Genomic DNA, 55,037 nt, shown 5'->3' on the forward strand with positions numbered 1-55,037 from the left:
AACGGCCGTTGAAGCTCCTTCGCTTCTTCCCATGGCGCTGTCAGCCAAAGCTCCACTTCATCCTTGTTCGTCAGAATGACCGGCATTGCCTTCGGGTGGATCGGTTTGACGATGCTGTTCGGCTCCGTCGTGAGGAAAGCATAAAGCTGGTGGTCTCCCTCGCGCGGGTTCTTCATCGATCCGCGGACGCCGTGCCAGTCGGTCCAGATGCCGGCGAAGAAGGCGAGGGGCGTTTCCTCATTCAACGCAAACCAGCGCTTCGTCTTACGAGGCTTGGTGTCTTCCCATTCGCAAAATGTGGTCCATGGCACTACGCACCGGTTCTCCGGTCGCAGCCATCTTCGCCAGTGCGGAGAGGTGACGTTGCGGATATTGGTCACGCCTGTGTCGGGTTTGCCTTGTGTGACGAACTGAGGCGATGGCATGCCCCACGTCAGGCCGACAAACTCACGGCCGCTCTCTCCGTTGCGCACCACTGGCGCCGGCCGGTCTGGATAGACCTCAACATCAGGCTCCAGGTTAAGCCGTTCCTGCATGATCCCCGCGATGTCGCGGATAGATTCCTGATTGGTCTTCACGCGGTACAGATTACACATACTCACCTCGGCATCTTGGCTATGGTGATCTTCACATCACCCTTGACGTTGCACCGTTTGCATTTCAGCCGCTTGGCTAGATCGTCTACAGTGGTGTCGGCCTTGGCCACGCGGTTCAGTTGCCAGTGCGGGACATTCGAAACGTGGCCGCAGTAATTGCACTTGGCAACGACAATTTCCCAGTTTCGTATTTCCCCGACCTTAACGGGCGGCGGCGGCGCTTGTTTCAAAGCTTCCATGAGGCTGCCGGATCGAGTGTGGTATCTGAGCCTGCACCGTCCAGAGAAGCCTTCCATAGGCTTTGGGCACTTGAAGACCTCCTGAGATATTTTTTCCAACATCGTCGGCATCTGTAAGTCGCCAAACTCGATCATTAGTTCTGCTGAGCTTATAGACTTGAGAAGCTCGCAGTCCTCGCACAAGACGCATACTGGCTCCCCGCCATAATCTGACAGCGTATATGCTTCTCTAGGTGGCATCTCGCTCAGCGTCCGGCTTCCATCCCCTCGTAAATCCCTTGCCCATGGCAGCCGTGGCCAGCGCGAGCTGCATCCGCAAATGCTGGATATCTTCCATCAAGGTCTCGATGGCAGCACGGCTATCGCCATCGTGCCATGCAATGATGTGGTCTACCGGATCCGCCGGTTCTCGTCTTTCTGGGCGCACTTTCTCATTCTCCTGCTTCAGAGTGTCAAAATCTTTCCCTGTTTAGAAAGGCGCGCGCCCCCACGCCGGTAAAATCAGTCTGGCATCAAGTCGGCAATTTGCCCGTGTGAGACCAGCAGACGCGGGTTTGCCATGGTGCCACTTTCCTCGTCCACGATGACAGCATACGCCGCAACGCCTACGTGGCGTGGAGCCATCGCGCTCGCGATTTTCTCAGCGGATGCTTGATTGGACGCTTGCCGCATTTCGCCCGGAACTACTCCGCCACGGCTGTGTTTGAACTGCACGACAATGATTTTCTCAGCGTCTGCCATTTTGCTCACTCCAAGTTTGTTCTACAAATGTTCTCATTTTAGGGTGGTGTCAAGCGGAGTCTTGGAATCTTGACAAATTTGTAAAAACAGTATAGATTAACTATCGGCTTCACCAGCCGCTCGGCAACCAACCGGGACCACCACATTGGCGCACGGACGCCAGAAAGAGGGGACAATCATGCTCAGACGTTTCATGCGGCGTATTGTGTCGCCACGCGCATTCCTCGTTGCTTTGTTTCTCGTCGTCGCTGCGACCTCTGCGGCCGCCTATGCGCTCCTTCCACCACCAACATCCGCCGCAACCGAAACGGCCACAGTTAAGATCCATCTCGAAAACGGACACGGTTCCGGCGTCCATATCGGCGACGGCTTCATAGTCACTGCTGCGCACGTCGTCGGCGATGCGAAGGAAGTCCAGGTGAAAGCGAAGGGCGGCGCTCTTCGTAAGGCTGATGTCCTTTGGGTCAACAAGGCCAATGACATTGCACTGCTGCGCACGTCGTCGGAAGGCCTCGGCGTCGCCAAACTGGCCTGTCATGGTGTTAAGGCTGGCGATCCTATCGTTGCTTACGGCAATCCCCTGAAAATCGAATTTGTCGCCGCCTACGGCAAGATTGCCGGCGAGCCTCGCGAAACAGGTCCGTGGAAGTCCGTCTACGTAACCGACATCACGACTGTGATGGGCCAGAGCGGCGGTCCAGTCTACGCGGACAACGGCGACCTGATCGGCATAACTGTCGGCGTGATGGCTGCGCCGATTGGCTTCTCAGGCTCGCTTGTTGGCTTCGGATATGTTGTGCCTTCGACTGCTGTTTGTGAGTTGCTGGCGCGGAAGTAAAACAATCAGGCCGCCCACCAAGCGGCCTTCACCACCACATCGAGGAGACTGCATGCCTCTACCCACAGAAGAACTGCGTCGAAGAGCCGACGCCTACAAAGAGCACGGCACCTTGAAGAAGGCCGCTGCCGTCCTTGGCATCAAGAAGTCTGCGCTTTCCGAAAGCATCCGCCGCGCCGCTGAGGTTGGCCTGCTTGGCACTGAACCGGTGCTGCCTGGCTTCCGGATCAGCAAAATCAGCAACACGCCGAGCGGGACATTCATCCAGCAGACGCAGGAGCGCGGCGAGAAGTTCGCACTGCCGACCGGTCACGTTGTCAAAGGCGTGTCTGCACTCGTCGATGCTGAGGGGCGCGTTATCCAGCAGTGGCAGAAGACGGCAGTGGAGCAGGAAGGGCAGTTGGCCGCTTTCCGCGCGATGGTCGACGGCCTCAAGGAAAATCTGCCTCGCATCACGATAATGCCTGCCCCGCAGCACGTCGAAGAAGACCTGCTCAACCAGTTCGTTGTGTCCGACAGCCATTTCGGAATGCTGGCGCATCGCGAAGAAACGGGCGCCGACTACGATCTGAGGCTGGCCGAGCAGTTGCTGTTGGATTGGTTCGCCGCTGCTGTGGCGGGCGCTCCGCGGGCGCACACAGCCGTTCTCGCGCAGCTTGGCGACCTCTTGCACCATGACGCCCTTGAGAGCGTGACGCCGGCGCATAAGCACGTTCTAGACGCCGATTCTCGGCTTCACAAAGTAGTCCGCGTCGTTATCCGAACGCTGCGCCGCGTCGTCGACATGCTGCTCCAAAAGCATAAGCACGTTCACGTCGTCATGGCCTCTGGCAATCATGACCCGGCGTCGTCCATATGGGTGCGAGAGCTTCTGGCGACGATCTACGAAAACGAGCCACGAGTAACCGTCGATACCAGCCCGATGCTCTACTACGCCTACAAGTGGGGCGACACTCTCCTCATGTATCACCACGGCCATAAACGGGGAATCAACAACGTTGACGCAACGCTGGCAGGCCTGTTTCGCGAGATGTTCGGCGCTTCGAAATATGCCTTCGCTCACGTCGGCCACCTGCACAGCGATGAGGGCCGCAAGTCGGCGCTGATGTATGTCGAGCGTCACGAAACGCTCGCTGCACCTGATGCCTACGCTGCCGGCGGCGGCTGGCTCTCCGGACGATCCGCCAAGGTCATTACATACTCGCGTCGCTTCGGCGAAGTGGCACGCGCCACGCTTCGGCCGGAGATGGTCGCGGGGCGGTATGCGGCCGCGAATGACAATGAGCCGGTTAGGGCGGCGGCATGAGCTAGTCACACCACGAGCGTCCCTCGCAGGATAATGGCGATTGTGATTACGATGACGGTGAGCGCGATAATGGCTAAGGCGCCACGTGCTTCACCCTCGGTCTGACCATGCTTAATTTTGAGGAAGTTCTTCATTTGGTGCTCCAGTGAAAGATTCGCTGGCACCACAATGGCAATAAGCACACCCTACGGGTTTTACGTCAAGCCATAGATTGAAACCCATTTTTAACCATAAGACTTTGTGTGAGGCACGTGGGGAAAACGGGGATAGAAAGAAGCGTAAATGAAAACAGACAGATAGGGGCGAAAGCTACATCTGGATCAGCATCATTCCCGCACCAGACCAAGGTGCGGGATAACACCACTGAGGAGACAACATGAATTACGGACAGGCCTTGGAGGCCATAAAGAGAGGCGGCGCAGCGAGACGCGCCGTCGGAAGTGTTGTGCGGCTGGTCGAGCGCGGCACGCCGATGGCCTACATCGAGATCATTGAGGCGGGCGTCGGGCGCAGGCCATTCGTGCCTTCCGTCGCCGACCAGCTTGCCGAAGATTGGCAGATCGCCATGGCACCTGTGAAAGAGGTGGCGTGATGGAGCTTCACCAACTCATGGAATACGGCCCGATTGAAACCACCACCTGCGGCCCGCTCGACAAGTACGTTGCTGCGAATGACAACGTGCCGAAGGCACGGGTGGTTGTGAAGGCGGGAGATATTTATTTAGTCGACAAAGGCCAATACATCGGCCTGACACGCAAAGATCCAGCCGAACCACCCCGCACCGGCGACTTCATGCAGACCTTCACCGGCCGCAAATACTGGCCGATGGACCCGAGACCGCAGGAAGTCTACATCGAAGACATCGCCCATTCACTCGGCCTGCAATGCCGCTACGCAGGGCACTGCATCAAGTTCTACAGCGTCGCCGAACATTCAGTCCTGATTGCCCGTCACCTAGCAGCCAAGCACGCGCCGGAGGTGGCTTTGGCTGGCCTTCTGCACGATGCCCCTGAAGCTTACTGCGTGGACATTCCGCGCCCGCTGAAACCATACCTGACCAACTACCGGGCGATCGAGCAGGACAACTGGCTGGCTATCGCGGCTCGGTTTGGTTTGCCGAAGGAGTTCCCGCGCGAGGTACACGACGCAGACAACCGCATCATTGCCGACGAGCTTGTCAATCTGCGGGAGATGCCGTGGCACGCCAAGCACGACAGGCCGATTGGCGTGAAGCTGCGGTATTGGTCGCCGGAGGAAGCGGAGCTCGAATTCCTGGCTACGTTTGATGCGTTGATGGCGGGGAGGGTGTGATGAGCCTACAGAAAACAGCACTGCGCGTCGCGCCACTATCCAACCGCGTCGTCCTGGCGCGTTTCGGCAAGGACAGCAACGTCGCGCTGGAGACGCGTGACGTTATGAACGAGTTCTGGCAGACGCTCGTATCATTCGCGTTCGACGGCGAAATGCCGGAGAATGGGCAAGCAGTCGAGATCAGTTTCGGTGGCGGCGATGAGCAGTTCGTCATGCGTCTTGAAAGGAGGGCGCATGAAATTCCACCTGAGCGAATGTTCGATGCGGAGTTTCAGCTATGACCTCCATCAAACCCAACGACGAAGTCGTCTGCATCGACGACACCACCCTCCCAGAGCAATACCTCGGCATTCGTGCCGAGGAGACCTACACGGCAACGTGGGTGGGCATGTGCCGCACCTACATCGGCGGCGATTACGCGGGCATCAGGCTGGCTGGTGTGAACCGTGGCGTCTGCCCGCAGTTTGGTGATGAGGATCCACCATTTGCGGCGCGTCGGTTTAGGCCGGTCGTGAAGCCCCGCATCGAGGAAGAGAAGAAGGTTGAGGAGACGGTATGATGGAGTGGAAAAAGAGCAAAAAGGGAAGCGCAACAATCCATAAATCAAATCGGCTGCCAAATGCCATTGTCGACCGGAGAGGCTATGGCATAGCGGCTGAAATGGGAAAATCCATCACATATCAGGGAAAGCCCTTCGCTTCAGTAGAGGCAGCCAAGGAGTTTGCAGAGCGTCAATTATGTGAGGAGACGGTATGAGCGACTTAGACACAGCAATCAAATTCGCGGTCGACGCGCATGAAGGGCAGAGTGACAAGTCAGGACAGCCATACATCTTGCACCCGCTGCGCGTCATGCTCGCGCAAGACAATGAGCTAGCTCGCATTGTCGGGGTTCTGCATGACGTCGTTGAAGACACTGGCGTCGGCCATGGCGATATCTTGGCGATCTTCGGAGAAGAGGTGCACGAGGCCGTTTTTGCCATCTCTCGACAGGAAGGTGAGGACTACTTCGATTTCGTGCGGCGGGCGATTGCAAACCCGGTCGCGAGACAGGTGAAGGTCGCCGACCTGCGCGACAATATGGATGTTTCTCGCGCGCTGCCTGACGACGAAAAGAATCGTGAACGCTTGGAGAAATACCGCAAGGCCATGGCGATCATCGAGGGGACCAGCGAATGACCATCGCATCCAAAGACGCCGGCTGCCTCACAGCCGTGCCGGCGAATGATAATGTTCCTGCCGAGCTTCGCGCGCTCGGCGCTGCGATCGGGAAGGCCAGCACAGCCATCCTCCCACCCGTCATCGCGCTGACCGGCCTTGCTGGCAGCGGCAAGTCGACGGCCAGCAAGTACCTGGTCGAGAATCACGGATATCAACTGGTGAAGTTCGCAGGGCCGTTGAAAGGCATGCTGCGGGCGATCGGGCTGAGTGAGCAGCAGATAGAAGGCAATCTAAAGGAGACGCCATGCGAATGGCTGCAAGGCATGACGCCACGCCACGCTATGCAGACTTTGGGCACACAGTGGGGCCGTGACTGCATCGGGCAGGCGTTCTGGATTGATCTGTGGGTAAGGCGGGTCTACCTCATCATCGCCGCAGGCGGCCGCGTAGTCGTTGACGACTGCCGATTCTCCAATGAAGCAGACGAGGTGCGAAAGCTCGGCGGTGTTGTGTGGCAACTTGTCGGGCGCGGCGGGATTGCCGGATCGCATGAGAGCGAGGCGGGGTGTGGGGGGCCGGACATGGATATCCGCAATACTGGCGTTATCTCAGACCTGCACTGCCAGCTCGACGTTGGCCTGAAATGGCATTTGGAGGATGCTGCCTAGATCGCCACCGTCGGATAGTCCCAAAGGTCATAAAGGCCATCACTGTTGGCGTCCGGGATTTCATGCAAATCACCGTCCTCGACAATGAATTGGTGGATGCTCTCCATCGTTTCCCTGTCGACGACAAAGTGATCGAATTCTCCGTTAGGCTGTTTGCCAACAAGAGTACCTTCAAAGACAGGGCTGTCGTTAATGACGAATTTGCGCATCATGGCATCCTGCGTGTCTGGACAACATTTCTAGCACCAAACCCCGCCACTAACCACGGCGGGGTTTTTCTTTGATTCGCGATGTCGCAAACAGGATTCACGCATAAATCCTCCCTCATTATATATATACGTCGATACGGTAATGCGGATTGCCATTTAGGCGATGCGAACGAAATAAGCACAGACGGAAAACGCCAATGGTCTAAATATGGGATGTTTTTTGGCGTAAATCGTTGTTTGTTCACGTCACAAACTGCATTTTCACGTATCGAAGAAAATAGGAGAACAAACGAATAGACATGAAAAAAAGCCCTTGCAGGACAAGGGCTTTGCGGTTAGTAACCCGTCTACCGGAGAGGTGGCCGAGTGGTCGAAGGCGCTCCCCTGCTAAGGGAGTATACGTCAAAAGCGTATCGTGGGTTCGAATCCCATCCTCTCCGCCATCAAATTTTCCCAGGACTTATATTGTTGGACAATTCAGGCTGGCTGGTTTGTCGTTCATTTGTCTGCGCGTTGCAGGCGCCCGCCAAGTTGCAGCCCACGCTTTGACTCTCTTTGTCGTGCAGCCAAACGCGCGTTGATGGGCCTTCAGTAGTCTGGAGTATGCCTGCTGGTCGATCACGCATATTTTAGAAATTTGATCCAGTGTTTTGTGCGGATGATCCCGGATACATCTCGTTCTTTGACAAAGAGCACCTATCTAGGTTTTTCAGGCATGCGAAGGAGATTTGATGATCGACGAATACGGCCCCTATGTGCAGATGGGCACGCTTGCAGAGCAGATGGCCGCTCGGTACCAGATGGACGCGAATCTTGAACTGGGATCGCATCTGTCGCACTACATGGAGGAGGTCGAAGTAAATATCGCTGCCGACCGCTTTGACCACGTGGGTTTCATGAGCAAGATTCGCGGGCGACTGACAATGACGCTGGCGACAGCCGCCGAGCCTCGCCGCCGAGAGTTCCTGCACGCCGTTGTGGTCGCGCTTCAAGAGCGCATTGATCGACATTCGCTCGATGTGGCGGTGGACGGCATCTAAGTGTTGCCACCGGTTCATCATGAGCGCTAAGGGCCGGTCGATCTCCATGGTGATTTTTGAGGCCAGGCCAGTCGGTAAATTCGGCCGGCATCGCGGCCCCCATAGGGGCGGCCGCGACAGCGAGATCGCCAGGACGGAAGCCCGAAACGGAAGCGCTTGTGTCAACAAGGTGCAGCACGCGCCGAGAGTAAATCGATTTGCCAAATCGCCAACATGTTCCGCGCTTCGAATCGCTATCCGGTGAATCAGCCGCCGGATGAAGGATTTTCCTGCCATTTCCTGACAGGCGCATCTGTGTGGTGTCATGTGCCACGATCGATCAAAGCAAAAATTTCCCATACATGCCGCGGGCAGAGCAACACATCGCCGAAAAAGCCGGTAGTTTAGAAAGACCTTGTTAACCGCGCTAACTAACGGATTTTCAAGGAAATTCTTAACGCATTGTAAAAGCCTCCGCCGCCCGACGTGGCGCTGTGTGTTGTTTCCGCAACAAACCGAAATGAAGCATATACGTAAATGCTATTTATCGGATGTTCGCGATTGCAAGCGGCGAAACCTTTTGTATTTTCACGACCAGAAGCGAGGCGGTGGATCGTTTGGCTTCTAAGAACACGGGAATGGGGCAGGGAATGCTGTCCTTCAGCTAAAAGTACCCAAACCCAATTAAAAACTTTGACTGGAGGTCAATCATGAACATCAAGAGCCTTCTTATCGGCTCCGCTGCGGCTCTCGCAGCAGTATCCGGCGCCCAGGCTGCTGACGCTATCGTCGCTGCTGAGCCTGAGCCCCTCGAATACGTTCGCGTTTGCGACGCTTTCGGCACCGGCTTCTTCTACATCCCCGGCACCGAAACCTGCCTGAAGTTCGACGGTTACATCCGTTTCCAGACCGACTTCGGCCGTAACCTGTCCGGTTCTTCTGACTGGAACTCGTTCACACGCGCCCAGTTCAACATCGACACCCGCACCGACACCGAACTCGGCGCTCTGCGTGGCTACATCGGTCTCCGTGGCCAGGCTAACAACGACTCCGCTCGCGGCGTTGTTGTCGACCAGGCTTTCATCGAGCTCGGCGGCCTGAAGGTCGGTTACTACTACAACTGGTGGGATGATGGTCTCTCCGGCGAAGTTGACAGCCTTTCTTCGAACGCTACCCGTCTGAACGCTATCCGTTACACCTACGACGCTGGCTCGTTCTACGTTGGCGTTGCTGTTGAAGAGCTGGACGCTGCTCGCGGCGGCTCCAACATCTCTGCAGCTCTGACGAAGGGCGGCTCGTTCGAAGGCGCGAACAACGTTGGCGTATCCGGTATCATCGGTGCTAACTTCGGCGCCGTTAAGGCTAACCTGCTCGGCGGTTACGACACGGACCAGGAAAATGGTGCAATCCGTGCAATCGTAACGGCTGACATCGGTCCGGGCACCTTCGGCATCTCTGGTATTTGGGCTTCTGGCGCAAACAACTACTACGAAGAGTCCGAGTGGACGGTTGCTGCTGAATACGCAATCAAGGCAACCGACAAGCTGACCATCACCCCCGGCGCTCAGTACTTCAGCAAGATCGACATCGGCGCTGACAACGACTTCGTTGGCGATCGCGATGCATGGCGCGCTGGTGTAGCTGTTGGCTACAAGATCACCCAGGGCCTCTCCACGCTCGTTTCGGTTAACTACCAGGACGTCGACGGCACCGAAGGTGTAAACGGCGGCGGCGACAGCTGGGTTGGTTTCGTTCGCCTTCAGCGCACGTTCTAATCTGATCTGACATTGTCAGTGATGGAAAGCCCGGCAGAAATGCCGGGCTTTTTCGTTTGAGTAAGACTGAGAGGGAAACGCAGGCGAACGGGGACGTCCGCTTGGTTCCGCACTCTGGTCGCTGCGCGGCGCAATTTGCTGATTCGTTGAACGTTCGGCAGCTGAGTCGCTGAAAAGCGGAAACTGAACATTCGCCTCCGGATTGATTCTCTGCCGGAGAAAAAAGACCTTTCCTTGCCAGCTGCAATCGCTTTTCGGACATTTTGCTGTGGCCCGGTTATGTCAGGAATTCGGCGGCGCGCGGGGTTTTCCACCGGCGGATTAACTCCCCAAGCTTATTAAGTGTCTGAAAACCATTGCTTATTAACGATTCATTAAGAAACGTGGGCCTGTCGGTTAGAATTGTAGCTATTTCGCAACATCTAAAAACTAAGGACACCTTACTGTCTTCCTCTTGTCATGATTGCGATTGCCTCTGGGGCCGGTTTTGGCTCTAATCATGTTCATAAGCGGCACGCATTTATTTGTGTTTTCCCACTCGCTGCTTACGAAGATTAAGCGTTTGACTGGAGGTCAACCATGAACATCAAGAGCCTTCTTATCGGCTCCGCTGCAGCTCTCGCAGCAGTATCCGGCGCACAGGCCGCTGACGCTATCGTCGCTGCTGAACCTGAGCCCCTCGAATACGTTCGCGTTTGCGACGCTTTCGGCACCGGCTTCTTCTACATCCCGGGCACCGAAACCTGCCTGAAGTTCGACGGTTACATCCGTTTCCAGACGGACTTTGGTCGCAACCAGTCCGGTACGTCTGACTGGAACTCGTTCACCCGCGCCCAGTTCAACATCGACACCCGCACCGACACTGAACTCGGCGCTCTGCGTGGCTACATCGGTCTTCGTGGCCAGGCCAACAACGACAGCGACCGTGGCGTCAACGTCGATCAGGCGTTCATCGAACTCGGCGGCCTGAAGGTCGGTTACATGTACACCTGGTGGGATGACGATCTCTCCGGCGAAACCGACATCCTGTCTTCGAACACGACTCGTGGCAACGCTCTGCGTTACACCTACGATGCTGGTTCCTTCTACGCTGGCATCAGCGTTGAAGAGCTCGACTCCGTACGTGACGGCACTTCCAACCTCGGCGTTGCCAAGGGTGGTGCTTTTGAAAGCCCGAACAACGTTGGCGTAAGCGGTATCATCGGTGCCAAGTTTGGTGCGATCTCCGCCAACCTGCTCGGCTCCTACGACACGGACCAGGAAAACGGCGCAATCCGCGCTATCCTGTATGCTGACATCGGTCCTGGCACCTTCGGTCTCTCTGGCGTTTGGGCTTCTGGCGCAAACTACTACTACGAAGAGTCCGAGTGGGCAGTTGCTGCTGAATACGCCATCAAGGCAACTGACAAGCTGACCATTACGCCTGCTGCTCAGTACCTCGGCACGATCGACATCGCTCCGGACGGTGACTTCACCGGCGACAACGATGCATGGCGCGCTGGCCTGACGGTTGATTACAAGATCACCCAGGGTCTGGATGCCAAGGTTACCGCCAACTACCAGGACGTCGATGGACCGACTGGCGACAGCTGGACCGGCTTCGTTCGCCTTCAGCGCACGTTCTAATCTGATCTGACATTGTCAGTGATGGAAACCCCGGCAGAAATGCCGGGGTTTTTCGTTTGAATGCATCACACATCGAAGCGTCCGCTACTCGGATTCACGAAATAAAAAAGCACCGGGCCAGCCGGTGCTCGAATACTCCGAGATAATTTCCGCCGGTAAGACCTAATTACCCCGCACGCCCATGGCGCAGATCGTCGACAATATCGGCCTGTTGCCCAAGCCGGGTCTTGTAAACCTGATAATTCTCCATCACCCGCTGCACATAGTTGCGCGTTTCGGGGAAGGGGATGCGCTCGATCCAGTCCACCACCTCATCGATCGGCTTGCCGCGCGGGTCGCCATAACGGGCAATCCACTCCGGCACGCGTTTCGGGCCGGCATTATAGGCGATGAAGGTGAGGATGTAGGAACCGCCGAAACTGTCGATCTGCTCGCCGAGATAATGCGCGCCGAGTGTGGCGTTGTAGCCCGCATCACTGGTCAACATCGCCTGTGTGTAGGGCAGGCCGTGGCGACCGGCTACGCCCTTGGCTGTTCCCGGCAGCAATTGCAGCAGGCCGCGGGCATTGGCGGCGGAGACGGCGGAGGGGTTGAAAGCACTTTCCTGCCGGGCGATGGCATAGGCGAGCGCCTTGCCTGAGCCGGCAATATTGGCGCTGGCGGGAATGACGCCGAGCGGATAGGCGAGCGCTGCCGCGTCGATGCCGCGGCTGAAGGCCGTCTTGCCGATCTGCAATGAAACCTGATGGTTGCCATTGCCTTCCGCCCTTGCCGCCAGAATGGCAAGCTCGCCGGGGCTGTCCAGCTGGTCGGCCAGCGAGCGGTAAAGACTGTCGGCCCGCCAGCCATAACCGGCGGCCTCCAGCCGGTCGATGGCGCGCACGGCCTCACGACCGGCGAAGCGTTCCCGGTCGCCGGTACCTGGGCTCGGATAGGTGACGTTCAGCGTCGTGGTGCCTATCCGTGCGGCGGCCAGCTGGCCGTAAAACGTGCCGGGATGGGCGGCGGCCTTGGTGAAGAAGTCACGGGCATTACCCGGTCCGCCCGCTTCCGCCGACCGTCCGAGCCAATAATAGGCGCGTGAGGCGGAAAGCGGCCGGTTCGAGGTCTGCAACAACGTGTCGAAGTGGCGCGAAGCCGCCGCCGGATCGCGCAGTGCTCTCAGCGCATACCAGCCGGCATGGAACTCCGCATCGGCGATATCGACGGCCGAGGTGGCCGAATGATTGGCGACGATGCGATAGGCTTCGGCAAAATCGCCGAGATCGGCAAGGCCACGCGCGATGATACGCCGTTCGTTCCACCACTCGCCGGGATTGACGAGTTTGGCCGCCTCTTTCGGGGCCTGCTTCAAAAGTGCTGCGGCTTCGGGATATTTCTGCTGGTTGCGCAGGTTTTCGATCCGCGCGAAGAGAAAAGCGGTATCGCTGCGCCAGTTGGCGTCAACCTTGCCCAGCAGGGTGCCGGCAGTCGCGGATCGCTGCAGAACGGCGGCCCAGGCATTATAAAGCGACTGCGCCTTGCCGAGATCGCCGAAACGCTTCGCCTGGCCGATACGGCTGCGATACATCAGATAATCCATGCGCGCCTTGTGATCGGCGGGCGTCAGATAGGCGGGAAACTCGGCAAGCACACGGTCTTCCATGTCCTTGTCCATGCCTTCGCTGACCCAGAGCTGGCGAATGAGACGCTGGGAGTCCACCACCTTGCCGGAGGAGGCGAGCGCCTTGGCAAGCACCACGGTGCCCTCGGCCGTTTCCGGCCGGCTGCTGCCGAAGGCGGCAAGCACCTGGGGCGCTGGCGGATCTTCGCGGTAAAGCGCTTTTTCGGAGTTGGCCCGCAGGGTGGCTACACCCGGCCAGCCGGTAAGCTCGCGCTGGGCGGTGGCGATCTCGGACGAAGGCACATCCTTCTGGCCGGAAACGGCAATCGCCCAGGACAAGATGTGCCGGTCCAGGCTGCCGGTCGGCATGGTGTTGCGCAGCGCAATCGCCCGCGTCGCATCGCGGCTGGAGAGCGCATCAAGGCCGGCCTTCAATTGGCTTGCATCATCGGGGCGGTTAAGGCGCGGTATGGCGCCGGTAATCTCGGGCGAGGCCGGCATGAAGGCGGGAACGGTTGGCGCATTCGGCTTCACATAGGGAAGCGGCACCGCACCTTCCGGCAAAGGCCCGGCCAGCGCGTTCCAAACGGTTGCGGCGAGGCCCGCCGCCATCAATCCCCAAACTGTTTTTTTCATACCGTTCTTCATCGTCAGACGGAAACAATCGACCTTCTTGTATTGTCGTTCTTGTATTGTCGTTTCATTGCAGCGGGATTGCGCAAATCGCTTGAAGCTTGGTTTCGTATCCCGCCCTCGTGTTCTGCATTGAATCTACGGATATTGAGATTAACGAAACCTTAACCGCCCGCCGCGCAGTCCCATCAACTTTTATTCACCGGCTCGCGAGCGGCCTGCAATTTCGCCGCCGCGATTTTTTAACTGTGGTGTGACGTTTCCGGACTGTCACACTTCCGACAATTTCGGGCAAAATAGGCTGCCTTTGCGCTTGTCGGCGCCAAGGGCTGGCACTAATGTGTGCCGGTTTTAACCATCGAATGCGGCCGAAGCATGAACCGGCTCGGCGCCAGGAGCTTTGCATGTTCAAGGGATCTATTCCCGCCCTCATTACCCCGTTCACGGACAATGGCGCCGTGGACGAACAGGCGTTTGCCGCCCATGTTGAATGGCAGATCGCCGAAGGCAGCAAGGGCCTTGTGCCCGTGGGTACGACGGGGGAATCCCCGACGCTTTCCCACGATGAGCACAAACGGGTTGTTGAACTGTGCATCGAGGTTGCGGCGAAACGGGTTCCGGTCATCGCGGGCGCAGGCTCCAACAATACCGATGAAGCGATAGAGCTTGCGCTCCACGCGCAGGAAGCCGGCGCGGATGCGCTGCTGGTGGTCACCCCCTATTACAACAAGCCGACGCAGAAGGGCCTGTTCGCCCATTTCTCCGCTGTTGCCGAAGCGGTGAAACTGCCGATCGTCATATACAATATCCCGCCGCGCTCGGTGGTGGACATGTCGCCGGAAACCATGGGCGCGCTGGTCAAGGCGCACAAGAACATCGTCGGCGTCAAGGATGCGACGGGCAAGCTCGACCGCGTTTCCGAACAGCGCATCTCCTGCGGCAAGGATTTCATCCAGCTCTCGGGCGAAGATGGCACGGCACTCGGTTTCAACGCCCATGGCGGCGTCGGCTGCATTTCGGTTACGGCCAATGTCGCACCGCGCCTCTGTTCGGAATTCCAGGCGGCAATGCTGGCCGGTGATTACGCCAAGGCGCTGGAGTATCAGGATCGCCTGATGCCGCTGCACCGGGCGATCTTCCTGGAGCCGGGCGTCTGCGGCACGAAATATGCGCTGTCGAAGACACGTGGCGGCAACCGCCGGGTCCGCTCGCCATTGATGAGCACGCTGGAACCGGCGACCGAAGCGGCGATTGACGCGGCGCTGAAACATGCCGGCCTGATGAACTAAGAGACGCCTTAAAGCCTTAAAGGCGCGCAATGGGACCGCTTCGCGACAGAAGCGGCTCCGCGCGCCTTTTCTTTTTGCGGCGACGATACTAAATAGAGGCTCGAAAACCGCTCTGGCCGACAGGCTGCGGCGCAATAAGAAAAACAAGGGATTGAAATATCATGGCCCCAAAAGGCAGCCAGCGCGTGGTGAACAAGATCGTTGCGGAAAACCGCAAGGCTCGCTTCAACTACGAAATCATCGACACCTACGAGGCGGGCATCGTGCTGACCGGCACCGAGGTCAAGTCGTTGCGCGAAGGCAAGGCGAACATCGCCGAATCCTACGCTTCGGACGAGGGCGATGAAATCTGGCTGATCAATTCCCACCTGCCGGAATATCTGCAGGCCAACCGGTTCAACCATGAGCCGCGCCGCCGCCGCAAGCTGCTGTTGAGCAAACGCGAGATCAGCCGCCTGCGCGCCGGCATCAACCGCGACGGCATGACGCTGGTGCCGCTGAAGGTCTATTTCAACGACCAGGGCCGCGCGAAGCTGGAACTGGCGCTCGCCAAGGGCAAGAAGCTGCACGACAAGCGCGAGACGGAAAAGGAACGCGACTGGAACCGGCAGAAGTCTCGGATTCTGAAGGGTAATTCGCAGTGAGTTCTGCCGGGCAGGGGTTGCCGCCTTTCGCCGCATGCTCCTGCTTTATGCCGCACCAGATACGGCATCCAGCCACGGCGCGTCTGCGCCGTGAAAGGTCTTTCTCGCGATCAAGGACTTGATCGCGCTGGACCCTGGATCAGGTCCGGGGTGACAGAGTGAAGATCACTCCGGTCAAGTCTCAGGCAGCCCTATAAGTCCGCTCCACATAAGTCCTCGAAGCCGAGACGCTGAACTTGCTGACCAGCGCTGCGAGATTGGCGCTGACATCGCTCAGATTATGTGTGGCCGCATTGGTTTCTTCCACCATGGCCGCATTCTTCTGGGTCAGATTGTCCATGCTGTTGATGGCGGCGCTGATTTCCTGAATGCCGACGGACTGCTCCTGCGCCGCCTTGGTCAGCGAGGCGATATGTTCCTGAATGTGATCCACCTTGTTACCGATCGTATTCAGGGATTCGCCCGTCTTGTTGACCAGCGACACACCCTGCATCACATCGTCTGAGGATTTGGCGATCAGCGTCTTGATTTCCTTGGCCGCATTGGCCGAGCGCTGGGCAAGCTCGCGCACTTCCTGGGCGACCACCGCAAAACCCTTGCCGGCTTCACCGGCGCGTGCGGCCTCCACACCGGCATTCAGCGCCAGAAGGTTGGTCTGGAACGAGATCTCGTCGATGACGGAAATGATCTGGGTGATCTTCTGCGACGATTCCTCGATGGCGCCCATGGCCTTGACGGCTTCCGTCACCACATCCCGCGAGCGCGCTGCCTCAACGGCCGAGCTTTCAACGATGGCCTTGGCCTCTTCCGAGCGCTGCGCCGAGAGTTTGGAAATGGTGGTGATTTCCTCGACGGCGGCGGCGGTTTCCTCAAGCGCGGCGGCCTGCTGTTCGGTCCTGCGGGCCATATCGTCAGTCGCAGAGGTCAGCTCACGGGTGTTGCCGGAAATCTTGTTGGCCTCTTCGACGATCTGCGCAAAGGCGCCGGAGAGATTGCCGACCGCGGCGTTGAAATTGGCGATCAGCCCTTCAAATTGCGGTGCGGTCTTTTCCGTGATGCTGGAAGTGAGGTCGCCATTGGCCAGCTTGTTCAGCGCATTGTTGAGCAGTTCGAGAACGTGCTCCTGTTCCTTCTTCATCTGCGCCTGCTCAGCCTCCACCTTCAGCCGCTCCGCGGCCAGCACGTCGAGATAGACGGAGATCGAATAGTCCATGTCCAGAAGGGCGGCCTTGATGGTGGCGGACAGCCCGTCCTTCAATTTTTTGGCCTTCTTCTCCATGAAGAGGCCCTTCAGTTCGGAACTGATGACGGCCTTGACGATGCCATCGAGCATCAGCGCATAACCGCCAATATACCAGCGCGGCTCCAGCCCCAGCCTGGCATGGGTGCGGCCGATGGCGGTGACGGCGTCGGTATAATCGCCGTTGAACGTGCCGGAGGCGATCCTCGCCCAGTGTTTCAGCTGCATGCTCTTGGCATGGTGGATATGCGCATCGTTGGCGAAGAACTTTGCCGTCTCCGGCACCGAGCGAACCTTGGCATAAAAACGGTCGAGCGAAGCATCGAGCGAGCCGGTGATGACACCTTTCATCTCGGAGAGATTTTGCCGCTGTTCGTGGCCAAGTCCCAGAAAATTCAGTCTTTCATCGAGTTGTCGGTCGGTTTTTGCTTGGCCATGCATGTCTAAATATCCTGATTTGGCACCGAAATCACATCGTTGGCGCCGTTACGTCTTTTAGACACGTCTAAAATTAACCAAGTTATAATTTCGACTTACCGAATTTGATGTTTGTTAATTCTAAAAAGAATTTTTACCTCGCCGGCATAGTGCAAACAGAAACGCGCCCGTCTTTTCAGGACGGACGCGTTTATGATTTCGTCGCAGCAAAAACTTGGATCAGATCGTCTCAGGGCTTTCGACATGCCGGGCAGGGCGCTCGTTCGGGTCGCGCCCGATCTCGGCCTTCAGCGTCATCAGGTCGATGAAGTGATCGGCCTGCCGGCGCAGATCGTCGGCGATCATGGCGGGCTGCGTTGCCATGGTGGAAACCACGGAAACCTTGCGGCCCTTGCGCTGCAGCGCATCCACCAGCTTGGTAAAATCGCCGTCGCCGGAAAACAGGACCAGATGATCGACGGTCTCGGACTGTTCCATGGCATCGACTGCCAGTTCGATGTCCATGTTGCCCTTGATCTTGCGGCGACCGAGCGCGTCGGTGAATTCCTTCGCCGGCTTCGTCACGACCTTGTAGCCGTTATAATCCAGCCAGTCGATCAGCGGACGGATCGAGGAATATTCCTGATCCTCGATCAATGCGGTGTAATAATAGGCGCGCAGCAGGTATCCACGCTTTTGAAACGCCTTAAGGAGCTTGCGGTAGTCGATATCGAATCCCAGGCTTTTCGATGCTGCATAAAGATTGGCTCCATCTATGAAGAGCGCAATTTTCTCCCGTGGATCGAACATTCCATCCCATTCCTTTTTTTGGAAAGGCCATTATCTGGCTTTTATTTCCGGTCGATAACGCAAAAAGTCATGTCGTATCAACGAGCTTCGCGTACCGCCGTTGCGTTTTAAGTAAGCTACCTTCCCCCGTATTCCAAGACAATTTTTCTAGACATTTTGTTCATCAGACGCCAAACATCGGCAATAAGGTGCCAAAAGACGCCAAAGACAGGAAAAACTTGAATTCCGCGGCCAATGGCTGTATCGGAAGCTGGAAAGCTTCGTCGCGTGAAATCCTGAATGTTTTTCGCAAGGCACGAAGCGCAGATTCAATAGGTTAGAGCATCCCTTGTGCATCCCGAAGAAAGCACGGCGCTCTGATCCACGACATTACGACACGCAAAGGACAGGCAATGGCCCGCGTCACAGTTGAAGATTGCATTGATAAAGTAGACAACCGTTTCGAACTGGTGCTTCTCGCCAGCCACCGTGCGCGCCAGATTTCCCAGGGCTCCTCCATCACGGTTGACCGTGACAACGACAAGAACCCGGTCGTTGCGCTGCGCGAAATCGCTGACGAGACGCTGTCTCCGGACGATCTGAAGGAAGACCTTATCCATTCGCTGCAGAAGCATGTGGAAGTGGACGAGCCCGAGCCCGATCCGGTCACGCTTGCCGCCTCCGCTGCCGATGGCGAAGACGACGACCAGCCGGAAACCGTTACTTTCGACCAGATGTCGGAAGAAGAACTGCTGGCCGGTATCGAAGGCCTTGTGCCGCCGGAAAAAAATGACGACTATTGATCTAAGTTTATGACGCCATTGGCAGGCGGTGGTTACCGTCTGTCAATATTTCCCGTCATAATCTGATCCCTATTGATGCAGCATTGTGCGCCGACCCCATGGTTGGCGCGCTTTCTTTTTGTGGAATATCGCATGATGCGGCAATACGAACTCGTCGAGCGGGTTCAAAAATATAAACCGGATGCGAATGAGGCCCTGCTGAACAAGGCCTATGTTTATGCCATGCAAAAACATGGCCAGCAGAAGCGGGCCAATGGCGACCCCTATATCTCGCATCCGCTGGAAGTTGCCGCAATCCTCACGGAAATGCATCTCGACGAATCGACCATCGCGGTGGCGTTGCTGCACGATACGATCGAGGACACCACGGCCACCCGCGCCGAAATCGATGAACTCTTCGGCGAAGACATCGGCCGGCTGGTGGAAGGGCTGACCAAGCTCAAGAAACTCGATCTCGTGACCCGCAAGGCGAAACAGGCGGAAAACCTGCGCAAGCTGCTGCTGGCCATTTCCGACGACGTGCGCGTTCTTCTGGTCAAGCTCGCCGACCGCCTGCACAATATGCGCACCATGGAATATATGCCTGCCGACAAGCGCAGCCGCATTTCCGAGGAGACGATGGAAATCTATGCGCCGCTCGCCGGCCGCATGGGTATGCAGGATATGCGCGACGAGCTGGAAGACCTGTCCTTCCGATATCTCAACCCGGAAGCCTATGAGACGGTGACCAACCGTCTGCAGGAGCTGGAAACCCGCAATGAAGGCCTCATCAAGAAGATCGAGGACGAGTTGCGCGAGCTTCTGGTGGCCAACGGGTTGCTCGGCACCAACGTCAAGGGGCGTCAGAAGAAGCCCTATTCGGTGTTCCGCAAGATGCAGTCGAAGTCGCTCTCCTTCGAGCAGCTTTCCGATGTTTACGGTTTTCGTATTCTGGTGGACGATATTCCCGGCTGCTACCGGGCGCTTGGCATCGTGCACACTCGCTGGCGCGTGGTGCCGGGCCGCTTCAAGGATTATATCTCGACGCCGAAGCAGAACGATTATCGCTCCATCCACACCACCATCGTCGGCCCGTCGCGCCAGCGTATCGAGCTGCAGATCCGCACCAAGCGCATGCATGAAATCGCCGAATTCGGCATCGCTGCCCATGCACTCTATAAGGATGGTGAAAACGGGGAGGGCGATCTGCTCTCGCCGGAATCGAATGCCTATTCCTGGCTGCGCCACACCATCGAATCACTGGCCGAAGGCGACAGCCCGGAAGAATTCCTCGAGCACACCAAGCTTGAACTCTTCCAGGACCAGGTATTCTGCTTCACGCCCAAGGGCAAGCTGATTGCGCTGCCGCGCGGCGCGACGCCTATCGACTTTGCCTATGCCGTTCACACCAATATCGGTGACACCACCGTTGGCGCGAAGATCAACGGGCGGATCATGCCGCTCGTCACCCGCCTGAACAATGGCGACGAGGTGGAGATCATCCGCTCCGGCGTGCAGGTGCCGCCGGCCGCTTGGGAAGAGGTTGTGGTGACCGGCAAGGCCCGCTCGGCCATTCGCCGCGCCACCCGCATGGCTATCCGCAAGCAATATTCCGGCCTCGGTTATCGCATTCTCGAGCGCACCTTCGAGCGCGCCGGCAAGGCCTTCTCGCGGGAAGCCTTAAAGCCTGTGCTGCACCGTCTGGCGCAGAAGGATGTCGAAGACGCCATCGCCGCCGTCGGTCGCGGTGAGGTCTCCTCGCTCGATGTGCTGCGTGCGGTCTATCCGGATTATCAGGACGAGCGCGTGACGGTGAAGATGACCGGCGACGATGGCTGGTTCAACATGCGCAGCGCCTCCGGTATGGTCTTCAAGATCCCCGGCAAGTCGCGCTCCGTTCTGGAGGACGATGGCGCGGCCGAGATGCTGGACGGACCCGACCCGCTGCCGATCCGCGGCCTTTCCGGCAATGTCGATGTGCATTTCGGTGCCGCCGGCGCCGTTCCGGGAGACCGCATCGTCGGCATCATGGAAAAAGGCAAGGGCATCACCATCTATCCCATTCAGGCGCCGGCGCTGCAGCGTTTCGACGATGAGCCGGAGCGCTGGATTGATGTCCGCTGGGACCTCGATGAGGCGAACAAGTCACGCTTCATGGCGCGGGTGATGATCAATGCGCTGAACGAGCCGGGCACGCTCGCCTCGGTGGCGCAATCGATCGCGACGCTCGATGTCAATATTCGCGGCCTGAACATGGTCCGCATCGGCACTGACTTCTCCGAGCTGGCGCTGGATGTCGAAGTCTGGGATTTGCGGCAGCTGAACCAGCTTCTGTCGCAGCTGAAGGATCTAGACTGCGTATCAACAGTGGCGCGTGCCTTCGATTGAGGCATTTTTAGTCGCTCTTGCAACTCAAAAGGCCGCTGTTATGCATTCATTGCATGGCAGCGGCCTTTTCCTGTCTCTGGTCGCGGACAGGCTTTAAGACTATCTTCCTTTCAGAAATTGAAGACGGGAACGCGGCGTGCCGGTGGGATTTACACCGATGAGAAACGCCAATCCCCAAACCGAAAGGACCGAAAATCATGTTTACTCCGCTTCGCAAGATCGCCCGTGCCGTCCGTGGCAAGACCACCCAGGAACGCGAATTCGAATATCTCAGCGGCTCGGTATCGAATGTCGACCTCGAGTTCCGTCAGCGCGAAATCGACCGCGGCCTGTTCCGCCGGTAATGCGCTCAGCGCATGGCAGCCCTTCGCCATGCGTATGCGACCGGCAGGAGCAGCTGGTACCCGCTAGTGTTCCTGCATTTCGTAAATCTATGTGAATGTGCGCTTCAAGCGGGCGTTCCACCGCTGTCCGGTCAAAATGATGGGACACGCTGCCTTTGCAGCGAAGTTGGCGGCGAGGGGTGCGTATTTCCTCAACGTCATCCTTGGGCCTGTCCCAAGGAACTAATCACGTCGAAAAATCAATCGGTTGCGGATCCTCGGGACAAGCTCGAGGATGACGTCAGAGCGCCCGGCAAGCTCGTACCCATCTGGTGACGCCGCGCGGATGCCCTAATGCCGGCTTCCGGCCCCACACCCGAATGACGGCAGCGGGCAACAGGCCCGGCAAAAGAAATCCTCCCATCGCCCACCATGCCCTTGGCGCAGCCCGGTCGATGAAATAGACTGCCCGCATGCCGTTTCGCCGCCGTGAACCCGTTGGTTTTTCAGAGAAGATTCGCGACCTCTTCTGGCCGCGCACGGGTTTTTCCCGTTCGCTGCGCTATATGAAGCTGCGTCTGCTGCGGCTTTCCGCCTCTCCCCATTCGGTTGCTGCCGGTGTTGCCCTTGGTGTCGGCGTGGCCTGGACGCCGTTTCTCGGCGTTCACATCCTCATCGCCATGGCGCTCGGTTTCCTCATGCGGGTCAATCTCGTCGCCGCAGCCCTCGGCACCACTTTTGCAAATCCGCTGACATTTCCATTCATATGGGCTTCCACCTGGGAACTCGGGCACCTCATTCTCGGCCGGCAAACGGCGGAAAGTGCTGCGCATGTGGATTTCGTGGCGCTGTTCAGCCATCTCGAATTCCGGCAGATATGGACACCGGTGCTGGAACCCATGACCATCGGCGCGATTCTGCCTGCCGCCGTCAGCGCGATCATCGCTTATATCGCCGTTTTCGGCCTTATCAGCGGCTTCCAACGTCGCAAGATGGAAAATCTCGCGCACCGAGCCGCCAACAAGAATGCTTCTCTGGAGATGTTGAAATGATCATTGGATTGGGCAGCGACCTGATCGACATTCGCCGCGTTGAAAAGTCGATCGAGCGTTTCGGCGAACGGTTCACCCACCGCTGTTTCACCGATATCGAACGCGCCAAATCCGATGGCCGCAAGAACCGGGCCGCTTCTTATGCCAAGCGTTTCGCCGCCAAGGAGGCGTGTTCCAAGGCGCTTGGAACAGGCCTTGCGAATGGTGTTTTCTGGAAGGACATGGGCGTCGTCAATCTGCCGGGCGGCAAGCCGACCATGCGTCTGACCAATGGGGCAGGGGAAAGACTGGCGGCCATGCTGCCGGCCGGCCACCGCGCCAATATCCACCTGACGATCACGGATGATTTCCCTTATGCTCAGGCATTTGTGATTATCGAGGCGCTTCCCGTGAATGGCTGAGACGCGGTGCGGCCGCATTGGCGGCCTATTTGCACCCGTGTCATAGAAGCGCTTCCCTTCGGGCTGGAAAGGTTCTAGAGAAGTCGCAGAAATATGAAAGCGTTGCCGGCTGTGTGAAGACTGCTTCATATGGCATAAGCACGACAAAACAACGGCCCCGATGCCTTCGTGAAACCGAAGAAGCCGGGAAACAATCAGGCAGGTCTTTAAGTGTCCGAAAAAGCTGAGAAGAAGCAGAACGCCCTCTGGGAGAACGTCAAGGTCATCATTCAGGCGCTGCTGCTGGCCATGGTCATCCGCACCGTTCTGTTTCAGCCCTTCACGATCCCATCAGGCTCGATGATGCCGACACTTCTGGTGGGCGACTATCTTTTCGTCAACAAGTTCTCTTACGGCTATTCGAAATATTCGCTGCCCTTCTCGCCGAACCTGTTTTCGGGCCGTATTCTGGAATTCAGCAAGCCCAAGCGTGGCGATGTCGTGGTGTTCCGCCTGCCGCCAAATCCTGAAGTGGATTACATCAAGCGTCTCGTCGGTCTGCCGGGTGATCGCATCCAGGTGACGAACGGCGTGCTCTTCATTAACGGCCAGCCGGTGCCGAAGCAGCCAGACGGCGCCTTCACCTCGGATTACCGCGCCGATCCGGGCGCCAATGTGCCGGTCTTCCGCGAAACGCTGGATAATGGCGTCACCTATGACACGCTCGATCAGTCGCCCGATTCGCGCGGCGACAACACCCGGGAATTCCTGGTGCCGGAAGGCCATTATTTCATGATGGGCGACAACAGAGACAATTCGCTCGACAGCCGCTTCGACGTCGGTTTTGTGCCGGAAGAAAACCTGATCGGCCGCGCCAGCGTCATCTTCTTCTCGCTGGGCAACGACACGCCGTTCAGCCGTATTTGGGAATGGCCAGCCAACATGCGTTGGGACCGCCTGTTCAAGGTTGTGGAATGAGCAAGACCAAGCCGCTTTCGACGGACGAGATTTCCCGTCTGGAAGCGTTGATCGGATATGAATTCAAGGAAAAGGCCCGGCTCGACCGGGCCTTGACCCATGCCAGCGCCCGCTCGGCGGCGGCCGGCAATTACGAGCGGCTTGAGTTTCTGGGCGACCGCGTTCTTGGCCTCTGCGTCGCAGAATTGCTGTTCTCCATCTTTCGTGACGCCACTGAAGGTGAGCTTTCCGTCCGTTTGAACCAGCTGGTCAGCGCCGAATCCTGCGCCGCGATCGGCGATGAGATGGGCCTGCACAATTTCATCCGAACCGGATCTGATGTGAAGAAGCTGACCGGCAAGGCGATGCTGAACGTGCGCGCCGATGTCGTCGAAAGCCTGATCGCCACCCTTTATCTGGATGGCGGGCTGGAAGCATCGCGCAAATTTATCCTGAAATACTGGCAGGCCCGCGCAACGCGCGTGGATGCCGGGCGGCGGGATGCCAAGACCGAGTTGCAGGAATGGGCGCATGCCCGATTTGCGGCGACGCCCTCTTACCGGGTTGACGACCGCTCCGGACCGGATCACGATCCAAGCTTCACCGTAACGGTGGAAATTCCCGGCGTGAAGCCGGAAACCGGCGTCGAGCGCTCCAAGCGCGCAGCCGAACAGGTGGCGGCCACCCGCTTGCTGGAGCGCGAAGGCGTCTGGCAGAAAAGCCCCACCAAAAACTGAGCACCCGACCATAGGGTGCCAAAATCGAGCGCATGGCGGACCCTTTGGCCGCATGTTGAATACCTCAGACCTTGATGGATACCATGACCGATCACGAAAACCCCGCCGTTGAAGGCGAAGACAACAACCTTCCGACCCGTTCCGGCTTTGTGGCCCTGATCGGCCCGACCAATGCCGGCAAGTCGACACTGGTCAACAGGCTGGTGGGCGCCAAGGTTTCGATCGTCAGCCACAAGGTGCAGACGACGCGCGCGGTGATGCGCGGCATCGCCATTCACAAAAATGCGCAGATCGTTTTCATGGATACGCCCGGCATCTTCAAGCCGCGCCGCCGGCTTGACCGCGCCATGGTCACCTCCGCCTGGGGTGGGGCAAAGGATGCCGATCTCATCCTGCTTCTGATCGACAGCGAGCGCGGCCTGAAGGGCGATGCCGAGGCCATTCTCGAAGGGCTGAAGGACGTTCCGCAGAAGAAGATCCTCTGCCTCAACAAGATCGACCAGGTGAAGCGCGAAGACCTGCTGAAACTTGCCGCCGCCGCCAACGAGACGGTCACTTTCGACCGCACCTTCATGATTTCGGCCACCAATGGTTCGGGCTGCGAAGACCTGATGGATTATCTGGTGGATACCCTGCCGGAAGGTCCGTGGTATTATCCGGAAGACCAGATTTCAGATCTGCCGATGCGCCAGCTCGCTGCCGAAATCACTCGCGAAAAGCTGTTCCTGCGGCTGCATCAGGAACTTCCCTATGCCTCGCATGTCGAGACGGAAAGCTGGGAAGAGCGCAAGGATGGCTCCGTGCGCATCGAGCAGGTGATCTATGTCGAGCGCGACAGCCAGAAGAAGATTGCGCTCGGCAAGAACGGCGATGCCATCAAGGCCATCTCCACCGCCTCGCGCAAGGAACTGTCGGCTATCCTTGAGCAGCCGGTCCACCTCTTCCTGTTCGTCAAGGTGCGCGAGAACTGGGGCGATGACCCTGAACGCTTCCGCGAAATGGGACTGGAATTTCCGCGAAACTGAATATCTTCAGCGTTTTATCGGGAACCGAATACGTTCGGGCGGGTTGTTCCAAAACAATTGGGCGCAACCTTTTTTCGATGACGGATATTCATGTCGCCAAAAAAACCGAACGGGATTTCCACCACGCCTTGCCAGCAGTGTCCCCTGCGCGACCTGCCGCATTTCAGGGATTTTGCTCCTCCTGAACTGGATTTCGTCTCCCGTTTCAAAACGGGGGAGCTTGCGGTTGAAAGCGGCTCCGTCATCCTGATGGAAGGGTCGCACAGCGCCCATCTCTATACCGTGCTCAATGGCTGGGCGTTCCGCTACAAGACGCTGGAAGACGGCAGGCGGCAGATCCTCAACTATGTCATGCCGGGCGATCTCGTCGGCCTGCAGGGCACGGTGATGGGGGAAATGCAGCATTCGGTGGAAGCGTTGTCACCGGTGACGCTGTGCGTTTTCGAACGATCCCGCCTCAACAACCTCTTCACCGATCATCCGACCCTTGCCTATGACCTGACCTGGATCGCGGCGAGCGAAGAACGCATGCTCGACAGCCATCTGCTCAGCATCGGCCGGCGCACCGCACTGGAGCGCGCCGCCTACCTCATCGCCTTCCTCTACAGCAAGGCGAAAGCGGTCAATCTCGTTCGCGGTGAGATGCCGATCCCGGTCACCCAGCAGCATGTTGCCGATACGCTCGGCCTTTCCATCGTCCACACCAACAAGACCTTGAGAAAGCTCGTCGATCGCGCGTTGATTCGCTGGACGGACAAGGGCTGTCTGGTGCTGGATGATGCCGGACTTGCCCATGTGGCTGGCTGGGAAAGCGATGAAAAGCGCCAGCGACCCTTCATCTGATCCTGTCTCGACATGTCTTTTTTAAATGACGTTCCAGCCGTAATTTGCGACTCCTGTGATAATATCTCGCTGGAACGCAATTCCGGAGACCGCTTCGCAGAGCCGGCTGGCTCCTTCATCTAGGAAGAAGAAAACATATGGTGCCACAACGGGTTATCATCGTTGAGGATGAATATCTGGTGGCGCTCGATGTCGAAGCGGTTCTCCAGTCCATGGGCGTTGAAACCATCATCATAGCCACAACGCTTGCGCAGGCCGGTGAAGCCTTTGAACAGAACGGTGCGGACTGCGTGCTTCTCGATGTCAGCCTGTCCGATGGCAAGAGTTACGATTTTGCGCGCCTGCTGCGCGAGGCGGGCATTCCTTTCGGTTTCGTCAGCGGTTACGGCGACACGGCGGGGTTTCCGGACGATCTTTCGCAGGCGCCTCTGCTTGGCAAGCCGTTCGGGGAAAATGAAATCTCCGATTTCGTCCTCAATCTCGTCGGCGTGGCGAAAGACGCCGTAAAAGAATAACGTTTCGCCATCATATCGGTTATGATCGGGCTTCAAATCGGAGTTCGGACAGGTTTCATGCAGTGGCAGGATGAGGCAATCATTCTCGGCGTAAAACGCCATGGCGAAACGAGCGTCATCGCCGAGGTGATGACCCGTACGCGCGGCCGACACCTCGGCATGGTGCGTTCCGGGCGTTCCCGCAGCATGCAGCCGGTGCTACAGGCGGGCAACCGGGTGGATGTCATCTGGCGGGCGCGACTTGACGACCATCTTGGCGAATACCGCATCGAGCCGCTGCAATTGCGCGCAGCCCAGCTGATGGAAACGGCGACCGCCGTCTACGGCGTGCAGGCCATGGGCGCGCTTCTCAGGCTTCTGCCGGAGCGCGACCCGCATCCGCATCTCTATCAGGCGCTCGATATCATCCTCGACAATCTTCATGAGCCGGCCGATGCAGGGGAATTGTTCGTGCGGTTTGAACTCGCCGTGCTGAACGATCTGGGTTTCGGGCTCGATCTCACCGAATGCGCGGCGACCGGGCTGCGCACCGATCTCATCTATGTGTCGCCGAAAACGGGCAGGGCGGTCTGCCGCACGGCCGGCGCGCCCTATGCGGAGCGGATGCTGTCGCTGCCCGCTTTTCTCGGTGAAGGCCAGTCGAAAGCTGCCGATCCTGAAAGCCTCGCGGCGGCCTTCCGCCTGACGGCCCATTTCCTCAACCGGCATGTCTATGATCCGCGTGGCCTGAATGAAAACGCCGCCCGCGACGGTTTCGTGCAGGCGGCGCTGAAGGCGCTGCAGCGCAGGGCGTCACCGCCCGCGCTCGATAAGGCCGTGTAGTCTCATGCTATTGCAGGCCGCGGCGCGGGCCGCTCCTGAATGGGCCAATGCACGATGGCTGCAAAAATCCCCATGCCGACGCCAAGCCACCAGACGAGATCATAGGAACCCAGCCGGTCATACAGAAAACCGCCGAGCCAGACACCGAGGAACGAGCCGATCTGGTGCGACAGGAACACGACGCCGCCGAGCATGCCGAGATGGCGGGTGCCGAACATGATCGCCACCAGCGCATTGGTGGGCGGCACGGTGGAAAGCCAGAGAATGCCCATGACGGCCGCGAAGAGGATGACCGAAAGCGGTGATTGCGGCAGGAGCAGGAAGGCCGTCACGACAACCGAGCGGGCGATATAGATATAGGCCAGCATATAGGGTTTCGAATAACGCTGGGCGATGACGCCGGCGGCGAGCGACCCGATGATATTGAAGAAGCCGATCAGCGCCATGGCAATGACGGCGTAACGCGGTTCGATGCCGATATCGCCGAGATAGGCCGGGAAATGCGCGGTGATGAAGGCCACCTGAAAACCGCAGACGAAAAAGCCTGTCGTCAACAGGAGATAGCTCTTGTGGCCAAGCGCTTCCCGCAGCGCCTCGCCCGCCGTCTGCTGGAACTGCGTCTGTGACTGGCTACCGGAAGAGGAGTTGCCGCGCATCGGAAAGGCGAGCAGCGGCACGAGCATCATCATCACGGCAAGCCAGACGAGCGTATCCGACCAGCCATAGGTGGAAATCAGCCCCTGGCTGATGGGCGCAAACAGGAACATGCCCGCTGAACCCGCCGCCGTGCCGATGCCGAAGGCGAGCGAGCGCTGCTGCGGCGTCACATGGCGCGCAAAGGCTGACAGGATGACGCTGAAGGAGCCGGCGGCAATGCCAAGCCCGACAAGCACGCCGCCGCCGAAATGCAGCCAGAAGGGCGAGGTGCCGAAGGACATGCAGATGAGGCCGGCGGCATAAAGAAAGCCTGACAGAACGAGCACGCGGCCCGTGCCGTATTTATCGGCGATGGCGCCGAAGAAGGGCTGGCCGAGACCCCAGAAAAGGTTCTGCAAGGCCATGGCGAGGCCGAAGGTGGAGCGATCCCAGCCGGTATCGGCCAGCATCGGCAACTGGAAGAAGCCCATGGCCGAACGCGGCCCGAAGGTCATGACGGCAATCAGCGACCCGGCGGCGATAATCAACCAGGGCATGGTCTGGCGTGTGGCTTGCGACATGAAATTCTCCTGCTGCAGTATGCGCCTTGGAGATGGCGCAAATCTTCTGCAGATTCCCTCTGATCGGGGTGAATATTAGCTTTTGTCAGCCGTTCCCACTAGCGACTTTTCTTGTCCCCCAGTATTCATGGGATTGATGGGATGCCCGCACATTATTGCCGGAATTCCGGAGAGATGACGATGAAGCAGAATATTTACGACGACCCCGGGTTCTTCGAGCGCTACAGCGCCATGCCGCGCTCTGTGGAAGGGTTGCGGCAGGCCGGCGAGTGGCACGAACTGCGCGCCATGCTTCCGCCGTTGCAGGGCCGGAGCTTACTCGATCTCGGTTGCGGTTTCGGCTGGCATTGCCGTTATGCGGCAGAGCAGGGGGCGGCCCGTGTCGTCGGCGTTGATCTTTCTGAGAACATGCTGCGCCGTGCCGCCGAAATAAATGGCGGCACCGGTATCGAATATCACCGGGCGGCAATCGAGGACATCGATTTTCCGCCGGAAAGTTTCGATGTGGTGCTGAGTTCTCTCGCCCTGCATTATGTCCGCGATCTCGACCTGGCATTCGCGAGAGTTTCCGCCGTGCTGAAATCCGGCGGTGAGTTCATCTTTTCCATCGAACATCCCGTTTTCACCGCGCTGGAAAAACAGGACTGGTTTTACGGAGAGGATGGCGAAATCCTCCACTGGCCGCTCGATAATTATCAGAACGAAGGCGTGCGCCATTCCAACTGGATGGCCAATGATGTCGTCAAATATCACCGCACGGTGTCAGGTATTCTCAACAGCCTGCTTTCCGCCGGCTTTGCCCTAACGCGTCTGGCCGAGCCGAGGCCCGATCCCGCCTTGCTCGCGGAGCGACCGGAGATGAAGCACGAAGATCGCCGCCCGATCTTTCTGATCGTCAGCGCCCGCAAGCCGTAATGGCATGAGGGGCGCTGCAACGCCCGTGGCCTAGCGCCTCTTGATCGCCCAGCCTTCCGGCCGTTCCTCGACCACCTTGGCCACATCGCCGACCGACAGTCTGCCCTGACTGCGCGGTGTCACGTTCCAGCCGAACAGCGGGCCGGGCACGCGCCGGTCACCCGACATGCGGATGCGGCCCATGGCCTTCATCGGCGAGGGCACATCGCGGGAGCCGGTTATCTGGTCTTGCGTGGTCATGATGCAGCGGGCGCAGGGTTTGACGAGATCAAAACGAATGCCGCCGATCTCGATGGCCGCCCAGCGGTCCTCCGCCCATGCTTCGTCCGTCTCCAGCACGATATTCGGCCGGAACCGCTCCATGCCGACCGCGTCCTCGCCATTGGCGCGCATATTGTCGTTGAGTGCGGCAAGCGAGGCGGTGGTGGTGACGAGGATCTGGTAGCCGTCCGCAAAAGTGACGGGCGTTTCGTTGCCGGTCCATTCGAGGCTCGCAATGCGTTCCGAGGCATCATCGAAGAATGCCAGCTTTACCTCGCGCCCCAGCCACGCCGAGAGCGTATCGTTGGTCTCGTCATCGGCGATATTGGCGCTGACGATCGATTTCCACACCGCCACATCCATGCGCTCTCCGGAAGGTCTTGCGACGATCTCGTCGTCGTTGTCCCGCGCAAGCGCCATTCCGCCATCCTCATGCCGCGCCAGAACCGTGGCTATGGCAGGCAGTTCGCGCTGGGTGATGAAATGGCCGGAAGGGTCGATCAACATGGCGCGACGATCGCCCGGCAGGCCCTCGGCCGAAACAGCGCTCTCGGAGAGGGGAATGCCGCGCGCGCTTTTCAGCGGATAGATGTTGAGTTCGGTCACACGCATCTTGGATATCCTCAAATCTCGTCGAGAAACAGGTCGAGTACTTGTTGCAGCCGCTCATGGCGGGCCTTGGCCATCTGCCGCCCCGTTTCAGTGCGGAAGCCGTCAGCCAGTTTGAACAGCTTGGTTTCGAAATGGTCGATGGCAAAGGCGCGGTCGTCAAGTGGCCGGTTCTGCGCCAAGGGATCTGCCGGGTCGTAAAGTGCTGAGCCCATGCGCCCGGCAATATAAAAGCAGCGCGCCGCCCCCACCATGCCGATGGCATCCAGCCGGTCGGCATCCTGAAGGATTTTCGCCTCCAGTGTGCGTGGTTCGATATTGGCGGAAAAACTGTGGGTGGTGATGGCGTGCGCGGCAGCATCGATGTCCACCTGTTCCCAACCAAGCCCGGCCAGAATGCCCGAGGCCTTTTCCGCCGCCAGCCGCGAGGCCTGCGCACGCAGCGGCGAGTTCTTCTCCACCGCCACGCAGTCATGCAACAGCACGCTGGCCGCCAATACCGTACCATCGCCGCCTTCGCCCGCATGGATGCGCATGGCATTGCGGAAGACGCGGTGAATATGGGCAAGATCATGCGAACCGTCGCCGGTATCGGCGGCGTGCGGTATCAGGTCCTGCGCAAGCGCGGCATAGGGCGCGAAAGCCTCGGCCGCGATCATGCCTGCGGCTTCCGGGTGAGGATTTTCTGGTAGAACAGGCCGATGCCGATCAGCACCGCGCCGAGCCCGATGAAGGACAGGGCTCTCAGCACGCCTTCAAGGTTGCTCATGTCGATCAGGAACGCCTTGGCAACCGAGATCAGCACGAAGGCGGCCGATGCCAGACGCAGGCTGCGGGCATTAAAGCGCGAGCCGAGCACCAGCAGCAGCACGCCGATCAGCAGCCAGACCACCGAATAGCTGTAGGTCTCGCCCTGCATAAAGCCCTTCCAGTCGGCGATGTTTTCGCCCTGCCAGAACCGGCGGACCGAAAGCGTTGCCCAGGCAAAACCGAGTGCCGCACCTGCCACCGCCAGCATGCTGACATAGGGCGGTGGACGTTTTCCCCGCGCATAATAGGCAAGGCCGCCATAGGCGAGCGCCGGCAGGAGGTAACCGATCAGCAGCAGGTTGAGGACCGGAATGCGCCCGGTGTTTTCGCCGGTGAAATAGGGGTTGAGCGTGAAGAAATGCATCGTCAGCACGTTGATGACGGCTATCGCGCCGGCAATCATCGAACCGTAACGGAAGACGGGGCTGGGGCTCTTGAGATCCAGCGTCATCAATACGCCCGAGAAGCCGATGGTCAGCAGCGTGTAGATCGACTGTTCGCCAAGCGTCGGTACGCTGTTATCAAGCGTGCCGCCATTCATCGCGTGGCGGATGAGGATGGCGATGGCCAGAAGACCCATGACGCTGGCAATCGCCTGCAGGAAGTTCTTTGCCCGGACACCCGGCCAGTCGCGCAGCAGCCATGCCGAGGCGACGGCAAGCAGTGCGGGAATGCCGTAACCCGGCAGAAGGGCGTTGAAGACCGGCGTGAGCCCAAGATTTTGCGGCCCGACAATGGTGGGTTCCCAGGCGATGCGGCCGAGAACGGCAACGCTTGCCACCGCCATGACCCAGGGCAGCACATCCCAGTTGCGGTAACGGCTGGCCAGCACATAAACAAAGCCGATAACCGAAAGCAGAACGGTTGTCGCGAGCCCTTCCGTCAGCGTGTGCAGGCTGAGCGCGAAGGCGGCAAACGAGCCGAGCACGAGAATGTTGAGCGGCTTGCGATAGGCTTCATTGTTCTGCCGGTGCAGCCATTCGGCCCCGGCAATCAGCACCAGGCCGAGGCCGAGACCATAGGCGGCATGCAGCCAGTCGCGGCCGAGATTGCCATATTCAACGAAGCTTGCCGTTGCCAGCCAGACCGGGAACAGCGCGGCAATACCCGCCCAGAGCTGGGCAAAATCCGCATCGTCAGCGCCCTTGCGTTTCAGGAAGGAGAAGGCGCACAGCACGAGGACAGCGCCGAGGCCAAGCGCCATGGCGATTTCAGCCGTATAGCCTGTTCCGACGGGCGGAAGCGTTACGCCGGTATCGTTGATAAGGCCGATGAAATCGATGCCCTGCCGCGACATCAGCGCGACCGCCGTCTGCGCCCCGAGCGCAGCGATGATGGCCGGCCACACCGCATAGTGGCGGGCGGCACCAAGGGCCGCAAGCGCTGCGATGAGCGCCGAGACGATCAGCGCCGGGTGGGTGTCGATGCCGCCACTGGCGAACAGGAAGCCGATGGCCGGCAGGATGACGGCCATCGATACGGTGAGGTTGATGGCAAGCGACGGGCGCAGCAGAAGCCGTAGGGCACGGATGGCGCGCCGCTCCGGGGCGGCGGTTTCACCGGTGTCTGCCGGCGGCGTGTCGAAATGTTTTCCGGGCCACAGGAAGATCGTTCCGGCCAGCATGACGAGCAATGCGAGCGTCGGTGGTTCGGCATTGATCGTCTCGGAAAAGCCGATATAGCCGAGCGCCCAGAGGCCAAGGCCGGCATTGGCAAGTGACGGAACCACGGTCCAGCCCTGCCTGCGTGCGGCCGCCGCCGTCGCCAGCCACGAGATCGTCAGGAAAACAAAAAGCGCCCAGATATTTGGCGTTTCGCTGGAAATCAGCGCCGGCGTCAGCATCGAGCCGAGAAGACCAAGACCGGCCAGCGCCTGCCCATGCAGAAGCGACAGGCCAATGGTGGCAAAGGCGACAAGCCCGAGCAGGATGAAAGCTGTTCCTGAGCCGATATAGTCATAAATTCCATAGGCCGCATACACCACGCCGAACAGCGTCAAAGCGCCGGCCGCCGTCAGCACGCCCGGTATCATCGCGTTGGAATAGGCGGTGGCGATGCCCGGCACGGCCTTGCGGCGGATCGCTTCGCCGACAAGCCCGAGAACGAGACCGAAAATGGCGGCAAGCGAAAGCCTGACCGCCGGGCTGAGCAGCCCCGATTCGATCGAATATTTGACGAGGAAAATACCGCCAAGTGCCAGCGCCAACCCGCCGGCCCAGACCGCCCAGCGTGCGCCGAGCAGGCTTTCGAAGCTTTCTTTCGCGGCCGGTGTAGTTGCGGCCTCGTTGGCGAGCGCAGGCGGCGCTTCTTCACGGGCTACGTCCCCAGCTTCCACTCTCGCGGCAGCTTCCTCGGGCTTTGAGACATATTCAGCTTGGGAAGCCGCTGCTTCGGGCAAATCTCCATTTGTCTCTTCCGCCTCGAAATCCGTCTTTTCCGAGGATTCCGCGCTTTCAGCCTGTGCCGTCACGGGAGACGTGACCCCGGCAGCCATCAGCCGCTTGAGGCTGAGGACCTCACGTTCCAGCGACTTGATTCGGCTTGAATTACGGATGCTCGCGACCAGCGTGTAGATAAAGGCCGCGATGAGGGCGAGGATGAGAAACGGGATTTCCAAACGGGCTCTCCAATTACGAAGCTGTTTTTAAAGCCCTTTTGGCGAATTTATGCAAGGCCCGGTTGATGTATGGCAGGGGGCAACATGGAGCGAGCGGGTGTCACTTGTTTCTTCTCCCCGCCGGGGAGAAGTCCGCGGCACCGGGATGAGGGGGCAAGCTCTCGGTCTATCGTTGGCGTTGCCCCCTCATCCGACCCTTCGGGCCACCTTCTCCCCGGCGGGGAGAAGAAATGGGCGGCACCCGCTCGGCGCATGCCCATCTATCGAAAATCACGAAGCATCCGCCAGCCAGCGCCGCGCCGCTTCTATGTCGGCAAGCCCCAGATCATGCCCGTCATCCAGCATTTCCACCCGTGCCTCCGCGCCGCTCGCCGCAAGTCGGTCTTGCAGCGCGGTTGCTCCGTCGCGATATTTGTCGCGTTCGCCGGCGACGAGCAGGAAATTCCGGCCGGAAAGATCGGTTTGCGGCCATGTATCGAGAACTGGCATGGGGCGGTAGAGCAGGGCGTCTCCGGCAAGGTCGGGATAAAGTGCGGCAAAGGCCGCATAGAAATTTGCGCCATTCGAATGGCCGAGAAACCGCAGCTTCGAACGATCAAGACCGTAGGAACGGATCGCACCCTCGACAAAGGCGGCAAAGGCCTCTGCTTCTGCTGCAATATCGTTCTGGTCGAAGCTGAAGTCGGGGAAACGCCGGAACCAGCGCGCGATCTCTTCTTCCGTGCTGCGGCCGCGCACGCCTAAAAGTGTCGCGCCGCGCGCGGCCCTGTGCGCCAGCGGCATCAGGCTCGTTTCGCTGCCGCCCGAGCCGTGCAGCAGGATGATGGTGCTGCCATCCGGCTCCTCCGGCGTATAGAACCGATGCACGAAGGGCAGGTCGCGATAAATGATGCGCTCCTCGCCCGGCATGGAAAATTGCGGCAGGGCGACGCGCACATCCGCCTCGTCCTTCATGAACAGCGGCGGAATGAACAATTGTTCGCCAAGTGCTTCCAGCGGTTCGTCGATCGTCATGCCGGGGCCGTCGGTTGCCATTTCGATCAGCACGCCGCCCGGTTCGCTAACGTACAGCGAATGGAAATACTTTCGGTCATGGGCATTGGTGGTGCTGGAATTGAGCGATTTCAGCCCGGTGAGAACCGCATTCAGCTCATCCATATCCTCAGCGCGGAAGGCGATGTGATCGACCGTGCCGGTGCCCGGCGCGCTGGACCAGAAGCCGGTGGCATCGCGCACGTCGATGATGTCGCCGCTGTCGGAGACGAGCCGGCGGATCGCGCCAGTCTGGCTTTCCTGACGGTAGCCGAAGTGCTTTTCCAGAAACGCCACGGTTTCCTCCGGTACTTCGCTCAGCATCGTCCCGCCATAGATGCGGCGAATCGCGTCCTGCGCAGAAATATCGTCTGTCACATGTGGCGTGGCATCGGCGAAGGCGTGGGTGCCGACCAGCTTGACGATCAGGCCGTCAGGGTCTTTCAGCCGGATGACCGGCTCGCCGAATTCGTCGGATGGTCCCTCGGCGCGGATGCCGAATTTCAGTGCCCGCGTCAGCCAGAAACCGATCGCGGCCGGATCGATCGCTACCGAGACTTCGAGTGTCTGGCCGTAACCGACGCGGCCCTGGCCGCCATCTTCCCAGACGAGAAATGTCAGAAGCGAGCCGGGCGAGGCGATGTCGTCGCCATAGAGCAGATGAAGCTGCATGGCGTCTTCGAAGCCGGCGGTGCGCTTGACCAGCTTCAAGCCGAGGAAGCCGGCGTAGAAATCCACATTCGCCTGCACCTTCCGGGTGATCATGGTGATGTGGTGTATGCCCAGTGCAGAATTCATCTTGCCGTCCCGTCGTTTCGCCTGCTGTTCGTCGCCCTATTTGTCCTACGCTGCGCCTGATCCGCAACCCCGGCAAATGAGAACGCTGTGTTCTCTGCGTGAACGATGTTGCTTCCGCTTCGTTGCACGCACGCTGCGCAGAAACTGGGCTTTTTGCCTCTATATAAAACCGATTTGCATATAAAATAAGCATACAAAATAACGGCTATTTTGTATGCAATTTTATCTTGCCTTGAGGGTGGGAATTGGCTCTTATGCAACCAATCCAACAAAACCATCAGGGGGAATAGATGATCTTAACGCGCAGGTTGTTGTCCAAAGGGCTAGCCATTGCTGCCATCGGCGTTACAGCCGGAATGGTGCTGCCGGTGACGGGCGCTTATGCCGAAACGCCGGTCAAATTCACGCTCGACTGGAAATTCGAAGGCCCCGCCGCCGGCTTCCTGCTGGCGCTCGACAAGGGTTACTTCAAGGCGGAAGGCCTCGACGTCACGATCGACAGCGGCAATGGCTCGGTGGAAGCCATTCCACGTGTGGCGACCGGCGCCTACCAGATGGGGTTCGGCGATATCAACTCGGTGATGAAGTTCCTCGACGAGGATCCGAACCAGAAGATCAAGGCCGTTTATATGGTCTATGAGCGCCCGACCTTTGCCGTCGTCGGCCGCAAGTCGCTCGGCGTCACGGGTGATCCGAAGTCGCTGGAAGGCAAGAAGCTCGGCGCGCCGCCGCCGGATGGCGCCTTTGCGCAATGGCCGGCCTTCAAGCAGGTCGCGGGTCTCGATGAGAGCAAGATCAAGATCGAATCGATCGGTTTTCCGGTGCGTGAGCCGATGCTTGCCAAGGGCGATGTCGATGCCGTCTTCGGTTTTGCTTTTTCTGTCATCCTCAACTTGAAGAAGCAGGGCATTGCCGATGACGACATCTCGACCATCCTGATGGCTGAGCACGGCTTGAATCTTTATGGCAATGCGGTGCTGGTAAACACTGATTTCGCTGAGAAAAACCCTGATGCCGTGAAGGGGTTCCTGAAAGCGCTGGCCAAGGGCTTCGCCGATTCCGTCAACACCCCGGAAGAAGGCGTGGCGGCGGTGCTGAAGCGCAACGAGACGCTGGACAGCGCCATTGAGCTGGAGCGCCTGAACATGGCCAACAGCATGAACATCAAGACGCCTTATGTGGTTGAAAACGGCATGGGTGGTGTCGATCCGGCCCGGCTTGCCGCCTCCGTCGAGACGTTGAAGGTTTCCATGGGCCTGAAAGGCAATGTGAAGGCGGAGCAGGTGTTCGATGCGACCTACCTGCCGGCCAAGGAAGAACGCATGCTGCCCTGATGGGTAAAATGAGCGGGTGCGGCCTGCTTCTTCTCCCCGCCGGGGAGAAGTCCGCGGCAGCGGGATGAGGGGGCAAGCTCTCGATCTATCACGAATGTCGCCCCCTCATCCGACCCTTCGGGCCACCTTCTCCCCCTCGGGAAGAAGAAACAAGCGGCAAGGCTGCAGGGTTCAATAGCCCGATCAGCAACTGAAAACGGGAACTGCGATGTCACATCTCGTGGAAATAGACAATGTCGACATGCGTTACGGCGGGTCGGCCGGAACGCTGGCCGTATCCGGCCTCAATCTCACCGTCGACAAGGGTGAATTCGCGGCCGTTGTCGGCCCGTCGGGCTGCGGCAAGTCCACGCTGATGAAACTGGTGACGGGGCTGCATATTCCGCAAAAGGGCAATGTCATTGTTGCCGGACGGCAGGTCACGGAGCCGGTCTCCATCGTCGGCATGGCGTTTCAGAACCCGACGATGCTGCCCTGGCGCACGACGCTGGAGAACATCCTGCTGCCGCTGGAAATCGTCGAGAAACACCGCCGCCGTCTGCGGGCCCACAAGGCGGAATATGTCGCGAAAGCCGAGCGCCTTCTGGAGATCGTCGGTCTGAAGGGCTTTGGCTCAAAATATCCATGGCAGCTTTCCGGCGGCATGCAGCAGCGCGCCAATCTCTGCCGCGCGCTGATCCATGAGCCGGATCTGCTGATGCTCGATGAGCCATTTGGCGCACTAGATGCCTTCACCCGCGAAGAATTGTGGTGCGTCATCCGCGATCTGCACGCCGCGCAGCGGGTCACCATCATTCTGGTAACCCACGATCTGCGCGAAGCGACCTTCCTCGCCGACAAGATTTTCGTGATGAGCGCAAGGCCCGGCCGCGTCCTGGCGGAACATCGCGTGCCCTTCGCCCGCCCGCGTCAGCTCGATCTTATGTATGACAAGGGTTTCAACGACATGGTGCAGGCACTGCATGGCGAAATCGCGCAGGCGAGGGTGGCGGCATGAGCGCGATCATGGAAAGCACCGTCACGGCTGAGCCGCGCAAGCCGCTGATTGCCCGCGTCAACTGGGTGAAGGCCGCCCCCTGGCTTTATACGCTGGCGCTCTTCGTGTTGTGGGAACTGCTGGTTTATGCGCTGAAAATGCCGCCCACCATCCTGCCGTCACCGGTGAGAGTAGGTCAGGCCATCCTGCAATATTGGTCGCCGATCTGGAAGAATTCGCTGCAGACGCTTTATACGACGACGTTGGGCTTTGCCATCGCTGTTGTCGCCGGCCTTGCCATCGGCCTGTTCATCGGCTGGTCGAAAACCATCTATGCCGGGCTTTATCCGTTGATGATCGGCTTTAACGCCATCCCCAAAGTGGCGCTGGTGCCCATCCTCGTCATCTGGTTCGGCATCGGCACTGTCCCCGCGGTGTTGACTGCCTTCCTGATTTCCTTTTTCCCCATCGTCGTTAATGTCGCCACCGGCCTTGCCACCATCGAGCCGGAAACCGAGGACGTGCTGCGGGCGCTTGGCGCGAAGAAGATGGACATTATGCTGAAGGTCGGCATTCCGCGTTCCATGCCGTATTTCTTCGGCTCGCTGAAAATCGCCATCACGCTCGCCTTCGTCGGCTCGGTCGTCTCGGAAACCGTCGCCTCCAATTATGGCCTCGGCAACATGATGAGTTCGGCGCAGAGCCAGTTCAACGTCCCACTGGTCTTTGCCGGCCTCCTGATGCTCGCGGTGGAAGGCATCGTCATGTACGCCATCATGGCCTGGCTGGAGAAACGGATGACCGGCTGGGCGCATCGTTCGACCATGGGTCAGTGAAGGGGGCGATCGTTTCTTCTCCCCGTCGGGGAGAAGGTGGCCCGAAGGGTCGGACGAGGGGGCAAGCTCACCGGATATCTCTGGCCTAGCCCCCTCAACCCGCTGCCGCGACCTTCTCCCCGCCGGGGAGAAGGCGAAAGAGGCGCTCGCTCGGCATTCTCCAAGCCGTGGAAATCCGTGAGCCTGCGATGGCTCAATGCGCCGCCATTTCCTTGACGATATCAGCACCGTCCATCAGGAACGGATAATAGGTCGGCCAATTGGTGACTTCGTCCAGCAGGGCCTTGCGGTCATTCCCCCAGTAGAGGTGGTAATGGCCGGCCTTTACCGGGGCGATGGAGTGGTCGCTAAACTGGATGAACTGCGGTGCGGCCTCGTCACCGGCGGTCTTCTTGAAGATATATCGCACGCCGCGATTGCCCTTCTTGTAGGTCAGGATTTCCTGGCTGTCGCTGGCATATGTGCCTTCGACCGGTTTGCCTTCCCTGTAAAAAGCCACGCTGTCGCCCTTGATGACGATACGGTTCACATCCGTCTTGTAACCGATGTCGTAATAGGCGCGATATTCTGCGGCCGTCTTGTCGCCATGTGCGGCTTTTTCGGCCATAACGGAATCAAGCGAACCGTTCAGCAGGTAAGGATAAACAGACTGCCAGTCGCCGTCCCAGTCGGAAAGCGTGCGCGGCTTCACCTGGGCATCCTCGAAATAACCGCTGTAAATCTTCTTTTCCGCCTCGGTCATCTGGTGGCCGTGATCGTGCCCATGGTCATGGCTGTGGGCGGCGGATTTGTCACCCCCGGCGGCCGTGGCAGCGGCTGCCACCAGCAGCATGGAACCAAGTGCCACCGCGCCGGAGACGAGGATGTGTTTCTTCTGCATTGTTTCGGCCCTCTTCAGTCCGTCAAGATAAATTAGGTTACGTAATAACATTACAATATGACCTATAGAGGTGTCTTTTGCAGGACGCAAGGGTGCGGGCTGACGTGCCATAATGAAAAAGCGCGATGGCCATCAAAGGCCACCGCGCTTGAGACATGGAGGAGGGGAAAAGAGAGCTTTGAGGCCTCAGGCGGGCTGCGCGCTCACTTCCGCCTTGCGTTCATCAAAGGCAAGCTTCATGGCCTTCGTCACATCGCGGGTCGTTGCGAAATAACTCTCGCTGCGCACCCAATAGCGCAGTTTGACCGTGGCGCTGTCGGCGCTGACGGAATCGACGAAGGTGACGGGGGAAGGGTCCAGCAGCACCCGGCTTTCGGCGCGCACCACGCGCATCAGCATATCCTGCGCGGCAGCCAGATCCTCGTCATTCTTCACCGTCAGGCTAAGCTCGTGGCGGCGCGAGGGAAAGCGGCTGTAATTGGTGATCGGTACATTCCAAAGGGTGGAATTGGGCGCGAGGCGATAAAGCCCGTCGCTGGTCTTAAGCTCGGTGGCAAACAAACCGATTTCCACCACAGTGCCGCTGACCGTGCTGGTCTCGATATATTCACCGACCCGGAAGGGGCGCAGCACCAGAAGCATGATGCCGGCGGCAATGTTCTGCAGCGTGCCCTGCAACGCAAGGCCGATGGCGAGACCGGCGGCACCCAGCGCCGCGAGAATGGAAGCCGTCTGCACGCCGAACTGGCCAAGCACCATGACCAGCACCAGAATAAGCACGACGTAACGGATTGCGCCTGCGAAGAAACCGGCGAGCGTCGCATCGAAGCCGCGAATGCGCGACAGGCCCTGAAAAGCCCAGCGCTGCAGGAAGGTGGCGGCCAGCCAGCCGATGATCAACAGCAGAAGCGCGCCGACGATAGAAAAGGAATATTGCACCGCCAGCGCGCTCGCCTGCCGCACGGCCGCCTGCGATGCGACGATGATATCGGTTGCCTGTTGTTCCATGAATTATCCCGTGATTTTCATTGCTGTTCAGGGTTGGTAACGAACGGGTGCCGCAGGGGTTCCGCCAAAAATCGGGCGTCAGCCGCCAAGCGGCAGCACAAAAGGCACATTGCCGTCGGTATCGGCCCCCCTGCCGATCGCCTTGATTGCCTTGACCAGCCTGCCGTCCCGCGCCAGCAGCCGGTCGCCGATGGCGATGATGCGGGCATTGGGGGTGACATAGGGCGAGACGGCGCGCAGGCGAAGCGCAAGCGCCATTTCGTCCTGATCCGGATAAAGGCTGAGTGCGGCAATGACGGCGGCGGCCGGTGAGCGCGAAATCCCCATCCAGCAATGGATGAGCAGCGGCGCGGACTGATCCCATTCCCGTGCAAAATCGATGAGTTTCAGCACATGCGCATCATCAGGGGCGATAAGATCGCCGGTGCCCTTGAAGGCGATGTCGTTCATGGCAAGCGTCAGATGTCGTTCGGCAGCAATCACGGCCGGGCGGTGGAAGCTTTGCTCCCTGGCAATCAGCGTCACCATTTCGCGGGCCTTGTGCTTCACGGCCATTTCCGCGATCCGCGACAGCGGCGATACCACGATGGTCGTCATGTGGCGCTCCCGGTTCTGGTTGCGCGCAGCGCCTCGATTGCTTCGAAACGTTCGATGAACAGCTTCTGTGCTTCCGTCGAGGGCAGGGGCGTGATGGTGAACATGTCGCGGGTGATGCCGCGCGGCAGGCCGAAGAATTTCTGCGCCTCGGCGGTGGAAAAGCCGGCAAGCTCCGTCGCCTCGAAAAAGGCGGCAACCGTATCGGCCTTCTTGATGCGGTCCTTCAATTCGCGGGATGCATGCGGCGGCAGGCCGAAGCGCAGATGCACGGCGGCCTCCAGCCGTTTTTCCACGGTCTTGTAACCGCCGCCGACCACGGATTTGAACGGCGAAATCATGTCGCCAATCACATATTCCGGTGCATCATGCAACAGCGCCATCTGCATGTCGCCGGGCGTTGCATCCGCACACATGCGGCAGAAAATCGTCTCGACGATGAGGCTGTGCTGGGCGACGGAAAAGGCATGATCGCCGCGCGTCTGGCCGTTCCAGCGGGCAACGCGGGCAAGCCCGTGGGCGATATCGGCGATTTCCACGTCGAGCGGCGAAGGGTCAAGCAGATCGAGGCGCCGCCCGGAGAGCATGCGCTGCCAGGCGCGCGGGCTTTTTGCGGGAGCCACGCCTAGTCCTCCGCCCGTGCTGCGGGATCGGCGGCCGGGAAGGCAAGGCCGCTCCAGGCCGGCAGGGCCACGGTTACGGTGACATTTTCCGCAAGAAGCGGGGTGCCGGAGGCAAGCGCATCGGCAATGCGATCAATCCGCACAATGGCAAGCGCTGTGTTGCCGCACACGGTCCCAAGCGTGCCGACAGGCTTTCCATTGGCGGTAATCTCTGTCCCTGTGGCGGGAAGCGGACCTTCCGCCGAAACAGTAACGACGCGACGCCTTGCCGTGCCGCGATGTTTCATGCGGGAGACGACTTCCTGGCCGACGAAGCAGCCCTTCTTGAAGGAAACGCCGTCATTCACATCCATCAGCACATCATGGGGAAATGCATCCTGCAGCGCATAATCCCGGCCGGATTCGGCAATGCCGTGTTCGACGCGCAGCGCATCATAGGCAGCAGCGTCGCCGGTGGCCGACGCGCCCGGCACGCGGAACACATCGACGCCCGCCTTGACAAAACGACCATCCCGAACGCCCGCTTCCGGCGCATTCTCATCCCAGAAAATACTAACGCCTTCGGTCGCTTCAGCCTTCAGATCGATGGGTGCGCGCAGCTTGTACATGGTCAGGCGGCGCAGCAACGCATCCTGTTCGGCAGCACCCGTCTCGACTAGATAATCCGTCCCGTCGCGCGTAATCAGGAAATCGAACAGGATCTTGCCCTGCGGCGTCAGCAGTGCCGAAGCGCGAGCTTCGCCCTCAGCCAAATTTTCAACATCGGCGGTGATGAGATTGTTCAGAAATTCCTCGGCGCCTGTGCCGGAAACTCTGATCAGGCGGCGGTCGGCAAGAAAGGCGGAAGGCATGGCGTCACCGTTCGGTTCATCGAGACTGCGCGATCTCCGGCAAAATGCAGATGCACTTCGCCGGACGGCTCATTCCGCACAGTTAGGATTTTTACCGGAGAACGGCAAGCACCGTGAGGCGATCAATCGCCGGCGGTGAAGAACTTCCACTTGCCATCAGGCGAAATGCCGATGCGGTAGAAGCTGTAATTGCCCAATTCCTGCATATCTGCCAGATCGCCGGCCGTGATGATGCGCAGGAGCTCCACCTTTTCCGGCGGCGTCAGCGTATTTAGCGGCTTCCCGGCAAAATAGGGGAAGACGTAGGCTTCATCCGGCGTGCCGGCATCGATATGGGCATAACCCGTCGACAGAAGGTCGATGATAATCGCCAGTACTTCCAGCCCCTCGGGATCGCCGGAATAGCTTTTCAGCGCCGCGATCGGGTCTTCGCCGTCACCACTGTCTATGCGGAATGCATTCTGACCAGCGGCGATGAAGGGCCGCAATTTTTCGATATCACCCGAAGCAGCTGCATCGATGATCTGCTGGCGCAGCTTGCGAACGGCTTCCGGGGCCTTGGAAATGTCGTGCTCGATGACGACGGACATTTCCGGCGTATTGCCCGGCGCGGCAGACTGTTGGTTCCCCTTGCCGGCGGAACGGTCAACCAACGGGTCGGGCAGGGGAATGCCGTCCGAATCACCTTCGATCTCGTCGGGCTCAGCCACCTGTGGCTGCTGCGGCTGATCGCCGTTCTGGGCCTGCGGCTCACTTTCGGTGTTTTGCGCCGGTTTCAGCTCGGAAAGCGCAAAGGCCCGGCTCGGCAAGCCAATCGACCCGGCGGTCAAGGCAAGCAGGATAGACAGCATGGCGGAAGAGCGCAAAAGCCCCTTGCTCAGGCAAGACATGACAGACCCCTGCTTTACTGTATCACCCGCTGCGGAGAAAATTCGCCTTCAAGCATCCGCTGGCGCAGCGATTCCAGCATTGCTTCCGCACCGGCTTCGCCATGCATGCGGATGGTTTCGCGCATGGCCAGAGCAATGGCGGCATCGGCGATGATCTCAGGCTCGATGCCGTCGGCCATGCCGTCAGCCCATGCCTCGTTCTGGTGTTCCAGAGCGACCTGCATCTTTTCATGCACGATCATGTCGTCGATTTCGTTACGGCTCGTCTGCATTTTTCATCCTCGACAGGGCGGGCAAGTCCTTACCACCCTGTTAACAACACTATCAGTCTTTTATCAAAACGGCACGGCCTGCGGCGAAAAGAGGTTAACAATCCGCTAATTTCCGAACCGCGACGCGATTTCCTGAGCGAGTGTTGCCCCTTCGTTACGGTAGCTCTCTTCTGCCATGACGGCGGCGCGTGTGCAACTGGTGTGGATGGCTGCAAAAGAGCGGTATCCACGGTTGAATGCTGCTGTCATGCGCTGACGTCGCTCAGGTTCGTTGGCCGTGTCCGCAGCCAGAAGATCGCTCATCGATCTGCGCCAGTCTTCCGGGCCGGAAGAGGGGCACAGGGTTCTTAAATATTGCACCGCGCCCAGTATTTCAGAAAGCCGTGCCAGCTTGTCGTCATAGGGAGCGGGTTTGGGCGGCGTCGCTTCCGGGGGGCGTGCCTCCTTGGAAACCGCCTTCGAAGGCTGTGCATAAGCGACGTCCGCTTGCCCGACCGTGGCCAGCATGGTCAGCAAAAGAGACAGCAAAATGATTGGCCGCATCAAAATTCTATTCAGCCCCACACATACTCGTGAACACCCGGCGGGCGGACATGCCCTAAATAATCGCGATTCTGGCTGACTGGCAATCATGCAAACAGGCGCTCGGCGCATTCGACGACGCTTTCCGGCGCCGGCAGCCGGCGGATTTCCGCCAATGTGTACCAGCCCGCATCCGCCGCATCGTCGGCCGCCGTTACTGCCGGGTCGGTATCCGTTTCCACCGTGAAGACGGACAGGAAATAATGGCTGGTCAATGCGCCGTCTGCATTGCGCGACGGCAGATCGTAGGTCGCGAAGAGTTGCGGTTTGCGCGCGATGATGCCGGTTTCCTCGTGAAGTTCGCGAAGTGCGGTCTCGGCCGGCGTTTCCCCTTCTTCGCCGCGCCCGCCCGGAAAGGCGAACATGTCCTTTGACGGCGGATTGGCCCGACGCACGAGAAGCAGCCGGTCGCCATTCCTGACGATGGCGGAGGAGGCGGGGCGGGGCTTGATGCGAATGCTCATGGAAGGGTTTCTCGTTTGGGCCGTCTCCGGCCTGTCTGCATATTATGGTGTGAGAGCGCCGACGCGCCCTTTCGGAGATGGCCCGAAGGCTCTAACCTGTTGTGTAACAACAAGCCCCATTGTGCACGCAGAAGACGGTGGAATGAAGGTCTATCTTATTTACATATTGGCGGCACTTGCGGAAATCGCTGGTTGCTTCTCCTTCTGGGCCTGGCTGAAGCTCGGCAAGCCGGTCTGGATATTATTGCCGGGCATGCTGTCGCTTGCCGCTTTTGCCTGGCTGCTGGCACTGGTGCCGACCGAGACGGCGGGCAGGGCCTATGCCGCCTATGGAGGGATTTACATCACCGCATCGCTTCTCTGGCTCTGGGGCGTTGAAGGGCAGTTGCCGGATAAATGGGATGTCGCCGGCGGAGCCGTCTGCCTTGCCGGCACGGCCATCATCCTGTTTGGCCCACGCGCCTGAGGAGAAGAAAATGTGCGGACGTTTTGTCCTGAAGGCGACGCCGGAAGAAATCGCCGATTATCTCGACCTGATCGGCCTTGAGGATTTTCCCGCCCGTTTCAACATCGCACCGACGCAGCCGGTTCTGGTGGTGCTGGAAGGCGAGCGGCAGGAGCGCGGCAGCAACCTGCCCAACCGCCGGGCCGTGCTGGTCCGCTGGGGTTTTTTACCGGGCTGGGTGAAGGACCCCAAGGATTTTCCCCTGCTCATCAATGCGCGTTCGGAAACCGCCATCGGTAAGGCATCCTTCCGTGCCGCCATGCGCCACCGCCGCGTGCTAATTCCCGCCACCGGCTTTTACGAGTGGCGGCGTCCGCCGAAGGAGGAGGGCGGCAAACCGCAGCCCTATTTCATCCGCCCGAAAAGCGGCGGCATCGTTGCCTTTGCCGGCCTCATGGAAACATGGTCTTCCGCTGACGGATCGGAGGTCGATACCGGCGCAATCCTCACCACGGCCGCCAATGCCGCAATCGGCCGCATCCACGACCGCATGCCTGTTGTCATCGCGCCCGAGGATTTCAGCCGCTGGCTCGATTGCAAGACGCAGGAGCCGCGCGAGGTGGCCGATCTGATGCGGCCGGCTCAGGACGATTTCTTCGAGATGATCCCGGTATCGGACAAGGTCAACAAGGTCGCCAATGTCGGTGCCGATCTCATCGAGCCGGTGCCGGAAAGCACGCCGCTGGCAAAGATCAAGCCGGCGAAGGATGAGGGGCAGATGTCGCTGTTTTGATGTGCTTCCCAAGGCCAATGACTAGGGCTGGAGGTTGCCGCATATTTCTTCTCCCCGCCGGGGAGAAGGTGGCCCGAAGGGTCGGATGAGGGGGCGCCGTTGCTGGATTTCGGAGCGCTTGCCCCCTCATCCCGCTGCCGCGGACTTCTCCCCGGCGGGGAGAAGAAACAAGCGGCACCCGCCCGTTTCCCATAAACGACTATTTTATTCGAAGGGCACTCAGCCGTTTTGACCCATCTTCTGCAGGCCTTCCTGGATCATCACGTCTGAATACACCCGGTTGCGTCCATTGGCCTTGGCGAGATAGAGCAACTGGTCGGCGGCATTCAGCTGGTTGTCGAAAGGTTCGCCCTTTTCGATTTCCACAACGCCGAGTGAAATCGTCAGCGCCAGGCTGCTGCCGCTCAACTGGCGGCCATTGCTTTCGACAGCGCCGCGCAGTTCCTCGCAGAACTGATAGGCGGCACGGGCATCGAGCCCCCGCAGGAACACCGCGAATTCCTCGCCGCCGAGGCGGGCGGGAATATGGCGTTGCTCATGGCACATGTCGTGCAGCAGTTCCGCAAGCTTCTTCAGCGCCCGGTCGCCGGCGTCATGTCCCAGCGTATCGTTGATCTTCTTGAAATGGTCGATGTCGAGAATGGCGACTGCGCCGTTTTCGTCATTGTCGTTGATGATGTCCATCAACGCCCGGGTGCGCTCGAAGAAGGAGCGGCGGTTCGGCAGACCTGTCAAATGGTCGCGTTCGGCCAGTTCGCGCAGGCGCTTCAGCTGTTTCAGCGTTTCGATATTATTGTCGATACGGCACTGCAACTCTTCCGGCACGAAGGGGCGGTAGACGAAATCCGAGGCCCCCGCCTTCAGGAAGCTTGCCGAAAGCAGCCGGTCCGTGGAGGACGAGATGCCGATCACCCGGAGATCCTCCGAGGAGCGGCTGTCGCAGATACGGCGCGTCAGCTCATAACCGTCCATGTCAGGCATATGGTAATCGGTGATGACAAGCTGGATCGATGGGTCCTGCGACAGGATTTCCAGCGCCCGGTTGCCCGAATGGGCCTCGCTAACCCTAAAATTCTGCCGCTCCAGAATTTCCACGAGGCCGGAACGGGCTGTGCGCGCATCATCGACCACCAGAACGGAAAAGCGCTTATTGTTCAAAATCCGGTCGACTGTCTTGACCACCGCATCGACGGTGCGGTGACCGTCCTTGACGATATAATCGATGATCTTCTTTTCGGCATAACGCTTGCGCGCCTCTTCATCCACCGTTGCGGTGAAGACGATCGCCGGCACCTTGTGCTCGGAAAGAAGAGCTAAAATCTCTCCCTTCGGCGCGTCAGGCAGATTAAGCCCCGTCAGCGCCAGCGTAAAATCATGGGCGCGCAACAGCGTATCGGCGGCAGCCATGCTGTCACAATGGATGACATCGGCTTCGGTTTCTTCCGATAGCCGCGACTTCAGCAGCATGGAAAGAGCAATGGAATCTTCAATCAGAAGGATTTTATCCTGCATGGCCGTCCCAAGCCCCCCTGGCCTGTCTTCGCAATCTTTCCTGAACACCGGATCGTCACCCGCATGTCTGCGGATTTGAAAGTCGGCTTATGCATTGTTTTGGAAAAAAAACTGCGAAAAATAGAAAATTCTTTGATATTCACTAGTCTATACGTTTGCTCTCGTACAGACGTTTCGTAGAGGCCGCGCTTTTACTTCACTTTCGTTGCAGCTTCGTTACAAAAATTTCCTGAATTTATGAATGCCGGTCGTTCGTGCTGTACACGGAATAAAAAACGGCGCCGGTGAAGGCGCCGCGCAATTGCTGAAATTCTGCCGGGGAATGTTGATTCTTAACCCGATGCACCAGATGATCCGAAAACCGCCGGCCAAAAAACTGAATGTTTTCAGGCGGGTTTGACGGCTGGCTTGCGCTTCAGCATCAGGGCTGCGGCCGCAACGGCCTTCAGTCCAAGCGGGCGATAGTGGCTTTTGAGGTCCGGCTTCGCCTGCGGCTGTGCCTTCGTCTCGTTCGTCATTTCTTTTCTCCATAATTCACGTCATTCGCCGGTGCGAAGCGTGTGAAGCCCCTTTCTCGGGGGTAATCTTGACGGATTCGAGGCGAAAAAAATGAAGCCGGCTTTTGGGGATGCGACATTTTGCGTCACATCCTCACGCAAGGTCATGCGAGAAAAATAACACCTGTGGTTTCAAATACCGCGATCGAGACCGTTGCCGCCATTGGCATCGTCATGCGCGTCTTCCTCAATCGTCAGCGTGCCGTAGCGGCGGTGCCACAGGCGGGCGCTGATGGGAATGAAGACGAGATAGGCGGCGACTGTCAGAACCAGTACTTCCCAGGTGAAGCTCATCAGCATCGCCACGTAAAGCACCACGACAAGGATCATCGGCAGCACCAGATCGCGGCGAATGCCGCTGGTGCCCGATTTGCCCGACCAGACCGGCAGGCGGCTGATGAGAAAATAACCGATCAGCACGGTGTAGGCTGCCGCCACATAAGCGAAGGGCTTGCCCGGCTCCACGCCGAGGAAGCCGAGATAGACCGGCAGAAGCACCAGCATGGCGCCCATCGGGGCCGGCACGCCGACGAAAAATTCGTTCTGCCAGGGTGCTTTCACCGGCCGTTCGATCATGACGTTGAAGCGCGCCAGGCGCAGGCCGGCGGCGATGACATAGATGAGGCCGGCGATCCAGCCGATCGAACGGACCTGATCGAGCAGATAGATATAGACGACGAGGGCAGGGGCGACACCGAAATTGACGATGTCGGCCAGACTGTCCATCTGTTCGCCGAATTTGGAGGTCGCCTTCATCATCCGGGCGATGCGCCCGTCGATGCCGTCGAGGAAGGCGGCGAGCAGCACCATGCCGACGGCCAGCTCAAAGCGGCCTTCGATGGCAAGGCGCACGCCGCTGAGGCCCGCGCAGATCGCCAGAACGGTGATGAGATTGGGAACCACAAGGCGAAAGGGAATTTCCCTCAGACGCGGCCCACGGCCGCTATCGTTGCGGCCTTCCGGTTTTCCGTTCTGCTCGGCGATCGGCGTTTCCATGGCGCATGCCCTTCCTGTTCGTCTCAGCCGCGACGGCTAAGCACCGGGCCCTTGGCGGAACCGAATTCGGCAAGCACGGTCTCACCGGCAATCGCCGTCTGACCGACCGAGACGCGCGGCTGGAAACCTTCCGGCAGGAAGATATCGAGGCGCGAACCGAAACGGATAAGACCGAAACGCTCACCGGCATCAACGGGTTCATTCGGCTTGACCCAGCAGACGATGCGGCGCGCAACCATGCCGGCGATCTGCACCACGCCAACCTTGCCATGCGCGGTCTCGATGACAAGGCCGTTGCGCTCATTGTCTTCGGAAGCCTTGTCAACTTCCGCATTGAGGAACAGGCCGGGACGATAGGCGACATTGACGATGCGGCCACGCACCGGCGCACGGTTCACATGGCAGTTGAACACGTTCATGAACACCGAGATGCGCACCATCGGCTCCTTGCCGAGTTCCAGCTCCAGCGGCGGAACGACGGTCTGCACGGCGGAAACCTTGCCATCGGCGGGGCTGATGATCAGATCGTCGTCCTGCGGTGTGACGCGCTCGGGGTCGCGGAAGAAATAGGCGCACCAGGCCGTCAGCACGAGACCGACCCAGAATAGCGGTTCGGAAATCCAGCCGAGCACCAGCGATGCGACGAAGAAGGCGGCGACAAAGACGTAACCTTCCTTGTGGATCGGTACGATGGTGTTGCGAATGGTGTCGAACAGACTCATGAGATTCCTTGCTCCGGTTTCCGTTGTCGCGTCTATATGTGGTCGTGATACGACACGATCCACACGGCAATGCGACAAATTTTGCCTAGCTGGTTACAGCCAAACGACCCGCCCGGCAATGGCCCGGTGGGTCTGCGACCCCGGTTGTCAGGGGTTTATACCCGTCAATGCGCCGGTTCGCCGCGGTCCACGACGCCGAGATCGTCGGTTTCGCGAACATGGCGCAGCATCTCTTCCGCCCGGATCGCTTCGCGCTGACGGCTCCACATCGAGGCGTAGAGACCATTCTGCGCCATCAGCGAGGAGTGCGTGCCGCGCTCGGCGATCAGCCCTTCCTTCAAAACGATGATTTCGTCGGCGTGGATGACGGTGGACAGGCGGTGGGCGATGACCAGTGTGGTGCGGTTTTCCGAGACGATATCGAGCGCGCTCTGGATTTCCTGTTCGGTATGCGTATCGAGCGCCGAGGTCGCCTCATCGAGAATGAGGATCGGCGGGGCTTTGAGAATGGTTCGGGCAATCGCAACGCGCTGCTTTTCACCGCCCGAGAGCTTCAGACCCCGTTCGCCGACCATGGTCGCGTAGCCTTCCGGCAGCTTGCCGATGAAGGCGCTGATCTGCGCTGCATCCGCCGCCGCCGTCACCTCCCCGGTCGTTGCCGAAGGGCGGCCGTAACGGATGTTATAGGCCAGAGTATCGTTGAACAGCACCGTATCCTGCGGCACCATGCCGATGACGGAGCGCAGGCTTTGCTGTGTGACGTCGCGAATATCCTGTCCGTCGATGGTGACGGAACCTTCCTGAATGTCATAAAAACGATAGAGCAGCCGCGAGATCGTCGATTTTCCCGCCCCCGAAGGCCCGACGATTGCCACCGTCTTGCCGGCCGGCACGTCGAAGGAGACGCCCTTCAAGATCGGCCTTTCGGGATCATAGGAAAAATGCACGTCGCGGAAGGAGATCGCGCCCGGTCCAGCGCCAAGCGGCTTAGCGTCCGCCTTGTCGGTAACTTCGGCCTCGACCTCGAGAAGCTCGAACATCTGCTCTATGTCGGTCAGTCCCTGACGGATTTCACGATAGACGAAACCGATGAAATTGAGCGGCACCGAAAGTTGCAGCAGCAGCGCATTGATGAACACGAAATCGCCGATGGTCTGTTCGCCGCGCTGCACGGCCAGCGCCGACATCACCATCATGACCGTGGAACCGATGCCGAAGATCACACCCTGACCGAAGTTCAGCCAGCCAAGCGAGGTCCAGATCGAGATCGCCGATTTTTCATAACGCTCCATCGCAACGTCGAAGCGTTTCGCCTCCATCTCTTCGTTGCCGAAATATTTGACGGTTTCGAAGTTCAGGAGCGAATCGATTGCCTTGGTATTGGCGTCGGTATCGCTGTCATTCATGGCGCGGCGAATGCCGATACGCCAGTTGCTGGCCCGGACGGTGAACCAGATATAGGCCCAGACGGTGATGACGGTGACCAGCACATAGGAAAAACCGTAGGAGGCCCAGAAAATAACGGCCGTCAGCAGGAATTCGATGAAGGTCGGCGCGGTGTTGAGAATGGTGAAGCGGACAATGGTTTCGATGCCCTTGGTGCCACGCTCAATAACCCGCGAAAGCCCGCCGGTCTTGCGTTCCAGATGGAAACGCAGGGAAAGCCGGTGCATGTGCACGAAGGTTCGATAAGCGAGCTGGCGCACCGCATGCTGGCCGACGCTGGCAAACAGCGAATCGCGCAGCTGGTTGAGCCCGACCTGTATCAGCCGCGTCAGATTATAGGCGATGACGAGGGCGACCGCCCCGAGCAGGAAGGCGGGAACCAGCCCTGCCATGTCCAGTTTGCCGTTCAGCGCATCCGTCGCCCATTTGAAAAAATAGGGAACGAGGATCAGCACCAGCTTGGCGACAACAAGGAAAACGGTGGCCCAGATCACCCGCATCTTCAGGTCCCACCGGCCTTCCGGCCACATATAGGGCCAGAGATTGATCAGGGTCTGGGTGGGATTGCTGGAATCCGCGGAAATGGTTTTTTTCTGCGTGGGCATGGTTCACTCCGGTCTCTGCCGGAAGCCGACAGCAGGGCGGCGGCCTTGAGAAGCCGCCGCGCGTGTCATAGATGGGGTCGTCACGGGTTCACCGCAACGTCTTAAAGTGCTCAGGAACCGCCCTTCAGCCGCTTGCGGTGCAGTTCCTCGGCATTCGGCAGGGCTTTTTCCGGTACACCAAAAATCTGACCGGGCTCGATGAGGTCAGGATTTTTGATCTGGTCCTCATTGGCGAGGTAGATCGTCGTGTAACGCACACCCTGTCCATAAACGCGCCGGGAAATCTGCCACAGCGTATCGCCGCGACGGATAATGACGCTGTTCTGGCTTTCGGCAAGCGGGGCCTGCTCGAAGGTCTGCGGACCGGCGGGCGCTTGCGGCGCGGGTGCGGCTGGCGCGGTAATGTGGAGTTCCGCAAGTTGGCTTGCCAGCGATGCGATGCCCTTGCCGATTGCCGCGACGTCATTGGGCCAAGCCTGTACCAATGCCAGCAGATCGCGTGCCTTGGCGGTGATGCCACCTGCAAAGGCGGTGAAGGCCGGCTCTGTTGCCGCGGCGGTACGGAACTCGGAGAGCGACTTGAGGCCGATCGTCACGGCGGAGCGGCCGGCAATCGCCTGATCGAGCGCCGGCGTCGCCTGATCCTTATAGAGATTGGAAAGAATGCCGAAAGCCTTGGAAACGTCGTCACGCAGCTTTTCAAAGGCGGCGCGGTCGCTTGCCGTGCTCTGGTTTTCAGCCGGCGCGGCTGTGGCGGCGGCGGGCGAAGCGGTGGGCGCCTGCATGGCGACGGTTGCCTGATCGGTCTGTGGCCGCTCGAAGGGAACACGCACGCGCAGCTTCACGCTGCCATCGGCATTCAGCTCCTCGACGGTGATGATATGGCTGCCAACGGCAAGATCGATATCACCCTCGACGACGAAATGACCGGAGGTTTCCGTAACGCTCTTGCCGATCTCCCGGTCATCGACCAGCGCACGCACCGTCGAACCGGCGGGCGCGGAACCCGCGACGAAAATCTTCGATCCTTCAAATTCCACGGCGGTGACCTGAACGGTCGAGGCCGCTGCCTGAGCCGGAGCGGAACCGGTCGCAGGCGGAGCCGTCACTCCGGCAACGGCTGCCGGCGTAGTGGCGGCATTGCCGGTTTCGGCTGTTGCCGCTGCGGGCTGTCCCAATTGTGTGGTCTGCAGCGCCGGGGGGGCGGCCTCCGGCATCGCCAGCACGCGGCTTGCCTCGCCGGGCTTGGAAACCATTGCCAGAAGTTCGCCAGCCTTGCCATTGGGCACGGAAACGGTTGCTACTTCCTCGGATTGTGTTGCCTTGCCGCTGGTGTCGGTGGAGCGCAGCACCAGCTCATGGTCGCCCGGCGGCAGGGGATTGTCGAAAACCGCGGCGAAATCGCCGGTGCCGTCGATGGTTGTCTGGGCGATCACCTTGCCATTGCTGAGAATTTCGAGCTTGGAGCCGGGCTGCGCCTTGCCGGCGACCACGGCCGAACCATCTGGCTCGACACGCAACACGTCAAAGGTCGGCACACCGGGCGCTGCCTGGGCAGCACCGGCCGGCGCTGGGACGGCAGGTGCGGCGGCTGGCTGTGCCGGCTGCGCTGCACCATCGTCTGTGCCGGCGAAAACGCCTGCCAGGCGGCGGATCTGGGCTGCGGCCGCTGCCGCATTGTCGGGCAGGCCGCGCAGGAAGGCGGTGGTGCGCTCGGCCGCCGTGCGCGCGGTGGTGATCAGCCGCGACGTCGTTTCGTCCAGCGATTCCGGAATTTCGATATTGGTCAGTTCCTTGAGCGAGGCTTCGACCTTTTTGCGCGCCGCTGCGAAATCGGCGTCGGAGGGAACCTTGCTATCGGCGAAAAGCGTGGTCAGATCCTTGATCGACTGGGTTGCAGACGCCGCCAGACGCCCCACCTTGTCGGCGATATTGGCGGTTTCCTCGGCAGCGTCGGACAGGATGTCGCCCGCCTTGTCGCCGCCCATTTCAACGCTGTTCTTCACCGCATTGCCGGCCTCGTTGATGGCGTCGCCAATTGGTTTGCCGTCGTTGGAAATTCTCGGCAGGACGAAAAAGATCATGAGCAGGGACGCAATGCCCAGCACGATCAGCGCCAGCAAACCGGCTTTATTGTTTTTCATCCTGGGTGCTCCGGGTATTTCAAGCTTTTCACACGAGTTGAGATTGCTAGCGTCTTACCTGACGCCAGACAAGCGGCCTGTGGCCAAAAGGCCATATTTACAAGGGATTTCCCAAATTTTCTTGACGTGCCGCATCGCGCATAGTTCCTTCCTCTCATGACGGACAAAAATACAGCGATTCGATCCATCTGCGTTTATTGCGGCTCCCAGCCCGGACGTGACCCGGCTCACATGGAAGCAGGCCGTGCGCTTGGGAAATCCATTGCCGAAAACGGCATTCGCCTGGTTTATGGCGGCGGCACCAAGGGCATCATGGGCGCG

The 55,037-nt window shown here is 59.3% G+C and carries 61 protein-coding genes and 1 tRNA gene (2 of these 62 running past the window's edge); 33 read left to right on the plus strand and 29 right to left on the minus strand.

All coding sequences use genetic code 11. The features are described 5' to 3' along the window. The 4 genes from JZX89_RS00405 to JZX89_RS00420 all read right to left on the minus strand — a co-directional run. On the minus strand, positions 1-596 hold the 5' portion of the coding sequence (locus tag JZX89_RS00405) for an SOS response-associated peptidase (protein WP_207132768.1). It extends 67 nt beyond the left edge of the window; the window shows 596 of its 663 coding nt (coding positions 1-596); its start codon is at positions 594-596; its stop codon lies beyond the left edge, outside the window. Positions 597-598: 2 nt separating this feature from the next. Continuing rightward, entirely contained in the window at positions 599-970 is a 372-nt protein-coding gene (locus tag JZX89_RS00410) for a hypothetical protein (protein WP_246746640.1), read from the minus strand. A gap of 94 nt (positions 971-1,064) precedes the next feature. Continuing rightward, on the minus strand, positions 1,065-1,262 hold the full coding sequence (locus JZX89_RS00415; RefSeq protein WP_207132770.1) for a dehydrogenase: 198 nt from the start codon (positions 1,260-1,262) through the stop codon (positions 1,065-1,067). Positions 1,263-1,336: 74 nt separating this feature from the next. Continuing rightward, on the minus strand, positions 1,337-1,576 hold the full coding sequence (locus tag JZX89_RS00420; RefSeq protein ID WP_207132771.1) for a hypothetical protein: 240 nt from the start codon (positions 1,574-1,576) through the stop codon (positions 1,337-1,339). Positions 1,577-1,754: 178 nt separating this feature from the next. Between JZX89_RS00420 and JZX89_RS00425 the strand changes: the two genes are divergently transcribed. Both JZX89_RS00425 and JZX89_RS00430 read left to right on the plus strand, forming a co-directional pair. Further along, on the plus strand, positions 1,755-2,414 hold the full coding sequence (locus JZX89_RS00425; RefSeq protein WP_207132772.1) for a S1C family serine protease: 660 nt from the start codon (positions 1,755-1,757) through the stop codon (positions 2,412-2,414). Positions 2,415-2,466: 52 nt separating this feature from the next. After that, entirely contained in the window at positions 2,467-3,720 is a 1,254-nt protein-coding gene (locus JZX89_RS00430) for an oxidoreductase (protein WP_207132773.1), read from the plus strand. A 5-nt stretch (positions 3,721-3,725) separates the two neighbouring features. On the opposite strand, the gene JZX89_RS28760 is transcribed toward JZX89_RS00430, so the two are convergent. After that, on the minus strand, positions 3,726-3,854 hold the full coding sequence (locus JZX89_RS28760; RefSeq protein ID WP_256438088.1) for a hypothetical protein: 129 nt from the start codon (positions 3,852-3,854) through the stop codon (positions 3,726-3,728). A 242-nt stretch (positions 3,855-4,096) separates the two neighbouring features. On the opposite strand from JZX89_RS28760, the gene JZX89_RS00435 reads away from it, so the two are divergent. From JZX89_RS00435 to JZX89_RS00465, 7 genes are read left to right on the plus strand one after another with little or no spacing between them, the layout of a single operon-like run. After that, entirely contained in the window at positions 4,097-4,312 is a 216-nt protein-coding gene (locus JZX89_RS00435) for a Thoeris anti-defense Tad2 family protein (RefSeq protein WP_207132774.1), read from the plus strand. Beyond that, entirely contained in the window at positions 4,312-5,031 is a 720-nt protein-coding gene (locus JZX89_RS00440) for a hypothetical protein (RefSeq protein WP_207132775.1), read from the plus strand. The genes JZX89_RS00435 and JZX89_RS00440 overlap by 1 nt, the downstream gene beginning before the upstream one ends. After that, positions 5,031-5,312: a hypothetical protein gene (locus JZX89_RS00445; protein WP_207132776.1), complete on the plus strand. Its 282-nt coding sequence runs from the start codon at positions 5,031-5,033 to the stop codon at positions 5,310-5,312. Before JZX89_RS00440 ends, JZX89_RS00445 begins: the two co-directional genes overlap by 1 nt. Further along, entirely contained in the window at positions 5,309-5,590 is a 282-nt protein-coding gene (locus tag JZX89_RS00450; RefSeq protein WP_207132777.1) for a hypothetical protein, read from the plus strand. Before JZX89_RS00445 ends, JZX89_RS00450 begins: the two co-directional genes overlap by 4 nt. Continuing rightward, a complete protein-coding gene (locus JZX89_RS00455; protein ID WP_207132778.1) occupies positions 5,587-5,787 on the plus strand; it encodes a hypothetical protein in 201 nt (66 codons plus the stop codon). Before JZX89_RS00450 ends, JZX89_RS00455 begins: the two co-directional genes overlap by 4 nt. Then, on the plus strand, positions 5,784-6,209 hold the full coding sequence (locus JZX89_RS00460; protein WP_207132779.1) for an HD domain-containing protein: 426 nt from the start codon (positions 5,784-5,786) through the stop codon (positions 6,207-6,209). The genes JZX89_RS00455 and JZX89_RS00460 overlap by 4 nt, the downstream gene beginning before the upstream one ends. Continuing rightward, the gene (locus tag JZX89_RS00465; RefSeq protein WP_207132780.1) at positions 6,206-6,859 is read left to right on the plus strand and encodes a deoxynucleotide monophosphate kinase family protein; all 654 of its coding nucleotides are present in this window, start codon (positions 6,206-6,208) and stop codon (positions 6,857-6,859) included. Before JZX89_RS00460 ends, JZX89_RS00465 begins: the two co-directional genes overlap by 4 nt. On the opposite strand, the gene JZX89_RS00470 is transcribed toward JZX89_RS00465, so the two are convergent. After that, a complete protein-coding gene (locus JZX89_RS00470; RefSeq protein WP_207132781.1) occupies positions 6,856-7,068 on the minus strand; it encodes a hypothetical protein in 213 nt (70 codons plus the stop codon). The two genes, JZX89_RS00465 and JZX89_RS00470, sit on opposite strands and share 4 nt — an antisense overlap. Positions 7,069-7,420: 352 nt before the next feature. On the opposite strand from JZX89_RS00470, the gene JZX89_RS00475 reads away from it, so the two are divergent. The 4 genes from JZX89_RS00475 to JZX89_RS00490 all read left to right on the plus strand — a co-directional run bounded on the left by JZX89_RS00475 (position 7,421) and on the right by JZX89_RS00490 (position 11,488). Further along, a tRNA-Ser gene (locus JZX89_RS00475) sits at positions 7,421-7,511 on the plus strand. A 288-nt stretch (positions 7,512-7,799) separates the two neighbouring features. After that, a complete protein-coding gene (locus tag JZX89_RS00480) occupies positions 7,800-8,108 on the plus strand; it encodes a hypothetical protein (protein WP_149898004.1) in 309 nt (102 codons plus the stop codon). Between the two features lie 689 nt (positions 8,109-8,797). Continuing rightward, a complete protein-coding gene (locus tag JZX89_RS00485) occupies positions 8,798-9,862 on the plus strand; it encodes a porin (RefSeq protein ID WP_207132782.1) in 1,065 nt (354 codons plus the stop codon). A gap of 579 nt (positions 9,863-10,441) precedes the next feature. Further along, positions 10,442-11,488 carry a porin gene (locus JZX89_RS00490; RefSeq protein ID WP_207132783.1) on the plus strand — a complete coding sequence of 349 codons (1,047 nt, stop codon included), beginning with the start codon at positions 10,442-10,444 and terminating at the stop codon, positions 11,486-11,488. Between the two features lie 166 nt (positions 11,489-11,654). Here the strand turns inward: JZX89_RS00490 and JZX89_RS00495 are convergent, their stop codons facing one another. Next, positions 11,655-13,727, minus strand: a complete 2,073-nt coding sequence (locus JZX89_RS00495; protein ID WP_207132784.1) for a lytic transglycosylase domain-containing protein — start codon at positions 13,725-13,727, stop codon at positions 11,655-11,657. Between the two features lie 401 nt (positions 13,728-14,128). Here JZX89_RS00495 and dapA point away from each other — a divergent pair, with 401 nt between their 5' ends. Both dapA and smpB read left to right on the plus strand, forming a co-directional pair. Beyond that, positions 14,129-15,013, plus strand: a complete 885-nt coding sequence (dapA, locus tag JZX89_RS00500; RefSeq protein ID WP_149898001.1) for a 4-hydroxy-tetrahydrodipicolinate synthase — start codon at positions 14,129-14,131, stop codon at positions 15,011-15,013. 161 nt (positions 15,014-15,174) lie between these two features. After that, positions 15,175-15,657, plus strand: a complete 483-nt coding sequence (gene smpB, locus JZX89_RS00505; protein WP_149898000.1) for an SsrA-binding protein SmpB — start codon at positions 15,175-15,177, stop codon at positions 15,655-15,657. 181 nt (positions 15,658-15,838) lie between these two features. Here the strand turns inward: smpB and JZX89_RS00510 are convergent, their stop codons facing one another. Then, on the minus strand, positions 15,839-17,338 hold the full coding sequence (locus JZX89_RS00510) for a globin-coupled sensor protein (RefSeq protein WP_207132785.1): 1,500 nt from the start codon (positions 17,336-17,338) through the stop codon (positions 15,839-15,841). 216 nt (positions 17,339-17,554) lie between these two features. Continuing rightward, positions 17,555-18,124 (minus strand): LabA-like NYN domain-containing protein, encoded by a 570-nt coding sequence (locus JZX89_RS00515; RefSeq protein ID WP_013635795.1) that lies wholly within the window; start codon positions 18,122-18,124, stop codon positions 17,555-17,557. Positions 18,125-18,516: 392 nt separating this feature from the next. Between JZX89_RS00515 and rpoZ the strand changes: the two genes are divergently transcribed. From rpoZ to recO, 11 genes are all read left to right on the plus strand, one after another. Next, positions 18,517-18,906 carry a DNA-directed RNA polymerase subunit omega gene (gene rpoZ / locus JZX89_RS00520; protein ID WP_006311530.1) on the plus strand — a complete coding sequence of 130 codons (390 nt, stop codon included), beginning with the start codon at positions 18,517-18,519 and terminating at the stop codon, positions 18,904-18,906. A gap of 132 nt (positions 18,907-19,038) precedes the next feature. Beyond that, a complete protein-coding gene (locus tag JZX89_RS00525; RefSeq protein WP_149897998.1) occupies positions 19,039-21,273 on the plus strand; it encodes a RelA/SpoT family protein in 2,235 nt (744 codons plus the stop codon). Positions 21,274-21,470: 197 nt separating this feature from the next. Next, positions 21,471-21,617, plus strand: coding sequence for a hypothetical protein (locus JZX89_RS00530; protein ID WP_003496944.1), 147 nt, complete (start codon positions 21,471-21,473; stop codon positions 21,615-21,617). Between the two features lie 452 nt (positions 21,618-22,069). Continuing rightward, on the plus strand, positions 22,070-22,648 hold the full coding sequence (locus JZX89_RS00535) for a DUF2062 domain-containing protein (RefSeq protein WP_149897996.1): 579 nt from the start codon (positions 22,070-22,072) through the stop codon (positions 22,646-22,648). Next, positions 22,645-23,049 carry a holo-ACP synthase gene (gene acpS, locus JZX89_RS00540; protein ID WP_153513465.1) on the plus strand — a complete coding sequence of 135 codons (405 nt, stop codon included), beginning with the start codon at positions 22,645-22,647 and terminating at the stop codon, positions 23,047-23,049. Before JZX89_RS00535 ends, acpS begins: the two co-directional genes overlap by 4 nt. A 210-nt stretch (positions 23,050-23,259) precedes the next feature. Then, positions 23,260-24,006, plus strand: coding sequence for a signal peptidase I (gene lepB / locus JZX89_RS00545; protein WP_149897995.1), 747 nt, complete (start codon positions 23,260-23,262; stop codon positions 24,004-24,006). Continuing rightward, complete coding sequence (gene rnc / locus JZX89_RS00550; protein WP_207132786.1) at positions 24,003-24,722, plus strand: ribonuclease III; 720 nt, start codon at positions 24,003-24,005, stop codon at positions 24,720-24,722. The genes lepB and rnc overlap by 4 nt, the downstream gene beginning before the upstream one ends. A gap of 74 nt (positions 24,723-24,796) precedes the next feature. Continuing rightward, on the plus strand, positions 24,797-25,747 hold the full coding sequence (era, locus tag JZX89_RS00555; RefSeq protein WP_174372814.1) for a GTPase Era: 951 nt from the start codon (positions 24,797-24,799) through the stop codon (positions 25,745-25,747). A 90-nt stretch (positions 25,748-25,837) separates the two neighbouring features. After that, the gene (locus JZX89_RS00560) at positions 25,838-26,590 is read left to right on the plus strand and encodes a Crp/Fnr family transcriptional regulator (RefSeq protein WP_149897992.1); all 753 of its coding nucleotides are present in this window, start codon (positions 25,838-25,840) and stop codon (positions 26,588-26,590) included. Positions 26,591-26,727: 137 nt separating this feature from the next. After that, complete coding sequence (locus tag JZX89_RS00565; RefSeq protein ID WP_149897991.1) at positions 26,728-27,105, plus strand: response regulator; 378 nt, start codon at positions 26,728-26,730, stop codon at positions 27,103-27,105. A 57-nt stretch (positions 27,106-27,162) separates the two neighbouring features. Beyond that, positions 27,163-27,927 carry a DNA repair protein RecO gene (recO, locus tag JZX89_RS00570; protein ID WP_149897990.1) on the plus strand — a complete coding sequence of 255 codons (765 nt, stop codon included), beginning with the start codon at positions 27,163-27,165 and terminating at the stop codon, positions 27,925-27,927. 2 nt (positions 27,928-27,929) lie between these two features. Here recO and JZX89_RS00575 read toward each other — a convergent pair whose 3' ends face one another. Then, entirely contained in the window at positions 27,930-29,144 is a 1,215-nt protein-coding gene (locus JZX89_RS00575) for an MFS transporter (RefSeq protein WP_207132787.1), read from the minus strand. 180 nt (positions 29,145-29,324) lie between these two features. On the opposite strand from JZX89_RS00575, the gene JZX89_RS00580 reads away from it, so the two are divergent. After that, positions 29,325-30,059 (plus strand): class I SAM-dependent methyltransferase, encoded by a 735-nt coding sequence (locus JZX89_RS00580; RefSeq protein WP_207132788.1) that lies wholly within the window; start codon positions 29,325-29,327, stop codon positions 30,057-30,059. 30 nt (positions 30,060-30,089) lie between these two features. Here the strand turns inward: JZX89_RS00580 and JZX89_RS00585 are convergent, their stop codons facing one another. The 4 genes from JZX89_RS00585 to JZX89_RS00600 all read right to left on the minus strand — a co-directional run bounded on the left by JZX89_RS00585 (position 30,090) and on the right by JZX89_RS00600 (position 36,186). Next, positions 30,090-30,932 carry an MOSC domain-containing protein gene (locus tag JZX89_RS00585; RefSeq protein WP_207132789.1) on the minus strand — a complete coding sequence of 281 codons (843 nt, stop codon included), beginning with the start codon at positions 30,930-30,932 and terminating at the stop codon, positions 30,090-30,092. An 11-nt stretch (positions 30,933-30,943) separates the two neighbouring features. Next, positions 30,944-31,588, minus strand: a complete 645-nt coding sequence (locus JZX89_RS00590; protein WP_207132790.1) for an HD domain-containing protein — start codon at positions 31,586-31,588, stop codon at positions 30,944-30,946. Beyond that, the gene (locus JZX89_RS00595; RefSeq protein WP_207132791.1) at positions 31,585-34,356 is read right to left on the minus strand and encodes a DUF2339 domain-containing protein; all 2,772 of its coding nucleotides are present in this window, start codon (positions 34,354-34,356) and stop codon (positions 31,585-31,587) included. The genes JZX89_RS00590 and JZX89_RS00595 overlap by 4 nt, the downstream gene beginning before the upstream one ends. Before the next feature lie 270 nt (positions 34,357-34,626). Next, entirely contained in the window at positions 34,627-36,186 is a 1,560-nt protein-coding gene (locus JZX89_RS00600) for a VOC family protein (RefSeq protein ID WP_207132792.1), read from the minus strand. Between the two features lie 290 nt (positions 36,187-36,476). Between JZX89_RS00600 and JZX89_RS00605 the strand changes: the two genes are divergently transcribed. The 3 genes from JZX89_RS00605 to JZX89_RS00615 all read left to right on the plus strand — a co-directional run bounded on the left by JZX89_RS00605 (position 36,477) and on the right by JZX89_RS00615 (position 39,332). Beyond that, the gene (locus JZX89_RS00605) at positions 36,477-37,520 is read left to right on the plus strand and encodes an ABC transporter substrate-binding protein (protein WP_207132793.1); all 1,044 of its coding nucleotides are present in this window, start codon (positions 36,477-36,479) and stop codon (positions 37,518-37,520) included. Between the two features lie 208 nt (positions 37,521-37,728). Further along, complete coding sequence (locus tag JZX89_RS00610; RefSeq protein WP_194287535.1) at positions 37,729-38,517, plus strand: ABC transporter ATP-binding protein; 789 nt, start codon at positions 37,729-37,731, stop codon at positions 38,515-38,517. After that, complete coding sequence (locus tag JZX89_RS00615; protein WP_046798769.1) at positions 38,514-39,332, plus strand: ABC transporter permease; 819 nt, start codon at positions 38,514-38,516, stop codon at positions 39,330-39,332. Before JZX89_RS00610 ends, JZX89_RS00615 begins: the two co-directional genes overlap by 4 nt. A gap of 193 nt (positions 39,333-39,525) precedes the next feature. On the opposite strand, the gene JZX89_RS00620 is transcribed toward JZX89_RS00615, so the two are convergent. The 9 genes from JZX89_RS00620 to JZX89_RS00660 all read right to left on the minus strand — a co-directional run bounded on the left by JZX89_RS00620 (position 39,526) and on the right by JZX89_RS00660 (position 45,496). After that, positions 39,526-40,212 (minus strand): metal-binding protein ZinT, encoded by a 687-nt coding sequence (locus tag JZX89_RS00620; protein WP_207132794.1) that lies wholly within the window; start codon positions 40,210-40,212, stop codon positions 39,526-39,528. Between the two features lie 186 nt (positions 40,213-40,398). Further along, the gene (locus JZX89_RS00625) at positions 40,399-41,220 is read right to left on the minus strand and encodes a mechanosensitive ion channel family protein (RefSeq protein ID WP_153513473.1); all 822 of its coding nucleotides are present in this window, start codon (positions 41,218-41,220) and stop codon (positions 40,399-40,401) included. 78 nt (positions 41,221-41,298) lie between these two features. Further along, on the minus strand, positions 41,299-41,817 hold the full coding sequence (locus JZX89_RS00630) for a tyrosine phosphatase family protein (RefSeq protein ID WP_207132795.1): 519 nt from the start codon (positions 41,815-41,817) through the stop codon (positions 41,299-41,301). Beyond that, entirely contained in the window at positions 41,814-42,437 is a 624-nt protein-coding gene (locus tag JZX89_RS00635; protein WP_207132796.1) for a YfbR-like 5'-deoxynucleotidase, read from the minus strand. Before JZX89_RS00635 ends, JZX89_RS00630 begins: the two co-directional genes overlap by 4 nt. A gap of 2 nt (positions 42,438-42,439) precedes the next feature. Continuing rightward, positions 42,440-43,288 (minus strand): CAF17-like 4Fe-4S cluster assembly/insertion protein YgfZ, encoded by an 849-nt coding sequence (gene ygfZ / locus JZX89_RS00640; RefSeq protein WP_207132797.1) that lies wholly within the window; start codon positions 43,286-43,288, stop codon positions 42,440-42,442. Between the two features lie 122 nt (positions 43,289-43,410). Beyond that, positions 43,411-44,178, minus strand: coding sequence for a hypothetical protein (locus tag JZX89_RS00645; protein WP_207132798.1), 768 nt, complete (start codon positions 44,176-44,178; stop codon positions 43,411-43,413). Between the two features lie 14 nt (positions 44,179-44,192). Then, the gene (locus JZX89_RS00650) at positions 44,193-44,450 is read right to left on the minus strand and encodes a hypothetical protein (RefSeq protein ID WP_003496894.1); all 258 of its coding nucleotides are present in this window, start codon (positions 44,448-44,450) and stop codon (positions 44,193-44,195) included. Between the two features lie 105 nt (positions 44,451-44,555). Next, a complete protein-coding gene (locus tag JZX89_RS00655) occupies positions 44,556-44,996 on the minus strand; it encodes a TIGR02301 family protein (RefSeq protein WP_207132799.1) in 441 nt (146 codons plus the stop codon). A gap of 83 nt (positions 44,997-45,079) precedes the next feature. Beyond that, positions 45,080-45,496 carry an NUDIX hydrolase gene (locus JZX89_RS00660; RefSeq protein WP_149897976.1) on the minus strand — a complete coding sequence of 139 codons (417 nt, stop codon included), beginning with the start codon at positions 45,494-45,496 and terminating at the stop codon, positions 45,080-45,082. Between the two features lie 142 nt (positions 45,497-45,638). Here JZX89_RS00660 and JZX89_RS00665 point away from each other — a divergent pair, with 142 nt between their 5' ends. Next, positions 45,639-45,962, plus strand: a complete 324-nt coding sequence (locus JZX89_RS00665; protein WP_149897975.1) for a YnfA family protein — start codon at positions 45,639-45,641, stop codon at positions 45,960-45,962. Between the two features lie 10 nt (positions 45,963-45,972). After that, positions 45,973-46,734, plus strand: coding sequence for an SOS response-associated peptidase (locus tag JZX89_RS00670; protein ID WP_153513478.1), 762 nt, complete (start codon positions 45,973-45,975; stop codon positions 46,732-46,734). 219 nt (positions 46,735-46,953) lie between these two features. Here JZX89_RS00670 and JZX89_RS00675 read toward each other — a convergent pair whose 3' ends face one another. The 6 genes from JZX89_RS00675 to JZX89_RS00695 form a co-directional block, all read right to left on the minus strand. Continuing rightward, entirely contained in the window at positions 46,954-48,246 is a 1,293-nt protein-coding gene (locus JZX89_RS00675) for a GGDEF domain-containing response regulator (protein ID WP_174372798.1), read from the minus strand. Positions 48,247-48,632: 386 nt separating this feature from the next. Then, positions 48,633-48,764, minus strand: a complete 132-nt coding sequence (locus JZX89_RS28765; RefSeq protein WP_256367995.1) for a hypothetical protein — start codon at positions 48,762-48,764, stop codon at positions 48,633-48,635. Between the two features lie 171 nt (positions 48,765-48,935). Then, entirely contained in the window at positions 48,936-49,799 is an 864-nt protein-coding gene (gene pssA / locus JZX89_RS00680) for a CDP-diacylglycerol--serine O-phosphatidyltransferase (protein ID WP_207132800.1), read from the minus strand. Positions 49,800-49,822: 23 nt separating this feature from the next. Next, complete coding sequence (locus JZX89_RS00685) at positions 49,823-50,557, minus strand: phosphatidylserine decarboxylase (RefSeq protein ID WP_149898154.1); 735 nt, start codon at positions 50,555-50,557, stop codon at positions 49,823-49,825. Positions 50,558-50,685: 128 nt separating this feature from the next. Further along, a complete protein-coding gene (locus JZX89_RS00690; RefSeq protein WP_207132801.1) occupies positions 50,686-52,572 on the minus strand; it encodes an ABCB family ABC transporter ATP-binding protein/permease in 1,887 nt (628 codons plus the stop codon). Between the two features lie 110 nt (positions 52,573-52,682). Then, a complete protein-coding gene (locus JZX89_RS00695) occupies positions 52,683-54,716 on the minus strand; it encodes a LysM peptidoglycan-binding domain-containing protein (RefSeq protein ID WP_207132802.1) in 2,034 nt (677 codons plus the stop codon). A gap of 156 nt (positions 54,717-54,872) precedes the next feature. On the opposite strand from JZX89_RS00695, the gene JZX89_RS00700 reads away from it, so the two are divergent. Beyond that, positions 54,873-55,037, plus strand: partial view of an LOG family protein gene (locus tag JZX89_RS00700; protein WP_080842185.1) — the start only. Its footprint extends 456 nt past the window's final position; the window shows 165 of its 621 coding nt (coding positions 1-165); the start codon lies at positions 54,873-54,875; its stop codon lies off the right edge, out of view.

The sequence above is a fragment of the Agrobacterium burrii genome, assembly GCF_017313405.1.
Lineage (GTDB): Bacteria > Pseudomonadota > Alphaproteobacteria > Rhizobiales > Rhizobiaceae > Agrobacterium > Agrobacterium burrii.

Excerpts from the sequence above, each read along its gene's own strand:
- JZX89_RS00410 (WP_246746640.1), bottom strand. The coding sequence starts at position 970 with ATGATCGAGTTTGGCGACTTACAGATGCCGACGATGTTGGAAAAAATA.
- JZX89_RS00420 (WP_207132771.1), bottom strand. The coding sequence starts at position 1,576 with ATGGCAGACGCTGAGAAAATCATTGTCGTGCAGTTCAAACACAGCCGT.
- JZX89_RS00425 (WP_207132772.1), top strand. The coding sequence starts at position 1,755 with ATGCTCAGACGTTTCATGCGGCGTATTGTGTCGCCACGCGCATTCCTC.
- JZX89_RS00430 (WP_207132773.1), top strand. The coding sequence starts at position 2,467 with ATGCCTCTACCCACAGAAGAACTGCGTCGAAGAGCCGACGCCTACAAA.
- JZX89_RS28760 (WP_256438088.1), bottom strand. The coding sequence starts at position 3,854 with ATGAAGAACTTCCTCAAAATTAAGCATGGTCAGACCGAGGGTGAAGCA.
- JZX89_RS00435 (WP_207132774.1), top strand. The coding sequence starts at position 4,097 with ATGAATTACGGACAGGCCTTGGAGGCCATAAAGAGAGGCGGCGCAGCG.
- JZX89_RS00440 (WP_207132775.1), top strand. The coding sequence starts at position 4,312 with ATGGAGCTTCACCAACTCATGGAATACGGCCCGATTGAAACCACCACC.
- JZX89_RS00445 (WP_207132776.1), top strand. The coding sequence starts at position 5,031 with ATGAGCCTACAGAAAACAGCACTGCGCGTCGCGCCACTATCCAACCGC.
- JZX89_RS00450 (WP_207132777.1), top strand. The coding sequence starts at position 5,309 with ATGACCTCCATCAAACCCAACGACGAAGTCGTCTGCATCGACGACACC.
- JZX89_RS00455 (WP_207132778.1), top strand. The coding sequence starts at position 5,587 with ATGATGGAGTGGAAAAAGAGCAAAAAGGGAAGCGCAACAATCCATAAA.
- JZX89_RS00460 (WP_207132779.1), top strand. The coding sequence starts at position 5,784 with ATGAGCGACTTAGACACAGCAATCAAATTCGCGGTCGACGCGCATGAA.
- JZX89_RS00465 (WP_207132780.1), top strand. The coding sequence starts at position 6,206 with ATGACCATCGCATCCAAAGACGCCGGCTGCCTCACAGCCGTGCCGGCG.
- JZX89_RS00470 (WP_207132781.1), bottom strand. The coding sequence starts at position 7,068 with ATGCGCAAATTCGTCATTAACGACAGCCCTGTCTTTGAAGGTACTCTT.
- JZX89_RS00480 (WP_149898004.1), top strand. The coding sequence starts at position 7,800 with ATGATCGACGAATACGGCCCCTATGTGCAGATGGGCACGCTTGCAGAG.
- JZX89_RS00485 (WP_207132782.1), top strand. The coding sequence starts at position 8,798 with ATGAACATCAAGAGCCTTCTTATCGGCTCCGCTGCGGCTCTCGCAGCA.
- JZX89_RS00490 (WP_207132783.1), top strand. The coding sequence starts at position 10,442 with ATGAACATCAAGAGCCTTCTTATCGGCTCCGCTGCAGCTCTCGCAGCA.
- JZX89_RS00495 (WP_207132784.1), bottom strand. The coding sequence starts at position 13,727 with ATGAAAAAAACAGTTTGGGGATTGATGGCGGCGGGCCTCGCCGCAACC.
- dapA (WP_149898001.1), top strand. The coding sequence starts at position 14,129 with ATGTTCAAGGGATCTATTCCCGCCCTCATTACCCCGTTCACGGACAAT.
- smpB (WP_149898000.1), top strand. The coding sequence starts at position 15,175 with ATGGCCCCAAAAGGCAGCCAGCGCGTGGTGAACAAGATCGTTGCGGAA.
- JZX89_RS00510 (WP_207132785.1), bottom strand. The coding sequence starts at position 17,338 with ATGCATGGCCAAGCAAAAACCGACCGACAACTCGATGAAAGACTGAAT.
- JZX89_RS00515 (WP_013635795.1), bottom strand. The coding sequence starts at position 18,124 with ATGTTCGATCCACGGGAGAAAATTGCGCTCTTCATAGATGGAGCCAAT.
- rpoZ (WP_006311530.1), top strand. The coding sequence starts at position 18,517 with ATGGCCCGCGTCACAGTTGAAGATTGCATTGATAAAGTAGACAACCGT.
- JZX89_RS00525 (WP_149897998.1), top strand. The coding sequence starts at position 19,039 with ATGATGCGGCAATACGAACTCGTCGAGCGGGTTCAAAAATATAAACCG.
- JZX89_RS00530 (WP_003496944.1), top strand. The coding sequence starts at position 21,471 with ATGTTTACTCCGCTTCGCAAGATCGCCCGTGCCGTCCGTGGCAAGACC.
- JZX89_RS00535 (WP_149897996.1), top strand. The coding sequence starts at position 22,070 with ATGCCGTTTCGCCGCCGTGAACCCGTTGGTTTTTCAGAGAAGATTCGC.
- acpS (WP_153513465.1), top strand. The coding sequence starts at position 22,645 with ATGATCATTGGATTGGGCAGCGACCTGATCGACATTCGCCGCGTTGAA.
- rnc (WP_207132786.1), top strand. The coding sequence starts at position 24,003 with ATGAGCAAGACCAAGCCGCTTTCGACGGACGAGATTTCCCGTCTGGAA.
- era (WP_174372814.1), top strand. The coding sequence starts at position 24,797 with ATGGATACCATGACCGATCACGAAAACCCCGCCGTTGAAGGCGAAGAC.
- JZX89_RS00560 (WP_149897992.1), top strand. The coding sequence starts at position 25,838 with ATGTCGCCAAAAAAACCGAACGGGATTTCCACCACGCCTTGCCAGCAG.
- JZX89_RS00565 (WP_149897991.1), top strand. The coding sequence starts at position 26,728 with ATGGTGCCACAACGGGTTATCATCGTTGAGGATGAATATCTGGTGGCG.
- recO (WP_149897990.1), top strand. The coding sequence starts at position 27,163 with ATGCAGTGGCAGGATGAGGCAATCATTCTCGGCGTAAAACGCCATGGC.
- JZX89_RS00575 (WP_207132787.1), bottom strand. The coding sequence starts at position 29,144 with ATGTCGCAAGCCACACGCCAGACCATGCCCTGGTTGATTATCGCCGCC.
- JZX89_RS00580 (WP_207132788.1), top strand. The coding sequence starts at position 29,325 with ATGAAGCAGAATATTTACGACGACCCCGGGTTCTTCGAGCGCTACAGC.
- JZX89_RS00585 (WP_207132789.1), bottom strand. The coding sequence starts at position 30,932 with ATGCGTGTGACCGAACTCAACATCTATCCGCTGAAAAGCGCGCGCGGC.
- JZX89_RS00590 (WP_207132790.1), bottom strand. The coding sequence starts at position 31,588 with ATGATCGCGGCCGAGGCTTTCGCGCCCTATGCCGCGCTTGCGCAGGAC.
- JZX89_RS00600 (WP_207132792.1), bottom strand. The coding sequence starts at position 36,186 with ATGAATTCTGCACTGGGCATACACCACATCACCATGATCACCCGGAAG.
- JZX89_RS00605 (WP_207132793.1), top strand. The coding sequence starts at position 36,477 with ATGATCTTAACGCGCAGGTTGTTGTCCAAAGGGCTAGCCATTGCTGCC.
- JZX89_RS00610 (WP_194287535.1), top strand. The coding sequence starts at position 37,729 with ATGTCACATCTCGTGGAAATAGACAATGTCGACATGCGTTACGGCGGG.
- JZX89_RS00615 (WP_046798769.1), top strand. The coding sequence starts at position 38,514 with ATGAGCGCGATCATGGAAAGCACCGTCACGGCTGAGCCGCGCAAGCCG.
- JZX89_RS00620 (WP_207132794.1), bottom strand. The coding sequence starts at position 40,212 with ATGCAGAAGAAACACATCCTCGTCTCCGGCGCGGTGGCACTTGGTTCC.
- JZX89_RS00625 (WP_153513473.1), bottom strand. The coding sequence starts at position 41,220 with ATGGAACAACAGGCAACCGATATCATCGTCGCATCGCAGGCGGCCGTG.
- JZX89_RS00630 (WP_207132795.1), bottom strand. The coding sequence starts at position 41,817 with ATGACGACCATCGTGGTATCGCCGCTGTCGCGGATCGCGGAAATGGCC.
- ygfZ (WP_207132797.1), bottom strand. The coding sequence starts at position 43,288 with ATGCCTTCCGCCTTTCTTGCCGACCGCCGCCTGATCAGAGTTTCCGGC.
- JZX89_RS00645 (WP_207132798.1), bottom strand. The coding sequence starts at position 44,178 with ATGTCTTGCCTGAGCAAGGGGCTTTTGCGCTCTTCCGCCATGCTGTCT.
- JZX89_RS00650 (WP_003496894.1), bottom strand. The coding sequence starts at position 44,450 with ATGCAGACGAGCCGTAACGAAATCGACGACATGATCGTGCATGAAAAG.
- JZX89_RS00660 (WP_149897976.1), bottom strand. The coding sequence starts at position 45,496 with ATGAGCATTCGCATCAAGCCCCGCCCCGCCTCCTCCGCCATCGTCAGG.
- JZX89_RS00665 (WP_149897975.1), top strand. The coding sequence starts at position 45,639 with ATGAAGGTCTATCTTATTTACATATTGGCGGCACTTGCGGAAATCGCT.
- JZX89_RS00670 (WP_153513478.1), top strand. The coding sequence starts at position 45,973 with ATGTGCGGACGTTTTGTCCTGAAGGCGACGCCGGAAGAAATCGCCGAT.
- JZX89_RS00675 (WP_174372798.1), bottom strand. The coding sequence starts at position 48,246 with ATGCAGGATAAAATCCTTCTGATTGAAGATTCCATTGCTCTTTCCATG.
- JZX89_RS28765 (WP_256367995.1), bottom strand. The coding sequence starts at position 48,764 with ATGACGAACGAGACGAAGGCACAGCCGCAGGCGAAGCCGGACCTCAAA.
- pssA (WP_207132800.1), bottom strand. The coding sequence starts at position 49,799 with ATGGAAACGCCGATCGCCGAGCAGAACGGAAAACCGGAAGGCCGCAAC.
- JZX89_RS00690 (WP_207132801.1), bottom strand. The coding sequence starts at position 52,572 with ATGCCCACGCAGAAAAAAACCATTTCCGCGGATTCCAGCAATCCCACC.
- JZX89_RS00695 (WP_207132802.1), bottom strand. The coding sequence starts at position 54,716 with ATGAAAAACAATAAAGCCGGTTTGCTGGCGCTGATCGTGCTGGGCATT.